Source organism: Microbaculum mangrovi, assembly GCF_051390635.1.
Lineage (GTDB): Bacteria > Pseudomonadota > Alphaproteobacteria > Rhizobiales > Tepidamorphaceae > Microbaculum.
This window is the reverse complement of sequence record NZ_JBPODT010000003.1, coordinates 56058-111160: the sequence shown is the minus strand read 5'-3', so window position 1 is coordinate 111160 and position 55103 is coordinate 56058. Positions and strand designations below refer to the sequence as shown.

General features: G+C 67.9%; 54 protein-coding genes, 1 tRNA gene and 1 riboswitch (2 of these 56 cut by a window edge). Of the genes, 34 read left to right on the top strand and 21 right to left on the bottom strand.

The window, feature by feature from the left end:
* The 3 genes from ACSF9G_RS13255 to ACSF9G_RS13245 form a co-directional block, all read right to left on the bottom strand.
* Positions 1–1376, bottom strand: the 5' portion of a protein-coding gene (locus ACSF9G_RS13255; RefSeq protein ID WP_436642357.1) for a TrkH family potassium uptake protein. 73 nt of this gene lie to the left of the window's left edge; 1376 of the gene's 1449 nt are visible here — the first part of the coding sequence; the start codon lies at positions 1374–1376; its stop codon lies off the left edge, out of view.
* A 33-nt stretch (positions 1377–1409) separates the two neighbouring features.
* Positions 1410–1802, bottom strand: coding sequence for a Co2+/Mg2+ efflux facilitator ApaG/CorD (gene apaG / locus ACSF9G_RS13250; RefSeq protein ID WP_436643250.1), 393 nt, complete (start codon positions 1800–1802; stop codon positions 1410–1412).
* 104 nt (positions 1803–1906) lie between these two features.
* Positions 1907–3115, bottom strand: a complete 1209-nt coding sequence (locus tag ACSF9G_RS13245; RefSeq protein ID WP_436642354.1) for an O-succinylhomoserine sulfhydrylase — start codon at positions 3113–3115, stop codon at positions 1907–1909.
* Between the two features lie 57 nt (positions 3116–3172).
* Positions 3173–3251: riboswitch (SAM riboswitch) on the bottom strand.
* An 85-nt stretch (positions 3252–3336) separates the two neighbouring features.
* On the opposite strand from ACSF9G_RS13245, the gene ACSF9G_RS13240 reads away from it, so the two are divergent.
* Entirely contained in the window at positions 3337–4467 is a 1131-nt protein-coding gene (locus ACSF9G_RS13240; RefSeq protein WP_436642351.1) for a 2'-deoxycytidine 5'-triphosphate deaminase, read from the top strand.
* A 285-nt stretch (positions 4468–4752) separates the two neighbouring features.
* On the opposite strand, the gene ACSF9G_RS13235 is transcribed toward ACSF9G_RS13240, so the two are convergent.
* A complete protein-coding gene (locus tag ACSF9G_RS13235) occupies positions 4753–5370 on the bottom strand; it encodes a TetR/AcrR family transcriptional regulator (RefSeq protein ID WP_436642349.1) in 618 nt (205 codons plus the stop codon).
* 153 nt (positions 5371–5523) lie between these two features.
* Between ACSF9G_RS13235 and ACSF9G_RS13230 the strand changes: the two genes are divergently transcribed.
* Both ACSF9G_RS13230 and ACSF9G_RS13225 read left to right on the top strand, forming a co-directional pair.
* Positions 5524–6153 (top strand): FMN-dependent NADH-azoreductase, encoded by a 630-nt coding sequence (locus ACSF9G_RS13230; protein ID WP_436642347.1) that lies wholly within the window; start codon positions 5524–5526, stop codon positions 6151–6153.
* A gap of 79 nt (positions 6154–6232) precedes the next feature.
* Positions 6233–7240 carry a ligase-associated DNA damage response exonuclease gene (locus ACSF9G_RS13225; protein ID WP_436642345.1) on the top strand — a complete coding sequence of 336 codons (1008 nt, stop codon included), beginning with the start codon at positions 6233–6235 and terminating at the stop codon, positions 7238–7240.
* Here ACSF9G_RS13225 and ACSF9G_RS13220 read toward each other — a convergent pair.
* Positions 7213–7920 carry a DUF938 domain-containing protein gene (locus tag ACSF9G_RS13220; protein WP_436642343.1) on the bottom strand — a complete coding sequence of 236 codons (708 nt, stop codon included), beginning with the start codon at positions 7918–7920 and terminating at the stop codon, positions 7213–7215. The genes ACSF9G_RS13225 and ACSF9G_RS13220 overlap by 28 nt on opposite strands.
* A gap of 85 nt (positions 7921–8005) precedes the next feature.
* Between ACSF9G_RS13220 and ACSF9G_RS13215 the strand changes: the two genes are divergently transcribed.
* The 3 genes from ACSF9G_RS13215 (at position 8006) to ACSF9G_RS13205 (ending at position 11266) form a co-directional block, all read left to right on the top strand.
* Entirely contained in the window at positions 8006–8401 is a 396-nt protein-coding gene (locus ACSF9G_RS13215) for a DUF6841 family protein (RefSeq protein ID WP_436642341.1), read from the top strand.
* On the top strand, positions 8398–10359 hold the full coding sequence (locus tag ACSF9G_RS13210; protein WP_436642339.1) for a cisplatin damage response ATP-dependent DNA ligase: 1962 nt from the start codon (positions 8398–8400) through the stop codon (positions 10357–10359). Before ACSF9G_RS13215 ends, ACSF9G_RS13210 begins: the two co-directional genes overlap by 4 nt.
* Positions 10360–10447: 88 nt before the next feature.
* Positions 10448–11266, top strand: coding sequence for a mechanosensitive ion channel family protein (locus tag ACSF9G_RS13205; RefSeq protein WP_436642337.1), 819 nt, complete (start codon positions 10448–10450; stop codon positions 11264–11266).
* Between the two features lie 120 nt (positions 11267–11386).
* Here ACSF9G_RS13205 and ACSF9G_RS13200 read toward each other — a convergent pair whose 3' ends face one another.
* From ACSF9G_RS13200 to ACSF9G_RS13190, 3 genes are all read right to left on the bottom strand, one after another.
* Positions 11387–13942, bottom strand: coding sequence for an SH3 domain-containing protein (locus ACSF9G_RS13200; protein WP_436642335.1), 2556 nt, complete (start codon positions 13940–13942; stop codon positions 11387–11389).
* Positions 13943–14223: 281 nt separating this feature from the next.
* Positions 14224–15414 carry a lytic murein transglycosylase gene (locus ACSF9G_RS13195; protein WP_436642333.1) on the bottom strand — a complete coding sequence of 397 codons (1191 nt, stop codon included), beginning with the start codon at positions 15412–15414 and terminating at the stop codon, positions 14224–14226.
* Positions 15415–15532: 118 nt separating this feature from the next.
* The gene (locus ACSF9G_RS13190; protein WP_436642331.1) at positions 15533–15808 is read right to left on the bottom strand and encodes a hypothetical protein; all 276 of its coding nucleotides are present in this window, start codon (positions 15806–15808) and stop codon (positions 15533–15535) included.
* A gap of 201 nt (positions 15809–16009) precedes the next feature.
* On the opposite strand from ACSF9G_RS13190, the gene ACSF9G_RS13185 reads away from it, so the two are divergent.
* Positions 16010–17068: a hypothetical protein gene (locus ACSF9G_RS13185; RefSeq protein WP_436642329.1), complete on the top strand. Its 1059-nt coding sequence runs from the start codon at positions 16010–16012 to the stop codon at positions 17066–17068.
* 57 nt (positions 17069–17125) lie between these two features.
* Here ACSF9G_RS13185 and ACSF9G_RS13180 read toward each other — a convergent pair.
* Positions 17126–17202: transfer RNA gene (locus ACSF9G_RS13180), tRNA-Arg, on the bottom strand.
* A gap of 218 nt (positions 17203–17420) precedes the next feature.
* Between ACSF9G_RS13180 and ACSF9G_RS13175 the strand changes: the two genes are divergently transcribed.
* Positions 17421–19502, top strand: a complete 2082-nt coding sequence (locus tag ACSF9G_RS13175; RefSeq protein WP_436642327.1) for a M3 family metallopeptidase — start codon at positions 17421–17423, stop codon at positions 19500–19502.
* 101 nt (positions 19503–19603) lie between these two features.
* On the opposite strand, the gene ACSF9G_RS13170 is transcribed toward ACSF9G_RS13175, so the two are convergent.
* The 3 genes from ACSF9G_RS13170 to ACSF9G_RS13160 all read right to left on the bottom strand — a co-directional run bounded on the left by ACSF9G_RS13170 (position 19604) and on the right by ACSF9G_RS13160 (position 23465).
* Positions 19604–20980, bottom strand: coding sequence for a sensor histidine kinase (locus ACSF9G_RS13170; protein ID WP_436643249.1), 1377 nt, complete (start codon positions 20978–20980; stop codon positions 19604–19606).
* A 140-nt stretch (positions 20981–21120) separates the two neighbouring features.
* Positions 21121–22548, bottom strand: coding sequence for a dihydrolipoyl dehydrogenase family protein (locus tag ACSF9G_RS13165; protein ID WP_436642325.1), 1428 nt, complete (start codon positions 22546–22548; stop codon positions 21121–21123).
* A 50-nt stretch (positions 22549–22598) separates the two neighbouring features.
* Positions 22599–23465 (bottom strand): TVP38/TMEM64 family protein, encoded by an 867-nt coding sequence (locus tag ACSF9G_RS13160; protein WP_436642323.1) that lies wholly within the window; start codon positions 23463–23465, stop codon positions 22599–22601.
* A 366-nt stretch (positions 23466–23831) separates the two neighbouring features.
* On the opposite strand from ACSF9G_RS13160, the gene rpmH reads away from it, so the two are divergent.
* The 9 genes from rpmH (at position 23832) to ACSF9G_RS13115 (ending at position 30983) form a co-directional block, all read left to right on the top strand.
* Positions 23832–23966, top strand: a complete 135-nt coding sequence (gene rpmH, locus ACSF9G_RS13155; RefSeq protein WP_436642321.1) for a 50S ribosomal protein L34 — start codon at positions 23832–23834, stop codon at positions 23964–23966.
* Positions 23967–23989: 23 nt separating this feature from the next.
* The gene (gene rnpA, locus ACSF9G_RS13150) at positions 23990–24397 is read left to right on the top strand and encodes a ribonuclease P protein component (protein ID WP_436642319.1); all 408 of its coding nucleotides are present in this window, start codon (positions 23990–23992) and stop codon (positions 24395–24397) included.
* Positions 24394–26370, top strand: a complete 1977-nt coding sequence (gene yidC / locus ACSF9G_RS13145) for a membrane protein insertase YidC (RefSeq protein ID WP_436642317.1) — start codon at positions 24394–24396, stop codon at positions 26368–26370. Before rnpA ends, yidC begins: the two co-directional genes overlap by 4 nt.
* Positions 26371–26397: 27 nt before the next feature.
* Entirely contained in the window at positions 26398–27051 is a 654-nt protein-coding gene (gene yihA / locus ACSF9G_RS13140) for a ribosome biogenesis GTP-binding protein YihA/YsxC (RefSeq protein ID WP_436642315.1), read from the top strand.
* 77 nt (positions 27052–27128) lie between these two features.
* The gene (gene argB, locus ACSF9G_RS13135; protein WP_436642313.1) at positions 27129–28025 is read left to right on the top strand and encodes an acetylglutamate kinase; all 897 of its coding nucleotides are present in this window, start codon (positions 27129–27131) and stop codon (positions 28023–28025) included.
* 338 nt (positions 28026–28363) lie between these two features.
* Entirely contained in the window at positions 28364–29092 is a 729-nt protein-coding gene (locus ACSF9G_RS13130; protein ID WP_436642311.1) for a pyrimidine 5'-nucleotidase, read from the top strand.
* Positions 29093–29147: 55 nt separating this feature from the next.
* Positions 29148–29993, top strand: a complete 846-nt coding sequence (gene dapD, locus ACSF9G_RS13125) for a 2,3,4,5-tetrahydropyridine-2,6-dicarboxylate N-succinyltransferase (RefSeq protein WP_436642309.1) — start codon at positions 29148–29150, stop codon at positions 29991–29993.
* A 110-nt stretch (positions 29994–30103) separates the two neighbouring features.
* A complete protein-coding gene (locus tag ACSF9G_RS13120) occupies positions 30104–30448 on the top strand; it encodes a DUF805 domain-containing protein (RefSeq protein WP_436642307.1) in 345 nt (114 codons plus the stop codon).
* Between the two features lie 127 nt (positions 30449–30575).
* Positions 30576–30983, top strand: a complete 408-nt coding sequence (locus ACSF9G_RS13115) for a DUF805 domain-containing protein (protein ID WP_436642305.1) — start codon at positions 30576–30578, stop codon at positions 30981–30983.
* A 67-nt stretch (positions 30984–31050) separates the two neighbouring features.
* Here ACSF9G_RS13115 and ACSF9G_RS13110 read toward each other — a convergent pair whose 3' ends face one another.
* Complete coding sequence (locus tag ACSF9G_RS13110) at positions 31051–32247, bottom strand: DNA recombination protein RmuC (RefSeq protein WP_436642303.1); 1197 nt, start codon at positions 32245–32247, stop codon at positions 31051–31053.
* 114 nt (positions 32248–32361) lie between these two features.
* Here ACSF9G_RS13110 and def point away from each other — a divergent pair, with 114 nt between their 5' ends.
* From def to ACSF9G_RS13095, 3 genes are read left to right on the top strand one after another with little or no spacing between them, the layout of a single operon-like run.
* Positions 32362–32940: a peptide deformylase gene (def, locus tag ACSF9G_RS13105; protein WP_436643248.1), complete on the top strand. Its 579-nt coding sequence runs from the start codon at positions 32362–32364 to the stop codon at positions 32938–32940.
* A 46-nt stretch (positions 32941–32986) separates the two neighbouring features.
* A complete protein-coding gene (gene fmt / locus ACSF9G_RS13100; RefSeq protein WP_436642301.1) occupies positions 32987–33913 on the top strand; it encodes a methionyl-tRNA formyltransferase in 927 nt (308 codons plus the stop codon).
* A 47-nt stretch (positions 33914–33960) separates the two neighbouring features.
* Entirely contained in the window at positions 33961–34467 is a 507-nt protein-coding gene (locus ACSF9G_RS13095; protein WP_436642299.1) for a GNAT family N-acetyltransferase, read from the top strand.
* 14 nt (positions 34468–34481) lie between these two features.
* Here the strand turns inward: ACSF9G_RS13095 and ACSF9G_RS13090 are convergent, their stop codons facing one another.
* Positions 34482–35783 (bottom strand): NAD(P)/FAD-dependent oxidoreductase, encoded by a 1302-nt coding sequence (locus tag ACSF9G_RS13090; RefSeq protein WP_436642297.1) that lies wholly within the window; start codon positions 35781–35783, stop codon positions 34482–34484.
* A 100-nt stretch (positions 35784–35883) separates the two neighbouring features.
* Positions 35884–37266: an AmpG family muropeptide MFS transporter gene (locus ACSF9G_RS13085; RefSeq protein ID WP_436642295.1), complete on the bottom strand. Its 1383-nt coding sequence runs from the start codon at positions 37264–37266 to the stop codon at positions 35884–35886.
* Positions 37267–37414: 148 nt separating this feature from the next.
* On the opposite strand from ACSF9G_RS13085, the gene dapE reads away from it, so the two are divergent.
* Positions 37415–38617 (top strand): succinyl-diaminopimelate desuccinylase, encoded by a 1203-nt coding sequence (gene dapE / locus ACSF9G_RS13080; RefSeq protein WP_436642293.1) that lies wholly within the window; start codon positions 37415–37417, stop codon positions 38615–38617.
* 21 nt (positions 38618–38638) lie between these two features.
* Positions 38639–39229: a hypothetical protein gene (locus ACSF9G_RS13075; protein ID WP_436642291.1), complete on the top strand. Its 591-nt coding sequence runs from the start codon at positions 38639–38641 to the stop codon at positions 39227–39229.
* 117 nt (positions 39230–39346) lie between these two features.
* On the opposite strand, the gene truA is transcribed toward ACSF9G_RS13075, so the two are convergent.
* From truA to ACSF9G_RS13060, 3 genes are all read right to left on the bottom strand, one after another.
* Positions 39347–40090 (bottom strand): tRNA pseudouridine(38-40) synthase TruA, encoded by a 744-nt coding sequence (gene truA / locus ACSF9G_RS13070; RefSeq protein ID WP_436642289.1) that lies wholly within the window; start codon positions 40088–40090, stop codon positions 39347–39349.
* A 12-nt stretch (positions 40091–40102) separates the two neighbouring features.
* Positions 40103–40708 (bottom strand): recombination mediator RecR, encoded by a 606-nt coding sequence (gene recR / locus ACSF9G_RS13065; protein ID WP_436642287.1) that lies wholly within the window; start codon positions 40706–40708, stop codon positions 40103–40105.
* A gap of 71 nt (positions 40709–40779) precedes the next feature.
* On the bottom strand, positions 40780–41559 hold the full coding sequence (locus ACSF9G_RS13060) for an alpha/beta hydrolase (RefSeq protein WP_436642285.1): 780 nt from the start codon (positions 41557–41559) through the stop codon (positions 40780–40782).
* A gap of 38 nt (positions 41560–41597) precedes the next feature.
* Here ACSF9G_RS13060 and ACSF9G_RS13055 point away from each other — a divergent pair, with 38 nt between their 5' ends.
* The 3 genes from ACSF9G_RS13055 (at position 41598) to ACSF9G_RS13045 (ending at position 44263) form a co-directional block, all read left to right on the top strand.
* A complete protein-coding gene (locus tag ACSF9G_RS13055; protein ID WP_436642283.1) occupies positions 41598–42830 on the top strand; it encodes a glycosyltransferase in 1233 nt (410 codons plus the stop codon).
* Positions 42831–43035: 205 nt separating this feature from the next.
* Positions 43036–43560 carry a translation initiation factor IF-3 gene (gene infC, locus ACSF9G_RS13050; protein WP_436642281.1) on the top strand — a complete coding sequence of 175 codons (525 nt, stop codon included), beginning with the start codon at positions 43036–43038 and terminating at the stop codon, positions 43558–43560.
* Between the two features lie 55 nt (positions 43561–43615).
* Positions 43616–44263, top strand: coding sequence for a methyltransferase family protein (locus tag ACSF9G_RS13045; RefSeq protein WP_436642279.1), 648 nt, complete (start codon positions 43616–43618; stop codon positions 44261–44263).
* An 11-nt stretch (positions 44264–44274) separates the two neighbouring features.
* Here the strand turns inward: ACSF9G_RS13045 and ACSF9G_RS13040 are convergent, their stop codons facing one another.
* On the bottom strand, positions 44275–44652 hold the full coding sequence (locus tag ACSF9G_RS13040) for a YbaN family protein (protein ID WP_436642277.1): 378 nt from the start codon (positions 44650–44652) through the stop codon (positions 44275–44277).
* A 326-nt stretch (positions 44653–44978) separates the two neighbouring features.
* Between ACSF9G_RS13040 and rpmI the strand changes: the two genes are divergently transcribed.
* The 4 genes from rpmI to pheT all read left to right on the top strand — a co-directional run bounded on the left by rpmI (position 44979) and on the right by pheT (position 49261).
* On the top strand, positions 44979–45221 hold the full coding sequence (gene rpmI, locus ACSF9G_RS13035) for a 50S ribosomal protein L35 (RefSeq protein WP_261614386.1): 243 nt from the start codon (positions 44979–44981) through the stop codon (positions 45219–45221).
* Between the two features lie 3 nt (positions 45222–45224).
* Positions 45225–45581, top strand: coding sequence for a 50S ribosomal protein L20 (rplT, locus tag ACSF9G_RS13030; RefSeq protein ID WP_261614387.1), 357 nt, complete (start codon positions 45225–45227; stop codon positions 45579–45581).
* A gap of 186 nt (positions 45582–45767) precedes the next feature.
* Complete coding sequence (gene pheS, locus ACSF9G_RS13025; RefSeq protein ID WP_436642274.1) at positions 45768–46850, top strand: phenylalanine--tRNA ligase subunit alpha; 1083 nt, start codon at positions 45768–45770, stop codon at positions 46848–46850.
* Positions 46847–49261, top strand: a complete 2415-nt coding sequence (gene pheT, locus ACSF9G_RS13020) for a phenylalanine--tRNA ligase subunit beta (RefSeq protein WP_436642272.1) — start codon at positions 46847–46849, stop codon at positions 49259–49261. Before pheS ends, pheT begins: the two co-directional genes overlap by 4 nt.
* A 506-nt stretch (positions 49262–49767) precedes the next feature.
* Here pheT and ACSF9G_RS13015 read toward each other — a convergent pair.
* Entirely contained in the window at positions 49768–50733 is a 966-nt protein-coding gene (locus ACSF9G_RS13015; protein WP_436642270.1) for a zinc metalloprotease HtpX, read from the bottom strand.
* 110 nt (positions 50734–50843) lie between these two features.
* Between ACSF9G_RS13015 and ACSF9G_RS13010 the strand changes: the two genes are divergently transcribed.
* The 5 genes from ACSF9G_RS13010 (at position 50844) to ACSF9G_RS12990 (ending at position 54761) form a co-directional block, all read left to right on the top strand.
* Entirely contained in the window at positions 50844–51194 is a 351-nt protein-coding gene (locus ACSF9G_RS13010; protein WP_436642268.1) for a MarR family transcriptional regulator, read from the top strand.
* Positions 51191–52066 (top strand): C40 family peptidase, encoded by an 876-nt coding sequence (locus tag ACSF9G_RS13005; protein ID WP_436642266.1) that lies wholly within the window; start codon positions 51191–51193, stop codon positions 52064–52066. Before ACSF9G_RS13010 ends, ACSF9G_RS13005 begins: the two co-directional genes overlap by 4 nt.
* A complete protein-coding gene (locus tag ACSF9G_RS13000; protein ID WP_436642264.1) occupies positions 52063–52530 on the top strand; it encodes a GNAT family N-acetyltransferase in 468 nt (155 codons plus the stop codon). Before ACSF9G_RS13005 ends, ACSF9G_RS13000 begins: the two co-directional genes overlap by 4 nt.
* Before the next feature lie 46 nt (positions 52531–52576).
* Positions 52577–53608 carry a VIT1/CCC1 transporter family protein gene (locus ACSF9G_RS12995; protein ID WP_436642262.1) on the top strand — a complete coding sequence of 344 codons (1032 nt, stop codon included), beginning with the start codon at positions 52577–52579 and terminating at the stop codon, positions 53606–53608.
* A 97-nt stretch (positions 53609–53705) separates the two neighbouring features.
* Positions 53706–54761 (top strand): class I SAM-dependent methyltransferase, encoded by a 1056-nt coding sequence (locus ACSF9G_RS12990; protein WP_436642260.1) that lies wholly within the window; start codon positions 53706–53708, stop codon positions 54759–54761.
* Positions 54762–54767: 6 nt separating this feature from the next.
* Here ACSF9G_RS12990 and ACSF9G_RS12985 read toward each other — a convergent pair whose 3' ends face one another.
* Positions 54768–55103, bottom strand: partial view of a 2-hydroxyacid dehydrogenase gene (locus tag ACSF9G_RS12985; RefSeq protein WP_436642258.1) — the final stretch only. It continues 606 nt past the right edge of the window; the window shows 336 of its 942 coding nt (coding positions 607–942); the start codon falls outside the window, past its right edge; its stop codon occupies positions 54768–54770.

The window sequence follows — 55103 nt, the reverse complement described above, 5'->3', positions numbered from 1 at the left end:
ATCGCCAGAAGCCATTTGGCGCCGTCGGGCAGCGGCGCGAAATTGCCGGACGGGCCGATGACCGGACCGAGCCCCGGACCGACGTTAGAGATGGCGGTGGCGGCCCCGGAGATCGCCGTGACGGCGTCTAGGCCCATCAGGCTCAGGGCCACGCTGATGACCGCGAAACTGGCCAGGAACAGGAAGACGAAGCTGAGCACCGCGGCGGAGACATTGTCGGGCAGCGGGCGGCCGTTGTAGCGCTTCACGAACACGCCCGACGGGTAGACGATCCGGCGCGCGTGCTGCCGGATGTCCTCGAACAGCACGACGACGCGGAACACCTTGATGCCGCAGGAGGTCGAGCCGGCGCAGCCGCCGATGAAGGTCGCCGTCAGGAAAATGCCCACAGCCAGCGGCCCCCAGGTGCCGTAGTCGACCGAGGCGTAGCCGGTGCCGGTCATGATCGAGGTGACGTTGAAGACCGCCTCGCGGAAGCGGATGGCGCCGGCATGCACCGTCTCCTGGTCCTCGGACATCCAGGCGAGCACGGACAGGAACAGCAGGATCATGAAGAAGGCGCGCACCTGCTCGTCGCGGATCATCACCAGCGGCTGGCCCTGGATGGCGCGCACATACAGCAGGAAGGGCAGCGATCCGGCGATCATGAAGACGACGCTGACCCATTCCACCGCCGGAGACGCGAACGCGCCGATGGAGGCGTCGCGCGAGGAGAAGCCGCCGGTGGCGACCGTCGTCATGGCGTGCATGACGGCATCGGAAATCTCCATGCCGGCGAAGCCGTAGGCGATCGCGCACAGTCCCGTCAGGCCGACGAACAGCGCGGTGAGCGATCCGGAGATCTGGGCGGCGCGCGGCAGGATCTTGTCGGGGGTGTCGAAGGCCTCCGCCTTGAACAGCTGCATGCCGCCGATCTGCAGCATCGGCAGCACCGCCACAGCCATGACGACGATGCCGAGACCGCCCAGCCACTGCAGGAAGGACCGCCAGAACAGGATGCCGGGCGGGGCGTTGTCGAGCCCGACGATGACGGTCGAGCCGGTGGTCGTCAGCCCGGACATCGCCTCGAAGAAAGCGTCCGTGTAGCTCATGTCGAGGCGCGACCAGGTGAACGGCAGCGCCGCGAAGGCGGCGGCGACCACCCAGACCGACGTCGTCAGCACGAACGCCTCCCGCAGGCCCAGGCGCACCTTGGCGCCCCGGCACGTCACCCACATGGCGATGCCGATGAACACGGTGATCATCGAGGAGGCGAGGAAGACGACCCAATCGTCGCTGGCGAACACCACGTCGACCAGGGCCGGCAGCAGCATGGCGCAGCCGAGCGTCGCCAGCAGCACGCCGATGACAAGGAAGATCGGTCGGAAATCGAGCAACGGTTACCGCTCAGTCGAAGAACAGCGATCGGGTCAATTGATCGTCGGTATGACGCCGGGACTGTCAAGCGAGAAAGCGGGAACCTCGGCAAGGAAACGGTCCCCGGCCTTAGTGCGCATCTCGTAGGTCCCGGACATCATGCCCGACGGCGTCCCAAGCGGGACGCCGCTGGTATAGCGGAAGGACTCGCCGGGATCGAGCACCGGCTGCTCGCCGACGACGCCGGGGCCCTGCACCTCGAAGGTCTTGCCGCGCGCGTCGATGATGCGCCAGTGCCGGTTGACGAGCTGCACCGTCTCCGAGCCGGTGTTCACGATCTCGATCGTGTAGGTCCAGAAATAGGCACCGGCCTCCAGGGCCGAGCGTTCCTCGCTGAACGCCGGCTCGACCGTCACCTCGATGCCGCGGGTCGTCGCTCGATACATATGCACGATATTAAGGCCTGCGGTCGAATTGGCCATGGTCCTGCGGCGGACCGGGCACTGGTTTGCGCGCGGGTGTGGCATGTTGGCCAGCCCGGTCCTTCTGCCTAGACAGCCGCCGCCGCCCGCGCCAGGTCGTTCTCCAGGTCGCGCGGGTGCTCCAGACCCACCGACAGGCGCAGGAGGCCGTCGCCTATTCCAAGCACCGCGCGCGCCTCCGGCGTCAGACGCTGGTGGGTGGTGGTCGCGGGATGGGTCACCAGGCTCCTGGCGTCGCCGAGATTGTTGGAGATCTTCACGACTTTCAGCGCATTGGCGAAACGGAAGGCGCCGGCCTTGCCGTCCTCCACCTCGAAGGTGACCATCGGCCCGCCATTGGCCATCTGCCGGATCGCGACGTCGACCTGGGGATGGTCGGGCCGGCCGGGATGGATCACCTTGCGGATGCCGGGCTGGTCGGCGAGGAACGCGGCAATCCGGACGGCGTTGGCACAATGCCGTTCGACCCGAAGCGCCAGCGTTTCCAGGCCCTTGAGCATCACCCAGGCGTTGAACGGGCTCAGCGAGGGCCCGGTGTGGCGGTGGAAGTCCTTGAGCTCGCTGGCAATGAAGTCCTCGCTCGACAGGATCACGCCGCCGAGACAGCGGCCCTGCCCGTCGATGTGCTTCGTCGCCGAATACACCACCACGTCCGCGCCCAGTTTCAACGGGCGCTGGCCGAGCGGGGTGGCGAAGACGTTGTCGACCACCAGCCGTGCCCCGGCATCGTGGGCGATCTCGGCGATCGCGGCGATATCGAGCACGTCGAGCGTCGGATTGGTCGGCGTCTCCAGGAAGAACACCCGGGTTTCGGGGCGGACCGCACGCCGCCACTGGTCGAGATCGGTGCCATCGACCAGTGTGCAGGGCACGCCGTAGCGCGGCAGCAGGTCCTCGACGACATAGAGGCAGGAGCCGAATAGGGCGCGGGAGGCGACGACGTGGTCGCCGGCCTTGAGCTGGCACAGCAGCGCGGCGGTGACCGCGGCCATGCCGCTGGCCGTCGCCCGGGCCGCCTCGGCGCCCTCGATTAGCGCCATGCGCTTTTCGAACATGGCGACCGTCGGGTTGGCGTAGCGCGAATAGACGAAGCCATCCACCTCGCCCTTGAAGCGGGATTCCGCCGCCTCGGCGCTGTCGTAGACGAAGCCGGAATTGAGGAAAACCGCCTCGGACGTCTCGCCGAAGCCGGAGCGCACGGTCCCGCCATGGACCAGCAGGGTGTCGAGGCCGAAGGTGTCCTCGCACGCGGCGAGAGGGTCAAAATGTTCGTTCATTGCCGTCCTCCAACGGGAGGGCCGGGACAAAAAATCCCGATGGCCAATCGGCGCACCGGGTTCTTCGACCCGGCCTTTTAGCGATTTGTTTTACGTGGCTGCAAGCCGGCCGGCGCAAATCACCACGAATGAAGAGGGCTTCGTATCGCCGCGACGCCTTGGCGTCAAGCTCCGGCTCGGCTAGTACCTGACGGACAACACAACGGACAGGGGCGCCGGAGATGGGCGAAACGGGCGAAAACATCAACGCGACGGCCAGCGACCGGGCGCCCGGCATCCTGCCGGCCGAGGCTATCCGGCGGCTGGTCGGCAATCGCCAGATCATCCCCGGCGGCGACCTCGCCGCCGACCAGATCCAGCCGGCGAGCCTCGATCTCAGGCTCGGCCGCACCGCCTACCGGGTTCGCGCCAGCTTCCTGCCCGGCCCCAACCGCACGGTGCGCGACCGGCTAGACCTTCTCGGCCTGCACAAGATCGACCTGACCCAGGGCGCGGTCCTGGAAACCGGCTGCGTCTATATCGTGCCGCTCCTGGAAGAGGTGCGGCTGCCAGCCCATCTCGCCGCCGACGCCAACCCGAAGAGCTCGACGGGACGGCTCGACATCTTCACCCGGGTCATCACCGACAATGCCCGCGCCTTCGACAAGGTGGAGAGCGGCTATCACGGGCCGCTTTACCTGGAGATCAGCCCGCGCACCTTCCCGATCCTGGTGCGGACCGGCTCGCGGCTCGCCCAGATCCGCTTCCGCCGCGGCCATGCGCTGCTTTCCGACCATGAGACGCTGGAACTGCACGAGGCCGAACGGCTGGTGGATTCGGATACGCCGGACATCACCGGCGGCATCGCCGTCAGCGTCGACCTTGCCGGCAAGGTCGGCCTCGTCGGCTACCGCGCCAAGCGGCACACGGCGGTCGTCGACGTCGACAAGCGGGCGGGCTACGACGTGCTCGATTTCTGGGAGCCGGTCGAAACACGGCACAGCGGATCGCTGATCCTCGACCCGAACGAGTTCTACATCCTCGCCTCCAAGGAAGCCGTGCACGTGCCGCCGACCTACGCCGCCGAGATGGTGCCGTTCGACCCGCTGGTCGGCGAGTTCCGCGTCCACTATGCCGGCTTCTTCGATCCCGGCTTCGGCCATGCCGCCGCCGGCGGCCACGGCTCGAAGGCGGTGCTGGAGGTCAGGAGCCGCGACGTGCCGTTCATCATCGAGGACGGCCAGATCGTCGGCCGCCTGGTCTACGAGCGGCTGACGGAGCGGCCCGGCGCGCTGTACGGCACCGACATCGGCTCGCACTACCAGGCGCAGGGCCTGAAGCTGTCGAAACACTTCCACCTGCCGACGCTTTGAGGGCCGGTCAGCGCCGGTGTCCCGTCTTCGCGGGATGGAGCGGGTAAGGAACGGCCGGCCGCGATCGTAACCGCCTCACGGGCGGCACGGCCGCGTGGGCCCCGGATCAAATCCGGGGCGCGTGGCTGTTCGAGTAGAAAGTCAGTTGCCAGCAAGAAGACTGCGTGTCCCGGACCTGATCCGGGACCCAAGCCGCAGTTGCGGCGGACGACGAGCCGGCGTCTGCCACGCACGCATCACCGGCCGCTCGTTGCCGCACGCAACGGGCCGCGCCTGTCCCCGTGCCTAGGCGCTGTGCGCGGCGATCAGGTCTTCGGACAGCGCGACGAACCGGCAGGCGGGACCGCCGTGGCCTTCGCTCTGGATGTTCACGCGGGCACCCTCGAGAATCAGGAAGATCCCGTCCGCGACAAGCTGTGGATCGCGCAGGTTCGCGGCCCTGCACAGGTCGAGAACGTGCGCGCGCAACGCGCGCTTGTGGTTCTCGATGACGCAGCGGGCGGGATGCTCTGTCTCCGGGATCTGGACGCCGGCGTTGGCGATCGCGCAGCCGCGCGACCCGGGATCGGAGATTTCGCCGGCCATGCGCTGGACCCAGGCGCGCAGCTGGGCAAGCGGATCGCCGGGATGGGCGGCGGCGATGCACGCCCAGACAGCCTCGTCTTCCTCGGCGAAGCGGCGCAGATATTCCGCCACCAGTTCGTCCTTGGACGAAAAATGCCGGTATAGCGTCATCTTGTTCGTCTGCGCGGCCGCTGCGATCGCCTCGACGCCGACCGCGCGGATCCCCTGTCGATAGAACAGATCGCGCGCCGCGGCCAGGATCCGCTCGCGTGGCGGCGTATCCAGGCGCGCCTTCGCGGGTTCGGCAACGGTCGCTGCGTCGGTTCTCGGTTCGGCCATGAACGAATCCGCCTTTCTGGCAACTCCCCAGACATAGCAGTGGTCGGCCACATCTTGACAGGGGTGTTACCGGTCAGTACCTATAACGACGATACCGATCGGTAACATATAGCAATACGCCCCCTGTCTAGCAAGCAACCGGAAACCACAGCCATGACCAACGTTCTTTTCGTCACCACCAGCCCGCGCGGCGCGGAGTCGCTGTCGACAAAGGTCGCCCAGACCCTGATCGACGACCTCAAGGCAACCGACCCCGGCGCCCGCGTGGTCACCCGCGACCTGGGCACCGATCCCCTGCCGCACCTGGGCCCGGACCTGCTCGGCGGTTTCTTCGCCCCCGAGGACGCGCGCACGGCCGAGCAGAAGGCCGCCGCCGCGCTGTCCGACGACCTGGTGGCCGAACTCAAGGCCGCGGACGTCGTCGTCCTCGCCTCCGCGATGATCAACTTCACCATCACCTCGACGCTGAAGTCGTGGCTCGATCACCTGGCCCGCGCCGGCCAGACGTTCCGCTACACCGAGGACGGCCGGCCGGAGGGCCTGGTGACCGGCAAGAAGGTCTATGTCGTGCTCGCCACCGGCGGCATCTACTCGACGGCCCCCGGCGACGCGATCGACTTCCAGGCCCCCTATCTCAAGCACATGCTCGGCTTCATGGGGCTGACCGACGTCGAGATCATCCGTGTGGAAGGCTCGATCTTCAGCCCGGAGGCCGCCGAGAAGGCGGTTGCGGCCGCGACCGCCCGGGCCCGCACGGTCGCCCAGCAGGCCGTGGCCGCCTGACGCCCGGGCGCTCGGCACAACCGCCTCGCGGAAAGGCGCCGCTCTCGTCCTGCGGCGCCTTTCCTCCTATCTTCCCCGTATGCGCCCCGAAGACCTGCTCGCCCCCACGCCGCGCGGGCTCTATTGCCCGCCCGGCGATTTCTTCATCGACCCGGTGCGATCGGTCGACCGCGCGCTGATCACGCATGGCCATTCCGATCATGCCCGCTCCGGCCACGGCTCGGTGCTGGCGACGGCGCAGACGCTCGCCGTGATGGGCGCGCGCTACGGGGCGGGCTTCGCCGGCTCGACGCAGGCCGCCGGCCTCGGCGAGACGATCCGGATCGGCGACACGACGGTGTCGTTCCATCCCGCCGGCCATGTGCTCGGCTCGGCGCAGATCGCGGTCGAGGCGGAGAATCTGCGGATCGTCGTCTCCGGCGACTACAAGCGCGAGAGCGATCCCACCTGCGCGCCGTTCGAGGTCGTGCCCTGCGACGTGCTGATCTCCGAGGCGACCTTCGGCCTGCCCGTGTTCCGCCATCCCTGCTCGCGCGGCGAGATCGCCAAGCTGCTGTCCTCCGTCCGGCTGTTCCCCGAACGCACCCACCTCGTCGGCGCCTACGCCCTGGGCAAGGCGCAACGGGTGATCGCCCTGATCCGCGAAGCGGGATTCGACCGGCCGGTCTATATCCACGGCGCGCTGGAGGCCCTGTGCGCGCTGTATGAAGCCGAGGGGGTCGCGCTCGGGCCGCTGCTTCCCGTCCGGGAGACGGGGGACGATCTCGCCGGCGAAATCGTGGTTGCCCCGCCCGGCGCGATGACCGACGTGTGGTCGCGCCGCTTCGCCGATCCCGTCACCGCCTTCGCCTCGGGCTGGATGCGGGTGCGGGCCCGCGCGCGCCAGCGCGGCGTCGAGCTGCCGCTGGTCATCTCCGACCACGCCGACTGGGACGACCTTTGCGCGACCGTGATCGAGACCGGCTGCGCCGAGCTGTGGGTCACCCACGGCCAGGAGGACGCGCTGGTGCATTGGGCGGGCACGCGGGGCATCCGCGCCAGGCCGCTGCGCCTCGTCGGCTACGAAGAGGACGGCGAACCCGAATGATCCCGGCGCAGGACCAGGATGGTGTTGTTGGCCGGCATCGGCACGATTCGCGCGATCGTCAGGCCGTTTCGCGCGGCCACCTCGGCGACGTCGTCGGTATCGCGCACGCCCCATTCGGGATCGCGCTCGCGGATCGCCCGGTCGAACTCGCGGTTGGAATCGGACACGAAATCGCCGGACCGGCTGAAGCAGCCGTAGACCACCAGCGCGCCATGATCGGCCAGCATATGCCCGGCGCCGGCGAGCAGGCTAAGCGTCACGCGCCAGGGAGAGATGTGCAGCACGTTGCTGGCGAAGATCAGGTCGAAGGGCCCGTCGACGCTGCGAAACCAGTCCGGATCGTCGAGGTCGATCGGGACGGGCGCAAGCAGGTTGTCGTGGCCCGCCTCCGCGCGCCAGGCGGCGATCGAGGCCAGACCCGCCGGGTCGCGATCGCTCGGCTGCCAGGCGAGGTCGGGAAAGGCCTGCGTGATCGCGATGGCATGCTCACCGGAGCCGCTGGCGAGTTCCAGCGCGCGCCGGGGCGCGGGATCGGTCCCGGCGATCACCTCGGTCAGCACCGCGAGGATCGGCGCCGTGTTGCGCTCGACGGCGGGCGCATGGAGCTTGCCGCCCCGCCCGCCGGTGTCCGAGGGCACCCATCCGCGCGGCGCGGTCGGTCTTTCCGGCGTGTCACTCATCTTCGGCTTGCCTTCCGGTTTGCGCCTGCCCAGCATATCTGTATCGCGAATGCCCGCTAATACGAACTTTGGGGACGATACCACCATGGAAGCGATGACGCGCCAGGAAGAGGACCAGATCACCGGCCTGTTCGAGGCCTATGCAAGCGGATTCGACGATTTCGACGCCGAGGCGATCGCCGACTGCTTCGCCTATCCGTGCACGATCTGGCAGTTCGGCAAGGGCAACGTCTTCGCCGATCGCGAGGAGTTGCTGGAGAACGTCGAGGCGCTGCTCGACGTCTACGAGCGCGAGGAGATCGTCCATTCGACCTTCGAGGTGCAGGAGAAGATCCTGACCGGATCGGCCGCGTTCGTCACGCTGGCCTGGCGCCAGGAGCGCGAGGACGGCGAGGCGGCGCTCGAATTCATCTGCCACTACGCCCTGATGGAGGGACCGGACGGCTTCGCGGTCACCACGGTGTTCAACGAGGATACATGAACCGGTTCGCGGCGCTCCTCGACCGGCTCGCCTACGAACCGAGGCGCAACGCCAAGGTCGCGCTGATCGCCGACTACTTTCGCGACACCCCTGACCCGGCGCGCGGGCTGGCGCTCGCCGCGCTGACCGGTGACCTCGATTTCCGCCACGCCAAGCCCGGCGTCATCCGCGCGCTGATCGAGGAGCGGGCCGACCCGGTGCTGTTCCGCATGGCTTACGACTATGTCGGCGACCTGTCGGAGACGGTCGCGCTGATGTGGCCGTCGAGCAAGACGGTTGCCTCGGGCAATGAGCCTCGCCCGCCCTCATCTCCGGGCCTCAGGCGATCGTCGCTCGCAACGGAACGCAATTCGCCCCCCTCTCTCCAACCCTCCCCCACAGGGGGGGAGGGAGAAGCAAGCGGCGGCGATGGAGCCAAAATACAACCGGATGCAACCGCTGATACGCGGGATGGCCGTTCAGTTTCCGCCGGGACCAGCGACCAATCAGCCCCCTCCCCCCTTGTGGGGGAGGGATGGGGAGTGGGGTTGCCTTCGAAGACGGCCGGAGAAGACCATATTGCCGCGTCTGCGGAAGCGGGCGACGGCGGCCGGCTCACCCAGGACAACGGACAGGCGCTCCCCCTCCCCGATATCGTTGAAGCGCTCGATGCGGCCGGCAAGGCGGCGCTGCCCGGCCTCCTCGCCTCGTTCCTCGACCGGCTCGACGAGACCGGCCGCTGGGCGCTCCTGAAACTCATCACCGGGGGGCTTCGCGTCGGCGTTTCGGCCCGGCTCGCCAAGACCGCGGTCGCGGCGATGGGGACGCTGGCCCCCCGCGATATAGAGGAAATCTGGCACGGGCTGGAGCCCCCTTACGAGGCGCTGTTCGCCTGGGCCGAGGGGGTGGCCGACAGGCCGGCGATCCGCAACCCGGCGCCGTTCCGCCCACCCATGCTCAGCCACGCGGTCGAAGACGGCGACTTCGACGCGCTGGACCCGGCCGCCTTCGCGGCGGAATGGAAGTGGGACGGCATCCGCGTGCAGGCGGCATCGGCGACCGAGGAGGACGGCCGGCCGGCTCGCCGGCTGTTCAGCCGGACCGGCGACGACATCTCGCAGGCCTTTCCGGACCTGCTCGAAGCCCTCGATTTCCCGGGCGCGATCGACGGCGAACTGGTCATCGTCAGGGACGGGCGCGTACAGTCGTTCAACACCCTCCAGCAACGCCTCAACCGCAAGACGGTGACGGCGAAGATGATGGCGGCGTTCCCCGCCCACCTGATCGCCTACGACCTGCTCGTGGACGGCGACGAGGACCTGCGCCCCCTCGCCTTCGCCGACCGGCGCGCGCGCCTCGAAGTGCTTCTTGGTCGCCTCGAAACGGATCGGATCTCGCTCTCGCCGCTCGTCGCCTTCGCCGGCTGGGACGCGCTCGGCGCCGCCCGCGCCGATCCCGCCGGGCATGGCGCCGGGGCGGATGCCGACGCGGTCGAGGGGGTGATGATCAAGCGCCGCGACAGCCCCTACCTCGCCGGCCGCCCGAAGGGGCACTGGTGGAAGTGGAAGCGCGATCCGTTCAACGTCGACGCGGTGCTGATGTACGCCCAGCGCGGCCACGGCAGGCGCTCGTCGTTCTATTCCGACTACACGTTCGGCGTCTGGCGCGAAATCGCCGGCGGCGAGGAACTGGTGCCCGTCGGCAAGGCCTATTTCGGCTTCACCGACGAGGAACTGCGGGACCTCGACCGGTTCGTCAGGCAGAACACGATCAACCGGTTCGGGCCGGTGCGCGAGGTGACGCACGAGCCGGACGAGGGCCTGGTGCTGGAAATCGCCTTCGAGGGGCTCGCCCGCTCCACCCGGCACAAATCGGGGCTTGCGATGCGGTTTCCACGGGTCGGCCGCATCCGCTGGGACAAAAGACCGGCGGATGCAGACCGAATCGCGGTTCTTGAGGCATTATTGAAGGGAGATTAGCCGGACAATCGGAACCGTGTCCGGTTTCGACTGCTGGCCCGCCCTGAATCGCAGGCCCGCCCGAAAATCGTCGAACAAGGAGACGGACATGGACCTTCCAGACATTCCAACCAGCCTCGAACCGGTCGTCATGATGGGGCTGAACATCGCCAAGGCGATCGTCTTCCTGATCGTGGGCTGGATCGCGGCGGGATGGATATCGGGGGCCGTGCGCCGCCGGCTCGCCGCCTCGAAACGCGTCGATCGCACGCTCGGCGTGTTCTTTTCGTCGATCGTCCGATACGTGCTGCTGGCCGCCGTCGGCATCGCGGTGCTGCAGACCTTCGGCTTCCAGGTGACGAGCCTCGTCGCGGTCCTCGGCGCGGCGACGCTCGCCGTCGGCCTCGCCATGCAGGGCACGCTGTCGCATCTGGCCGCCGGCGTCATGCTTGTGTTCTTCCGGCCCTACAAGATCGACGATTTCGTCGAGGTCGGCGGCAACAGCGGCACGATCACCGACCTCAACCTGTTCCTGACCGAGCTGACCACCGTCGACGGCGTCAAGATCTTCGTGCCCAACGGCGAGGCCTGGGGCAAGCCGATCACCAACTATTCGGTCAACCCGAAGCGGCGCTGCGACATCACCTTCGGCATCGACTATACCGACGACATCGACAAGGCGATCGACGTCATCCTCGGCGTGGTCAAGGCGGACGAGCGCTTCGTCGACGACCCCGCCGCGCCGTGGGTGCGCGTCGTCAATCTGGGTGACTCCTCGGTCGACCTGCAGCTTCGCGCCTGGTGCAAAGCAAGCGATCTGTGGGAAGCGAAATTCGCGACGATCAAGGCCGTCAAGGAGGCCTTCGACAAGGCCGGCATCTCGATCCCCTATCCGCACCGGACCATCGAGCAGAAATCCGCCGCCTGACGATTCAGACCGCGAAGACCCGCCGCCTGTGAGCAGGCCCGCCTGTAAGCAAGCGGTCCGGGCCGGCGGAACGAGAGACAGACGGAACGGCCGTGCCCCGGCGCGGCCGTTTCGCGTTTTCTATCGCCGGCGACCACCACCGCCGCCGAATTGGCCACGCGGCATGCCGCCGCCGCCCCTGCTGACGCCGCCACGAGGAGCGGAGGGAGCACGGAACTGGGCCGGCGGGCGCGCCTGCATGCGCTGCTGATGCACCGCCTTGTTGCCGTACTGCCGGCCGAACTGGTCGGAGCGCAGATGCGAGGGCACATTGCGGTTCTGCGGAACGCGAACGGCCGGATGCGAAGGCGCCTTGGCCTTCGGCTGGAAGCTCGGCTTCTGCGGCATGTTCGGGCGTGCGGCCGGCTTCGCCTTCGCCGGCGCGCGAATGCCCGCCGGCGGGGACTTCGGCATGCGCGGTGCGGATTTCGACATGCCCTGCATCGGCGGATTCCTGACGGCTCCCCAGTTGTTGCCGGTGCGCTGCTGCCACTGGCCGTTCTGGTGTCGGTAAACCTGGCCGTTACGGCCGGCGAAGACGTTGTCGCCCGGACGCCGGCCGGCATTGAAGCCGGCCGTTCCCATCGGCGTGCGCCACCGATTGGCGTTGGCGGCTACCGCCGCGCCGCCGTGCGACCGCACCCACGCCGTTCCGCCGGTGACGCCGGCGGCATTCCACGAGCGGTAAACATTGCGACCGCCGGCGGCGAAGCCGCCACGCCCCGTGGCGGGATTGTAGGCGGCGACGAAACCGCGGCTGCCGACCGGACCGGAAGACCAGCCCGCCCGCACGTACCGGTTGGTGTTCGGATTGTAGTAGGCGACCCGCCCCAGACCGCGGTAGGGACCGTAGGCGTAGCCGTAGCGGCCGTAGATGCCCCTGACCGGATTGTAGTAGCAGGCGCAGCCGTAGGTGAACGGGCGGGGATAGTAGATCGGATAGCGCCGCGGGCCGTACCAGCCCCAATAGGGCCGATAGTACCAGCCGGTGCCGTAGACCAAGTTGTCCCAGGCCAGATAGGCGCCGAGATACCCCATCGTATAGCCGAACCAGACAGCGCCGGGCGAGGTATCGTAGACGCGCACGTAGGTGGCGTTATAGACCGGCGATGACGGCGGGATCTCGTAGATCGCATCGGGCACCGCCGTGGCGACCGCGAAGGGGCCGGTCGGGCTGTCGCCGACGAACCAGACGCCGTCCTTCAGCACATAGTACTTGTCGCCGACGCGGATCACCTGATCCTGCGTGTTCGCGGCATAGGCGAGCTCGGTCCCCTCGATCGGCTGGAAATCCGGGTCGCCTGTGTACTCCACCTGGGCGGTGACCGACCCGTCGGTCTCGACGCGCGCCATCTGCGGGATCATCGCCTTGAGACGCGCCTCGTCGCTCTCCGAGGTTCCCGGCACCGACGCCCGCACCGTGTAGTAGGGCTGATCGTCGGGGAGCTTGCGGAAATCGTCCGGCAGGCTGGTCGTGGCGAAGGCCCACGGACCTTGGAGCGACTGCGAGGAGAACCAGCGGCCCGAAAACAGCACGTACCAGGTCTTCGTCGTCGTCAGGAAGAAGGCGTCGGTCTCGGTGTTCGAGGCCCATTCGAGGCTCGTGCCGGGCACCGCCTCGAGCTCGGGCGCTCCCTCGAACACGATCAGTTCGGCGGGCGTGTCGGTATAGATGACCCTGGGCGCCTTGCCGGCCTCGTAGGCGGCCGGCGGCATCGCCTCGCGGGCGTCCTTCCAGTTGTCGTCGTCGGGGAGCTTGGTGAAGACCTCCGGCAGGCTCGCCACCGGCTGCCAGTCGTCGGTCAGCGTCTTGGCGCTCAGCCAGGACTTTTCGTCACGCACGTAGTAGGCGCCGTCCGGGTCGACCTTGAACAGGTCCCAGTTGGTGTTGACCACGAAGGACAGCCCTTCGACCGCCTCGATCGGCGCGGCGACGGCTTCACCCTCGGTCTGGACCAGGATCGCCGGCGTCTCGGAGACGTAGATCGGCGGCGGATCCGACTTGAGCCCCTCGACGTCGCCAAGCTGCTCGTACGCCGCCAGGCTGGCGGTCAGCCGCTGCAGCGACATGGTGATCGGTTCGGTGGGCATCAGCTTGCCGACCTCGAGCGCCATGTCCGAAAGCTGCTCGCGGCTGAGCACCGAGAAATTGAGCTCGGTGATCTTGATATCGTCGATCACCACCTCGCCGGCCTCGTGGTCGGCCTGCGTCTTGCCGGTGATGCCGATGACGCCGAACACCGGGCTCGCGTCCTGTGTCGGCTTGTATTCGGCGGCGATCAACCCGCTGACGTCGGTGAAATTGTCCCACTCGGTGACCTGCGGCTGGTGCAGAACGACGGTTGCGCCGCTGTCGGTGGTGTAGGCCCGCGGCCAGGCCTGCGGATCCTCGGTTTCCTCCAGGTACTGGCCGCTTACGAAGCCGGACCGACCGTCGACCGTGACCGCGCACCACGAGCCCGAGTCGCTGCATTCGCCCATGTCGACCTGGCTGCCTTGCGGCAAGGTTCCCATGCTGGCGTAGCCGGTACCCGGGCCGGAGCGGAAATTGACGTTGGCGGTGGTGACCGCCGGCGCGGCCAGCGCAGGCGCGGCGCCCGCGAGCAACGCGAATCCAAGGGCGACGGCGATCCTCATCGTATCCTCCTCGTCAGGGCGGGCTTCCAAGCGCGCCTGCCCTTTGCCTTCCCCGCCCAACCGGAATGTTCGGACAGTTCCGGGCAACACGCAAGTTCCCCGGCGGACATCTTTCGCCGTCTCCCGGGTACAGCTCAAGCGGCGTCCGCGGGGCAAAACCCCGCGAACCGGCCTTTGAGGAGGTCAGGACAAAGGGCCGGCAGTCACCCAAACCGGCAATCGCCCACTACGGGCGCCCACTACGGGCACCCGCTACGCCGGCAACCGGGGCGCGCCCCGGGTCAGCCGCCACCCAGTGCCCGGTAGATCTTCAGGCCCGCACGACCGGTCGGCGGCAGGCCATGGCGCTTCTCGGCGTCCTCGATCGCGGTGCGGGTCAGGGGACCGATCTTCCCGTCCGCCTCGCCGATGTCGTAGCCCTTGGCGATCAGGAGCTTCTGCAGATGCAGGCGCTGGTCACGGTCGAGGCCCGGATCGTCGGTCGGCCACGCCGTGCGGAAGGCCGGATAGCCTGCCAGACGGTCGGCCAGATGCGAGATCGCCAGCGCGTAGGATTCGGCGTGGTTGTAGGCGTAGATCGCATCGAAATTGCGGAACACCAGGAAGCCGGGCCCGCGCGGACCGGCCGGCAGCAGCAGCCCGGCCTGCGCCCCACCCGACAGCTGCGAGCCGTCGGCGCGCACGATCCCGCGCTTGGCCCAGGTCGACAGCGGCGCCTTGCCCTTGCGCCCGGTCGGGCCGCTGTAGTTGGCCGGCACCCTGACCTCGATCAGCCAGGATTCGCCGGACCGCCAGCCGGCCCGCTTCAGGTAGTTCGCCGTCGAGCCGAGCGCATCGGCGGTCGAGCGGACGAGGTCGCGCCGGCCGTCGCCGTCGAAATCCACGGCGAGGCGCTGGTAGGTGGTGGGAATGAACTGGGTCTGGCCGAAGGCGCCGGCCCAGGAGCCGTAGAGCTCGTCGAGCTGCAGGTCGCCACGGTCGACCAGCTTCAGCGCCGCGGTCAGCTCGCCGCGCCAGAAATCGGCCCGCTTGCCGCTCTGGCAATACAGCGTCGACAGCGCCTGCGGCAGGTAGCTGGTGCCGACCTCGCGACCATAGTCGGTCTCCACCCCCCAGACGGCGGCGATGACATAGCGGCTGACGCCGAAATTGCGCTCGGCCGAGCGCAGGATGGAATCGTACTTGCGCATCATCGCCTGGCCCTCGGCGATGCGCCGGTCATCGACCAGGAAGCCGAGATAGTCCCAGATCGGCGTCTTGTATTCCGGCTGCACCTTGGACAGCCGCAGCACCTTCTCGTCGGGCTGCAGCCCGTCGAGCGCGCGCGAGGCGGTCGCCTGACTGACGCCGTTCTGGATGACCGCCGCCTTCAGTTTGGCGACGCAGGAGGAAAAGCTCTGAGCCGCGGCCGGCCCGGCAAGAAACACTGACAGGCTCGAAAAAAGCGCGATCGTCCCGATGCGCGTTCGCATGATGTCCGCTCCGTCCCTTCGATCGTATGCTGGGCGAATGTTGGGCGGCAGATTAGTGAATCAAGGGTAAAGGAATTCCCACGAACAATGGCGCGGGCAAGGCGACTGATCGTTCGCGTCAGGCCGGACGCCGGGCAACGACCATCATCGCCACCAGTTTTCCCTCCTGGATCGAACGGGCGCTGTTGCCCGTTCTCTCGGGCATATCGTCGCCCATCGCCGGAGCGGCGCCGATCGTCCCGCGTTGCGGTCCGCCGCCCGGCGTCGCCGAGGCGCTGGATGCGCTCGCCGAGGCGCGCCGCCGGCCGGGCGGGACGGCTGCCGCGAGCTGCACCCAGCCGCTGGCCGAGGAGCCTTCGCAGTTCACCGAGTACGAGCATTCGAGATAGCGCACAGGACGCTGCGCTGCGCCGGCCGGAACGTCTGTTCTCCTCCCGGCCGGCAAGGGGACCCGTCGGGCATCGTTGGCCCGGCGCCCGGCGGGTTTCTACCAGATGTTGGCTTCTAGACTCGCCTCCCCCACAAGATGTATAATCTGCCGCAGCGGAATCCCGCGAGGATGACTCGCACCCTCCCTGAGGCCAAGGGAGGACATATGGAGAACATGATGCAGAAAGCGGCGAACTTATACCAGCGACCGACGGACGACGAGCTGCGAGAGCTCGAACTGGAGATCGGCGACCCTCATCATCAGCAGGGCCTCTTTATGGATATCCCGGAGGGCGCCGACGTCGTCAGGATCGTAAACATATACAGATATCCCCTCTATCCCGAGGAAAAGGCGTACTGCGCGAAGTGCAGGGCCTACCGACACCGCGACGGCTTCACGGCGGAGCTCGACAACGGCGCCCTGGTCCCCTTGGGCAGCAAGTGCGGCAGCGACCTTTACGGTGAATCGTGGAAGAACGTCGCACAGCGTTTCCACGGTGAGCTCGAAAGAAAACACTTGGTTTTGGAGTTCGACCGGCTAGGACCTCGTGTCCGACAGACTTACAGCCAGCTGTCGTCCTGGTCCTACGGCGTCGAAGCTCTCGAAGCGCTGCTCTGGGATTTCCGCCGTTACCTCCCCGACCTGTACGAGATGCTCTGTAAGGCTGCGCGTCGACCCGACCGGGCTCTCGTGTTGGAGGAGCGCGTAAGGGACCAGGCGGCCGAGCTGCGGTACTTGGAGCGCCGGGGCGAGCCGCCGCGCAGTCCTATCTATCAATCGGTGGAGAAGCCGTTCGCCACCTGGGCCGGCGCCGAGGCCTTTATAAAGTACAGTCATGCGACGTTCTACGGTCGCGCGATCACCGCTCTGAACGACGTGGTCGTGGCGAGCGAGGACACGCAGCGCTACTACTCTAAGGTCTTGAGAGAGCTAAAGGCCGGTATTGTCGACGCCGTTGAGCGCCTCACGAAGATTGCAGCCTCTCACCAGGCGATCCAGCAGTTCTTCGGCGCTGAGAACCGCAAGCGGGTCGTCGAATGGGCCAACCGCGCCCTGGGCCGCAAGCGCTACGCCTGCACGAGGGATGGCATCAAGGACCTCGAAACCGGCCAGATGATCGACCTGCCGGACAACCTCCCCGACTTGGACCTATACGCCCTGTCGAGCCTTCGGTACCTGTCCGACCCGCAGGAGCGGAAGAAGAAGCAGAACGCACCGTTTTAATCACCGTTTTTTAAGACGGTTCCGGCCTTCGCGATCGCGCTAAATGCTTTGGATTAGTGGCGCGCCGGGGAAGATTCGAACTCCCGACCCCCAGATTCGTAGTCTGGTGCTCTATCCAGCTGAGCTACCGGCGCCCTGAGGAGAGGATATCGATCCGTTTGAGGGATCGATGCTCCATCGCGCGAGGCTGTAACCAGCCTGCGCGAGCGGCATACCTAATCGCAACGCGGCGCGATTGCAAGACGATCGCGACGGCCAAAGTCGATCATCCACGCAAGATGCAGGATTGCCTCGCAGCCCCTATATGTCGGAGGTATCAGCCTCCGATCCCTCCGCGCAGCGAAAAGACCCGATGACCACGACCACGACCGAGCGCCCGAACCCGCTTCTCGCCGATTGGACGACGCCCTACGGACTGCCGCCGTTCGGCGATATCGTCGAAGCCGACTACCTGCCCGCCTTCGAAGCGGCGCTGGCGGAGCATGACGCGGAAATCGCCGCCGTCATCGCCGATCCGGCCGAACCGACGTTCAGCAACACCATCGAGGCGCTGGAGACGAGCGGGCGGCGGCTCAGGCGGATATCCTCGGTGTTCTTCAACCTGACGGGATCGCACACCAACGACGAATTGCAGGCCATCGAGCGCGAGATCGCGCCGAAGCTGACCCGGCACTACAACGCGATCTTCATGAACGAGGCGCTGTTCGCCCGGGTGCGGCGGATCGTCGACACTCAGGACGGCGCCGGCCTGACGCGCGAGCAGGCGCGCGTGTTGGAGCGCTATCACAAGGCGTTCGTGAAGAGCGGCGCCGGGCTCGACGAGACCACCAAGACGCGCATCGCCGAGATTTCCGAACGGCTGTCGAGCCTCGGCATCCAGTTCGGCCAGAACGTGCTGGCCGACGAGAAATCCTATGCCCTGGTGCTCGACGGCGAAGGCGATCTTGCCGGCCTGCCCGGATTCGTGCGCGACGCGGCGGCCCGCGCCGCCGCCGACCGGGGCCTCGAGGGAAAGCACGTCGTCACGCTGTCGCGCTCCTCGATCGAGCCGTTCCTGCAGTTCTCCGCCCGCCGCGACCTGCGCGAAACCGCGTTCAAGGCCTGGATCGCGCGCGGCGAGACCGGCGGAGACACCGACAACCGCGCGATCATCGCCGAGATGGTCAGGCTGCGGGCCGAGCGGGCACGGCTGCAGGGCCACGACTCCTTCGCCCATTTCCGGCTGGACGATTCGATGGCCGGCAGCCCGGAAGCGGCGCTCGAACTCCTGACCTCGGTGTGGAAGCCGGCCCGCGACCGGGCGCAGCGCGAGCGCGCGGCGCTGCAGGCGCTGGCGAGCGCGGAGGGCGGCAACCACGAGATCGCCGCCTGGGACTGGCGCTACTACGCCGAGAAGCTCCGGGCCGCCGACTACGACATCGACGAAGGCCGGCTGAAGCCATACCTGCAGCTCGACAAGGTGATCGAGGCCGCCTTCCACACCGCCGGGCGGCTGTTCGGTCTCACCTTTACCGAAAAGACCGGCACCGGGAGGACCGGCGTGCCGGTCTACCATCCGGACGTGCGCGTCTGGGAGGTGACCGGCAGGGACGGCGGCCATGTCGGTCTGTTCCTCGGCGACTACTTCGCCAGGTCCTCGAAGCGCTCCGGCGCCTGGATGAGCTCGTTCCGGGTGCAGCAGAAGCTCGAAGGCGACATCCGTCCGATCATCGTCAACGTGATGAACTTCTCGCGCGCGTCGGGCGACGCGCCGACGCTCCTGTCCTTCGACGACGCCCGCACCGTGTTCCACGAGTTCGGCCACGCCCTGCACGGGCTCCTGTCGGACGTCACCTATCCGATGATCTCCGGCACCGCGGTGACACGGGACTTCGTCGAATTCCCCTCGCAGCTGTTCGAGCACTGGCTGGAGCGGCCCGAAATCCTGCAGCGCTTCGCCGTCCATCACGAGACCGGCGAGCCGATGCCGGAGGATCTGCTGCAGCGGATGATGGCGGCGCGCAACTTCAACCAGGGCTTCGCCACCGTGGAATACGTTTCCTCGGCGCTGGTCGACATGAAGCTGCACATGCTGGATACGGCCGAGGACCTCGACGCGACCCGGTTCGAGGAAGCCGCGCTCGCGGAGATCGGCATGCCCGAGGCGATCGTCATGCGTCACCGCCCGACGCATTTCGCCCATATCTTCTCCGGCGACGGCTATTCGGCGGCCTACTACAGCTATCTGTGGTCGGAGGTGCTGGACGCCGACGGTTTCGACGCGTTCCTGGAGGCCGGCGATCCGTTCCATCCGGAAACCGCCCAACGCCTGCACGAGCATGTCTATTCGGCCGGAAACCGCGCCGATCCGAACGAGGCCTATCAGGCGTTCCGCGGCCGCGCGGCGACGCCGGAGGCACTACTGAAGAAACGCGGGCTGGTGGTGGAGTCCTAGGCGCCGCTACGCCTGTCACCCTCGCGCCAAGACGGTCATCGCCGGACTTGTTCCGGGCATGACAACAGGGGCAACGGGAGAGGTAACGCGACAGGCGCGCCTCATCCCGCGCTGCGCTTGTCGCCCTCGCGCGGACGCAGCTGAACGACGCGGTCCGGGATCTCCAGCGAGAACGTCGCCCCCAGTGTGCCGTCCGCGAGCCGGATCGTGCCGCCGTGGGCGCGCACCAGTTCGGCGGCGATGGCCAGCCCCAATCCGGTGCCGCCGGGCCGGGTCGAGCCCTGGAAGGCCTCGAACAGACGCTTGCGCGCCATGTCCGACACGCCCGGCCCGGTATCGGCAACCTCGATGGTCACCACCGCCCCGTCGCGGCGGGCGGAGACGCGAATCATGTCGCGGGCGGGATCGGTCTCGCCGCGTCCCTCGATCGCCTGCAACGCATTGCGGACCAGATTGACCAGCACGCGGAACAGCTGATCGGTGTCGGCGTCGACTTCGAGGCCGGACGGCACCGCATTGACGAAACGCAGTTCCGCGTTGGTATCGAGGCCTAAGGTGTCGCCGACCTCGTCGACCAGGGCGGACAGCGCGATCCGGCGCCGCTCGGGCGGGGATTCGTGCGCGGAGCCGTATTTCAACGTGTTGGTGCAGAATTCGGCGGCGCGGTCGAGGGTGCGGATCAGCTTGGGCGCCAGCCGTTTCACCAGCGGATCGTCGACGGCGCCGACGCGGTCGACGATAAGCTGGGCCGACGCCAGCATGTTGCGCAGGTCGTGGTTGATCTTGGACACGGCCAGGCCCATCGCGGCGAGCCGGTTCTTCTGGTTCAGCGTGCCGATCAGTTCCTGCTGCAGATGGGCGAGCTCGCCCTCGGCGACGCCGATCTCGTCGGCGCGGCCCGACGGCTGGATGATCCGCGCGGTATCTTCCGGATACTCGGCGAAGGCGACCATGTTCGCGGTCAGCCTGCGCATCGGCCGCACCAGCAACCAGTTGATGGCGAGATAGACCAGCGCGGCGGTGAACACCGAGATGATGATCGACAGGGTCAGGATGTTCACCGAATAGGCGATCATGGCGTCGCGCAGCGGCATCTCGTCCATGACGATCTCGATGAACTCACCGCCGGTGGGCGCGTCGCCGACGACGCGGATGGTGCGGCCGTGCGCCGAGACGAGCGTCATGAAGGACTCGTAGATCTCGTTGGAAACGCTCATCTGGCGCAGGTCGATCGTCTCCTGCACGTCCGGCGGCATGTCGGAGATGGCGAGCAGCCGGCGCGTGGTGCCGCGCTTGTGGGCGACGGTATAGGCTCCGACGTGCTCGAGCAGCTCGAGCTCCAGCGCCTTGGGCACCATGTTGTCGGGGGCGGCTTCCAGCACCAGCGCCGCCGTCTGGGCCGCATTCAGCTGGTCGTCGAGCCAGGTGCGCCGGAAATTGGCGATCGAGGGCACGTAGATCAGCACTTCGGCAATCATCACGAACAGGATCGTCAGCACCAGCAGCTTGCCGGACAAGCCCAGCCCGCGCGGACGCGAGGTCCGCGGTTCCCTTGCCTCGTCGGATTGGTTGCGAATGCTCACGGCAGCCTCTGCGCCGGCACGTTTAAGCACCTAAACTATCCGAACTTGCGCAGGAACGCGATGCTGCGCCTCACCATCGGGCTGGACAAGCTGGGCCTGTAGAATTCGATTGCGGCCCGCTTGCCGATCTCGGAAAGGGTCGGATAGGGCGAGACGAAGGCGGTCATCGCCTTGATGTCGAGCCCCTTGAGGATGGCGAGGCCCCACATCTGGATGATCTCGCCGGCCTGCGCGCCGGCGATGCCGACACCGAGGATCCTGCCGCCCTTCGTGGTCACCACCTTGACGAAGCCGTCGGTCTCCCGCTCGGCGCGGGCACGGTCGTTCTCGCCAAAGGGCCAGCGCAGCACCCGGATGCGACCGTAGCGCTCGGCGGCTTCCGCCTCGGTCATGCCGACCTGGGCAAGCTCGGGATCCGTGTAGGTCACCCGCGGGACGTGGCCGTAGGAGACCTTGGCGCCGAGCCGGAACAGGATGTTCCGCACGGCGATGCCGGCGTGATAGTTGGCGACATGGGTGAACTGGGGCCCCCGGGCCACGTCGCCGACGGCGTAGACCTTCCGGTTCGAGGAGCGCAGCTTGCGGTCGACGCGGATGCCCTTCTCGTCGGCAAAGACGCGCGCCTTCTCCAGATCGAGCCCCGCTGTGACCGCGGCGCGCCCGGTCGCGACCAGGAGATCGGACCCGTCGATCGCCTCCTTGCCGGCCTCCGTTTCGACGACAACGCGCACGCCGTTGGCGCCGCGCTTCCCGACGCGGGCGACGGTGGCCTTGTCGCGGATCCTGACGCCATCCAGCGCCAGCCGGGTCAGCACCACCTCGGCAAGCTCCGGGTCCTCCCGGCCGAGCGCCCGGTCGGCTTCCAGCACGGTGACCTCGCTGCCGAGCCGGCGGAACGACTGGGCGAGCTCCAGGCCGATCGGCCCGCCGCCGATGACGATCAGGTGGGCCGGCTTGCGGGTAACGTCGAAGATGGTCTCGTTGGTGTGGTAGTCCACCGCGTCGAGGCCGGGAATCGGCGGGACGGCCGGTTTCGAGCCGGTGGCGACGACGAAGCGGCGCGCCGCGATGCGGGTGTCGCCCGCGATCACCGTGCGCGGGTCCTCGAAACGGGCGGCCGCCTCGAGCACCGTGACGCCCATCGCCCGGAACCGCTCGACGGAATCGGTGGGGGCGATGGCGTCGATCACGTCGTGCACGTGGTCGTGGACCTTGCGGAAATTCACCTGCGGGTCGACGGCGGCGACGCCGAAGGGCGCGGCGTCGCGCATCGCCTGGGCGCGCCTGGCCGCGGCGATCAGGGCCTTCGAGGGGACGCAGCCCGTGTTCAGGCAGTCGCCGCCCATCCTGCCCTTTTCGATCAGCACGACCGGCACCCCAAAGGCCGCCGCGGCCGCGGCCACGGACAGGCCGCCCGAACCGGCGCCGATCACGCAGATATCCGGTTTGAGTACGTCAGCCATGATTGTCAGCCCCGCCGCTTCAAAGCCGTCGGATCCGGCCCGGCCTTGAATCAGCCCGCCGATCGCCGCCTCAGCACTTTCTTAGCCGCTATCGGCACCAACGCAAGGACACCGAGCGCGACGAGGGCGGCGAGCAGGCCGGGCGTAACCAGCGCGGACGGGTCGATTCCGAGTTCGCAGGCCCCGGTCGGATCGAGATTTTTTGCCGTTGCGGCAGCGACGCACGCCTCGAAGCTCTCACGCTGCGCCGCCAGAACGCTTTCAAGCCCGGCGCCGACGAAGGCGAAGGCAAAGGTGCCCGGTACGATGCCGACGGCGGTGCCGATCACGTAGGTCGACAGCGACACGCCCAGCAACGCCGGGGCGATGTTGACGAGCCAGAAGGGAAAGATCGGAACCAGCCGCAGGAACAGCAGATAGTGCATGGCATCGTCGTTGAACCCCTGCTGAAGCGCGGCCAGCCGCGGTCCGGCGCGCGCGGCGAGCGCCGAGCCGAGCGACGAGCGGGCGATCAGGAAGACGATCACCGCGCCGATGGTGGCGGCGATGACGGTGACGGTGCCGGCGAGGAGCCAGCCGAACAGGAAGCCGCCGGCAAGGGTCAGCAACAGGCCGCCGGGCAACGACAGCGCCACCACCGCGATATAGATCGCCGCGTAGATCGCCAGCGCGCCGGCGCGGTTCCCGGAAACGAAGCTGCGTAGCGCCATCTCGTGGGTAACCAGGGATTCAAGCGTCAAGTGCCGGTACCAGCCCTGCGACACCGCCACGGCCATGGCCGCCACGATCAGGGCGAGCGGCAGCCAGCGCCAGGGCGTCGCGGCCGACTCGCGGGTGCCGTCGCGCGGCGTATCGTCCGGTTCGCGTGGCACGGCTGCGATTTCGCTACGCCCCTCGGGGCGCTCTGACGTCGTCATGATCGCCTGTCTTTCGCCCGCCGCCTGACGCCATCGCGTCGGCGCCGGCCTTGTAATGCCTTGTATCCGACCCGCAAGGTAGCGAAACAAAACCGCGATTGCCTGCCTTTTCACCCGGAAGTGATGGGCCGGCAGCAAGCGTGATCACGCGTGACCCCACGTTACACGCGGCGACAAGGAACCGGCAACGAAGCACCGCGGGCGCGTTGACTTGGCCCGGCGCTGTCCCGTATAAGCCCGCTCAACTTGGCGTCGCCTTTGCGGGCCGGGGCGGTATCGGTTGTTTCGATGCCTCACCGCCTTCCGCAGGAAAACCTTCACAGGCGCGCCGCTTTCCCAATCCAGCCGAAACGTCGGAGTGCGGCAGTGAAACGGACCTATCAACCCTCCAAACTGGTGCGCAAACGGCGCCACGGTTTCCGCGCGCGGATGGCGACAAAGGCGGGCCGCCGGGTCATTACCCGTCGGCGCGCGCGCGGCCGCGCGCGCCTGTCGGCCTGACCGGCAGCGGCGCGACCTCGCCCATGCCTGGCAGCGCCAGCGCGCTTGCCGAATCGGTGGCGCCGGACGCGTCGTCGGAGCGGTTGCGTCGGCGTGCCGATTTCCTCAAGGCCGCCCGCAGCGGCCGGAAAGTGGCGATGCGCTCGCTTGTCCTGCAGGCGCGGCACCGGGGCGAAGATCAGGCTGGCGTCCGTATCGGCTTCACCGTCAGCCGCAAGGTCGGCAACGCCGTGGAGCGCAACCGGGTACGCCGGCGCCTGCGCGAAGCCGTGCGACTTCGTGCCGGCTCTTTCATGCGCGCGGGCTATGACTATGTTGTCATTGGTCGCCGCGCCGCGTTGACGACACCGTTCGCGCGTATCGTCACCGATCTCGAAACGGCTTTCCGGAAAATCCACGGAGCGCCGCCCGAAAAGGCTTCGGACCAATGATGGGTGAGAACCGGAACTATATCCTGGCGATCGCGCTCTCGCTGATCATCCTGATCGCTTGGCAGTACTTCTATGCCATCCCGCAGATGGAGAAGCAGCAGGCGCAGGAGGAACTGCGCCTGCAGCAGGCGCAGAGCCAGCAGGTCCAGACGCCCCAGGCCGGTGGCGAAGCGTCCGGCACCCGGCCCGGCGCCGCGCAGGTTCCCGGCGCCGCCCTCCCCGGCGCGGAAACGGCTCCGGCCGCGACCCGCGACGCCGCCCTGTCGCAGAGCCCGCGCATTCCCCTCGATACGCCGTCGGTCCGCGGCTCGATCGCGCTCAAGGGCGGGCGCATCGACGACGTCGTGCTCAAGGGCTATCGGGAGACGGTCGAGCCGACGAGCCCCAACATCGTGCTCCTGTCGCCGTCGGGCAGCGCCAACCCCTACTACGTCGAGTTCGGCTGGGTCGCCGAGGACAATTCCGTTGCGGTGCCCACGTCGCAGACCGTCTGGTCGGCGCCGAGCGGCGCCACGCTCGGCGTGGACAACCCGGTCACGCTGACCTGGGACAACGGCGAGGGACTGACCTTCACGCGCGAGATCGCGGTCGACGAGAACTACATGTTCACGGTCACCGATTCGGTCGAGAACGGGGGACAGGGCGCGGTCAGGCTGCTGCCCTACGGTCTCGTTTCGCGCCACGGCCGGCCGCAGACCTCCGGTTTCTTCATCCTGCACGAAGGCCTGATCGGCGTGCTCGGCGAGTACGGTCTGACCGAGATCGACTACGACGATCTCGACGATGACGGCCCGCAGAAGTTCCAGGTGACGGGCGGCTGGCTCGGCATCACCGACAAGTACTGGGCCGCGGTGCTAGTGCCGAACCAGGATAAGCCGTTCGAGGGCCGCTTCATCTCCGGCACGGCGAACGGCAAGCCGACCTATCAGGCCGATCTGCTGCGCGACCCGGTCGAGATCGCGCCCGGCGCGTCGACGACCGTGACCGAACGGGTGTTCGCCGGCGCCAAGCAGGTCAGCCTGCTCAACGGCTACCAGGAGCGGTACGGCATCGAGAAGTTCGACCTGCTGATCGACTGGGGCTGGTTCTACTTCCTGACCAAGCCGCTGTTCTACGCCATCGACTACTTCTTCAAGCTGGTCGGCAATTTCGGCGTCGCCATCCTGATCGTCACCGTGCTGGTGAAGCTGGTGTTCTTCCCGCTCGCCAACAAATCCTACGTCTCGATGAGCCGGATGAAGATCGTCCAGCCGCAGATGATGGAACTGCGCGAGCGCTACAAGGACGACAAGCTTAAGCAGCAGCAGGCGATGATGGAGCTGTACCGGACGGAGAAGATCAATCCTTTGTCCGGCTGCCTGCCGATCGTCCTGCAGATCCCGGTGTTCTTTGCGCTCTACAAGGTGCTGTTCGTCACCATCGAGATGCGGCACGCGCCGTTCTTCGGCTGGATCCAGGACCTGTCGGCGCCCGACCCGACGACGATCTTCAACCTGTTCGGCGCCATTCCGTGGGATCCGCCGCAGTTCCTGATGCTCGGCGCCTGGCCGCTGATCATGGGCATCACGATGTGGGTCCAGATGCGGCTCAACCCGCCGCCGCCCGATCCGACCCAGGCGATGATCTTCAACTGGATGCCGGTGGTCTTCACCTTCATGCTGGCGTCGTTCCCGGCCGGCCTCGTCATCTACTGGTCGTGGAACAACACGCTGTCGGTGCTGCAGCAGTACACGATCATGCGCCGCCAGGGCGCGAAGCCGGACATCTTCGGCAACGTCTTGGCCAGCTTCAGCTCCAAGAAGCGCGCGGAGCTGGCGGAGAAGGAAGCGGCCAAGCTGAAGGCCGACGCCGAGAAGCGCAAGGCCGAGGCCAAGGCCGACGCGGATGCCGGGGAACCGAAGGCGAAGCCCGCGCGCAAGAAGAAGAGCAAGGCCCAGTCCGACAAGCCGGCGGGCTCCGAGGCCGGCGAGTAACGCCGGCCCGAAACCCGGGTTCCGCCAATGACGGGGACTGACGAAGAAGACGCCGAACGGGCCGCCGCCATCGAGGCGGGCCGGCTCATGTTCGCCCGGCCCTGGGTGTTCCGCCTCGGCGTCGTCAAGCTGGACCAGCTGCCGCCGGCCGACCGCATCGAAGTGGCCTTCGCCGGCCGCTCCAACGTCGGCAAGTCGAGCCTACTGAACGCCCTGACGGGCCAGAAAGGCCTGGCGCGAACCTCCAACACGCCCGGCCGCACCCAGGAAATCAACGTCTTCGAGAGCGAGGACGCCAGCGTGCGCCTGATCGACATGCCCGGCTACGGCTACGCGCAGGCGCCGAAGGGCAAGGTCGACGCCTGGACCCGGCTGATCAAGCAGTACCTGAAGGGACGGCCGAACCTGCGGCGGGTGTTCCTGCTGATCGACGCGCGACACGGTGTCAAGGCCGTCGACGGGCGCATCATGGACCTGCTCGACGGCGCCGCCGTCTCCTACCAGGTGGTGCTGACCAAGGCCGACAAGATCGGCGCCGCGGCGCTGGACGAGGTCACGGCCAAGGTCGCTGCGACGCTTGCCAAGCGCCCGGCCGCCTTCCCGTTGATCCTGGCCACCTCCAGCGAAAAAGGCGCGGGGATCGCGGAGCTGCGGGCGGCGATCGCGGAGATGGCCGACTAGCCACCCGGATTGAGCCCGCGACGATCGTCGGATATGACGATTTCGACCTTTCGATGCCAACGGATGCTCAAGACCCGATGACCGACGACAAAATGGCCGACGCGCAGGGGCAGGCCCGCATTCTGGCCGAAGCCCTGCCCTACATGCTACGCTACGACGAACAGACGGTCGTGGTGAAATACGGCGGCCATGCCATGGGCGATCCGGAACTCGCCCGCGCCTTCGCCAAGGACATCACGCTGCTGAAGACCTCGGGCATCCACCCGATCGTCGTGCATGGCGGTGGCCCGCAGATCGGCGCGATGCTCGACAAGCTCGGCATCCAATCGGAATTCCGCGCCGGACTGCGCATCACCGACCGGGCGATGGTCGAGGTCGTCGAGATGGTCCTGGCCGGGCGCATCAACAAGGAAATCGTCCAGTCGATCAACCGCGAGGGCGGCAAGGCCATCGGCCTGTGCGGCAAGGACGGCAACCTCATGACCGTGCGCAAGGTGACGCGCACCGTGGTCGATCCCGATTCCAATATCGAGAAGGTCGTCGATCTCGGCTTCGTCGGCGAGCCCGACAAGGTCAATCCGGCGGTGTTGCAGATGGTCTCCAAGGAAGACCTGATCCCCGTCGTCGCGCCGGTCTCGCCGGGCCCCGACGGCGAGACCTACAACGTCAACGCCGATTCCTTCGCCGGGTCCGTCGCCGGCGCGCTGCACGCCAAGCGCCTGCTGTTCCTCACCGACGTCGACGGCGTGCTCGACGCGGACAAGAAGCTTATCAAGGAACTGACGGTCGACGAGGCGCGCAAGCTGATCGACAACGGCACCATCTCCGGCGGCATGATCCCCAAGGTCGAGACCTGCATCGACGCGGTGGACAAGGGCGTCGAGGGCGTCGTCATCCTAAACGGCAAGGTGCCGCACGCCGTCCTGCTGGAGCTGTTCACCGAACACGGCGCCGGCACGCTGATCACGCCGTGACGAGCACAGCGCGCACGTCCCGGAGATTGGCGAGCAAAGACCTCCGAGGCGTTAAGGTCGCGGTCTTTTCCCGCGCAGAGCGGTTCCCGCCCTGCGCGACCCCTCTCCCCATCCCTCCCCCGCCAGGGGGGAGGGGAACCTCCTGGCACCTCCGAACGCCACTCTCGATCTTCAGCGGATGCACGATATGAAGCGGTTGCTGAGCGCAGCCCCCTTGCACACGACCTCCCTCCCCCCTTGCGGGGGAGGGTCGGGGAGAGGGGTTGCCCCACGCATAGCGGCGGGCGAGGAAAAGCTTTCGCGCGGCGGCGCGGTCACCGGTAACGGGAATGTTCGCGATGTCTGAGACGCCCACCCCGGACGCCTTTTCCGGCGTCGACACCTGGATCTTCGATCTCGACAACACGTTGTATCCGCCGCATTCGAACCTGTTCGCCCAGGTCGACAAGAAGATGGGCGCGTTCATCTCGCGGCTTCTCAACGTCGACCTGATGGAGGCGAAGCGGGTCCAGAAGACGTTCTACAAGACGTACGGTACGACGCTGCGCGGACTGATGACGGAGCATGGCGTCGATCCGCACGAATTCCTCGCCTATGTCCACGAGATCGATCACTCGCCGATCGAGCCCGATCCGGCGCTGGGCGCCGCCCTCAGCCTGTTGCCCGGCCGCAAGTTCGTGCTGACCAACGGCTCGCGGGCGCATGCCGACGCGATCGTCCGGCGGCTCGGCATCGAAGAGCATTTCGAGGATCTGTTCGACATCATCGCCGCGGACTTCGAACCGAAGCCGGCGCGGCCGCCCTACGACCGGTTCGTCACCAAGTACGGCATCGACACGGGCCGATCGGCGATGTTCGAGGACCTGCCGCGCAATCTCGAGGTGCCGCATACGCTGGGCATGCGCACCGTGCTTGTCGTCGCCGCGCCCGATACGCCGCAGGAAACGCTCGCCTACCGGCAGCGCTGGGAAGTGGAGATCGGAACCGCGGCCCACATCGACCATGTCACCGACGATCTCGCCGATTTCCTGGTGAGCGTCGCCGAGACCACCACCGGGCGAGATTGACAGGGCCGCCTGCCCGAATAAGGTCCGCCGCAATCGATCACGACGGGAGAGAACCGTGGACGCCGCACGCGCCGAAGCCATTATCGAAACCGCCTGGGAAAACCGGGCCGACGTCAATCCGGAAACCACGGGCGAGGTCCGCGAGGCCGTCGAGGCGTCCCTGACCCTGCTCGACTCCGGCCAGCGCCGCGTCGCCGAGAGGCAGGGCAGCGACTGGGTCGTCAATCAGTGGCTGAAGAAGGCCGTGCTGCTGTCGTTCCGGCTGAACGACATGTCGGTCATCCCCGGCGGACCGGGCAACGCCGTGTGGTGGGACAAGGTTCCCTCGAAGTTCGACAACTGGGGTGCGGAGCACTTCAACGACGCCGGCTTCCGCGCCGTGCCGAACTGCATCGTGCGCCGGTCGGCCTATATCGCCAGGGGCGTGGTGCTGATGCCCTCCTTCGTCAATCTCGGCGCCTATGTCGACGAGGGCACCATGGTCGACACCTGGGCGACCGTCGGCTCGTGCGCGCAGATCGGCAAGAACTGCCATATCTCGGGCGGCGCCGGCATCGGCGGCGTTCTGGAGCCGCTGCAGGCCGGCCCCGTCATCATCGAGGACAACTGCTTCATCGGCGCGCGCGCCGAGGTGGCCGAGGGCGTCGTCGTGCGCGAGGGCTCGGTGCTGTCGATGGGCGTCTATCTCGGCGCGTCCACCAAGATCGTCGACCGTGCCACGGGCGAGATCGTCTACGGCGAGGTGCCGCCCTATTCCGTCGTCGTGTCCGGCACCCTGCCCTCCGACAAGCCCGCCGGCGAAAACAAGCCGAACCCGAGCCTCTACTGCGCGGTGATCGTCAAGCGGGTCGACGAGCGCACACGCTCCAAGACCTCGATCAACGAGTTGCTGCGCGACTAACCGCTTTCCCGGCGCCCGGTTTTTTTGCCGACGACGAATCGGCCCCGGTCGCTTAGCCTTTGCCGTTGCGGAAGCGGGGGACCCGCTTCCGCCGGCGAGAGGAGGCCAGCATGGACTGGAACTATCTGTTCACGAGTTTCGAGGGGCGCATCAGCCGCCAGCCGTTCTGGATCGGCGCGGTGCTCCTGTGGGTCATCAACTGGGTGGCGGCAGCGATCCTGTACGGGCTGTTCGGGGAAGGCTTCGCCAACATCCTGTTCACGATCGTCTCCCTGGTGCTGCTCTATCCCAGCCTCGCCGTCGGCGCGAAGCGCTGGCACGACCGGGACAAGTCGGCGTGGTGGCTGCTGATCGTGCTGATCCCCGTCGTCGGCGCGCTCTGGTATCTGATCGAATGCGGTTTTCTGCGCGGCACCGAAGGCGAGAACCGCTACGGACCGGATCCGCTCGCCTGAAGGGTACGTCTCCGGGACCGGACGACAAACCGCCCGGATCGCCGGGCGGCGTGTGACATGGATTGCCCCAAGCCGGGTTAATCTTATATGTCGGCGGTCGACTGTCGGTCGCGTGGAGACAAATCTTTTGGCGAACAATCCCCATATCCAGGCCCCCCGGAACACGCAGCAGGAGGCCGGGCGTGAGGCGTTCGCGTGGCTGTTCTTCAGATTTAACGGCAGGATCGGCCGTGAGGCCTACTGGCTCGCGATCGGGCTTCTGTGGAGCGTCCTGTTCGTCACCATCAGCCTGATCGTGTCCGCCGTCGGCCAGGAGGCGGCCGCCGGGCCGACCCTCATGCTGGGCCTCGCCTCGCTGTGGCTGGAGATGGCGATCCTGGTGAAACGCCAGCACGACCGGGGCCTGCCCTGGTTCTGGTGCCTGCTCGCCTTCGTTCCGGTTGTCGGGATGATCTGGATGGTGGCGGCCGGGGTGATCCCCGGTGACGAGGGGCCGAACGCCTTCGGCGACCGGCCCGACACGCCACCGAGCTGAGTTCCTAGCGACTTGGGTCCCTGGCGCCCCGAGTTTCAGCCGGCCTGAAGTCCCGTCGTTCTGACGATCACTCGCCGGCAAGCAGACGCGGGCCGGGCGGCGCCTTTTCCTCCACCGACGACGCGCCGCTGTCCTCTTCCAGGTCGAGCTGGCCGATCTTCTCGCCGCGCTTGATGATCTTGTCGGTCGAGGTGAGGATCTGCTCGATGTCGCGGCCGGCCTGGCCGTGATGCTGCTGCAGCTTCGACACGCGCTCCTGCAGGCGGCGCACGTCGTCGGAGAGATGCGTCACTTCCTTGTGGATCAGATGGGCCTGCTCGCGCATCCGCGCGTCGCGCAGGATCGACTGCATCACCTGGATCGACAGCATCAGCATCGACGGGCCGACGACGATGATGCGGGCGCGGTGGGCCTTCTGGACGACGTCCTCGAAATGCTCGTGCAGGTCGGCGTAGATCGATTCGGAGGGCACGAACATGATCGCCAGATCCTGGGTCTCGCCCGGGATGAAATAGCGCTCGCGGATATCGGTGACGTGCTTGAGAAAATCGGTACGCAGGCGCTGCGCGGCGATCTTGCGGGCATCCTCGATCTCCGCCTCCCGGAATGCGCCGAACGCCTCCAGCGGAAACTTGGCGTCGATGACCAGCACGGCCTCGGTATTGGGAAAGCGGACGATGCAGTCCGGACGCCGGTTGTTCGACAGCGTCCACTGGAACTCGTAGGAGCCGGCCGGCAGACCGTCGCGGACGATCGCTTCCATCCGGCCCTGGCCGAAGGCGCCACGGGTCTGCTTGTTGGCGAGGATCTGGTTGAGGCCGACGACCTCCTTCGACAACTCGGTGATGTTCTTCTGCGCCCGGTCGATGACGGCGAGCCGCTCGTTCAGCTTCGACAGGCTGTCGTGGGTGGCCCGCGTCTGGGTCTCGACCGACTGGCCGAGCCGCTGGCCGAACTTGTCGAGGCGCTCGTTGAGGCCGCGCGCCAGATCGGCATGACGGGTTCCGAACACCTCGGCCATGGTCTGCATGCGGCCGGTCAGTTCGGCCTGGGTGCGGCTCATGTCCGCCTGGGCGCGGGCCATCTCGGCGAGCTGGCGCTCGGCCTCCTGGCGGCGGCGCACCTCCTCGGCATCCGGCCGGCGCGACCGGAAGACGCCGATCAGAATCAGCAGCAGAACCACGAAAAGCAGCGCGGCGCCGGCGAGAGCGCCCTCGCCGACGGTGAACAGGCGACCCGAGATTTCGACAAGCGGCTGATCCATGCCACCAAGTCTAGTCGATTCTTCCGGCATTGCGAGATCAAAACGCGAACATTCCTTGACGCGCGGCCAATGCGCCGCGTTGACCCGGGCCGGGCTTTCTCCTATCTGAGCGCCATGACAATTCGCGACATCGTCTACATTCCCGATCCCGTCCTGCGCCAGGTCTGCGAGCCCGTCCCGGCGGTCGACGACGACGTGCACGCGCTTCTGGACGACATGCTGGAGACCATGTACGAGGCGCCCGGCATTGGTCTCGCCGCCTGCCAGATCGGCGTCCTGAAACGCATCGTCGTCATCGACGTGTCGAAGGAAGACGACCCGAAGGCACCGATCTGCCTTATCAATCCGGAAATCATCTGGACCTCGGAAGAAACCTCGACCTACGAGGAGGGCTGCCTGTCGATCCCCGACTATTACGAGGAGGTCGAACGGCCGGCCGCCTGCACCGTCCGGTTCTTGGACCGCGACGGCAAGGAACAGGAGCTCGCCTGCGAAGGGCTGCTGGCGACCTGCGTGCAGCACGAGGTCGATCACCTCAACGGCGTCCTGTTCATCGATCACATCTCCAAGCTGAAGCGCGACCGGGTGGTCAAGAAGTTCACCAAGGCCGCCAGGCGCGGCGAGGTGCCCGAGTTCAAGCGCCGCCGCGCCGCCGATCCCACCGGGGACAGCGAGCAGCCGGCGGCCGAATGAGCCCCGGGCGCGACCGTCCCGCCCCGCGACCAGGACAAGACCCGCCGTGACCCTCCGCATCGTCTTCATGGGAACGCCGGACTTCGCGGTGCCGACGCTGACCGAAATCGTCGGCGCGGGCCACGAGGTCGTCGCCGTCTACTCGCAGCCGCCGCGGCGCGCCGGGCGCGGGATGGCCGAGCGCAAGAGCCCCGTACACGAGGCGGCGGACCGGTTCGGCCTGCCGGTTCTGACGCCGAAAACCCTGAGGGACGAGACGGCCCAGGGCGCCTTCGCCGCGCACGGGGCCGACGCGGCGGTGGTCGTCGCCTACGGACTGATCCTGCCGAAGGCCGTCCTCAAGGCGCCGGCGCAGGGCTGCTTCAATCTGCATGCCTCGCTGTTGCCGCGCTGGCGCGGCGCCGCCCCGATCCAGCGGGCGATCATGGCCGGCGACAGCGAGACCGGCGTCGCCGTCATGCGCATGGCCGAGGGGCTCGACACCGGTCCCGTCTGCATGGAGGAGCGGCTCGCGATCGGTCCCGACATGACCGCCGGCGAGTTGCACGACCGGCTGGCGCTGATCGGCGCGGGGCTGATGGCGCGCGCGCTTGCCGCGCTATCGCGCGACAGCCTGGACTGCCGCGACCAGCCGGAAGACGGCGTCACCTATGCCAGCAAGATCGACAAAGCGGAGTCCCGCATCGACTGGGCACGGCCGTCCCAAACCGTCCACGACCACATCCGCGGCCTGTCACCGTTTCCCGGAGCCTGGTTCGACCTCGCCGGCGAACGCGTGAAAGTGCTCCGCTCGCAGAGCATGGATCGCGACGGCCCCGAGGCCCCCGGCACGCTCGTCGACGAGGACGGGATCGTTGCCTGCGCGGGCGGTGCCATCAGGCTCGTCGAGATCCAGCGGCCCGGCCGCCAACAGATGAGCTATGCGGAATTCGCAAGGGGCGCCCGGCTGAAAAAGGGTATAATGTTCGGGTGAATTGGCTAACTGCCCAATGAAAGACGAACATGTCTTCAGACAAAAATATGGATGGCGTAACCATCCGCCAGGAAACACCTGCCGACGTCTCCGCAATCCGCTGTGTCATATCCGCCGCCTTCGACAGCGAACTTGAAGGCAAGCTGATCGACAAGCTGCGCACGGACGGCGACCTCGTCCTGTCTCTCGTGGCGGAAAAGAACGGCAAGATCGTCGGCTATGCCGGCTTCTCGCGGCTCAGGATCGAGGGAAGCGACAACCGCGCGACCGCACTCGCGCCGGTCGCCGTGGCGCGTTGCTACCAGCGTCGCGGCGTCGGCACGGCACTGGTGCGCGAAGGGATTAGCCGGCTCGAGGAGGCGGGCGAGGATCTCGTCTTCGTTCTCGGCGACCCGCCCTACTACAAGCGCTTCGGCTTCGATTCGCGGATCGCCAGCCACTACGCCGCACAGTGGTCGGGCCCCGCCTTCATGGCGCTGGCGCTGGAACCCGGCAATCACGCAGCACACCGCCCGCAGGTGGTCTACCCCGCGGCGTTCGAGGCGTTCGGCTGATCTGACGGCAGTATCTACGCCCGCCGGACGTCGTCGCGAAGGTCGAGGACGCGGTACAGGGCGTGCGCGACCGGCAGGAACCACGGCCGGCCGAAATGCCAGAACCGAGTCGAGAACTCGGTCTTCATGAAGGCGGTTTCCGCTTCGGCACGGCCAAGCATCGCCAGCGCGACCTTGTTGCCGAGATAGGGCGCCATCGCGTTGCCGCTTCCCGAGAACCCCATCGCATGCCAATGCCCGTCGATCCTGCCGATATGCGGCAGGAAGCCGAAGGTAAAGCCGAGCCGGCCGTTCCAGCTGTGGGTGATCCCGACCGGCTCCAGCGCCGGGAAGATCTCCCGCATCAGCCCCCTGATGACCGACGTCGCGGTGTCCTGCGACACCTGGTGCATAGCCGCGCGGGCGCCGAAGACGAGCCGTTTTCCGTCCGGCGACAGGCGGTAGTAGCAATGCCGGTTGCGGGTCTCCACCACCATGCGGCGGCCCGGCATGATCGACCGGATCAGATCCTCGGGCAGCGCCTGCGTCGCCGCGACATAGCTCGATACCGGAATGATGCGCCGCATCAGCGGGCGGAAGCGGCGGCGGGTGTAGCCGTTGGTGGCCATCAGCACCGCGTCGGCCTGCACGTCGCCGCGCGTCGTCGACACCCGGTGCCCGGTTCCCAAAGACGAGACCGCGCGCACCAGCGTCGGCGCGGAAACCATGACGCCCGCCCGGCGGGCGGCGTTCAGGAGCCCGGCGTGATACTTGCCGGGATGCAGCCCGCCGTGATCGGGCAGCAGCAGGCCGCCGGCATAGAAATCAGTGCCGATCTCGCGGCGCTGATCGGCCCTGGGGATCATCTCGGCGTTGATCGGAACGATTGTCCTGAGCCGCTCGATATTCCGGGCCGTCTCGTCGTAGACGTCGGGGCTGCGCTGGCCGCTGAAGCGGCCGTGGACGTGAAAGTCGCAGTCGATCGCCTCGTCGCGGATGAGCCGCTTCACGAAGTCGAGCGAGTCGACATGGGCTTCGCGCAGCAGGGCGTGGGCCGTCTCGGTGCCGTAGCGGGCGACGAGCTGGTCGATCGAAAGCCGGTGGCCGCCGCCGACCATGCCGCCGTTGCGGGTGCTGGCGCCGTAGCCCGGCGCCTCGGAATCGACCAGCAGAACCGAGGCCCCGTTCCTGGCAAGCGTCAGCGCCGCGGTCGTGCCGGTGAGCCCGGCGCCGACCACCACGACATCCACCCGCCCCGGCACTGCGGCGTCCGCCTCGGCTTGCGGCGCGGCGGGACGGGCGACCTCCCACCAGTACGGATCGGGCTTCGGCGCCATCACGCCACTCCTCGACGGTCATCGGCGATCCTATCGGAAAAAACCGTGGCAGGCGGCATCCCGCGCCGCCTTGACCTTGGTCACGTCGACCTGGCGGGCGCTACCCGGCCGGGCGTGACGCCGGGGCCGCCTTCGGCTTGTCGAAATGGCCGCGCAGCTGCAGCCACCACAACAGCGCGAGGCCGGGAATGGCGGCAAGCGCGGTGATGGCGAAGAAGGTCGCCCAGCCGAACGCCTCGGCGGCGTAGCCGGCATTGGCCGCCAGCACGGTGCGGCCGACCGCGGCGAGCGCGGTCAGAAGCGCGAACTGGGTCGCGGTGTGGCGCGCGTCGTTGCAGAGGCTGGAGAGATAGGCGACGAAAATCACCGTGCCGATGCCGCCGGTGAAATTCTCGACCGCGATGGTGACGGCCAGCGCGGTGGTGTTCACGCCGACGATCGCCTGCCAGACGAACACCAGGTTCGACCCCATCTGCAGGAAGCCGGCGATCCACAGCATCGTGACCATCGACATGGCGCGCAGCATGAAGCCGCCGGCGAAGCCGCCCGCCAGCACCGCGAACAGGCCGACGCCCTTGACGATGCCGGCATAGGCGAGCTTGTCGAAGCCGATCGAGATCACGAACGGCCCGGTCATGACGCCGGCGAAGGCGTCGCAGAACTTGTAGAGCACGACGAAGGCGAGGACCGCGATCGCGTCCTTGCGGCCCAGGAACTCGGCGAAGGCGTCGACGGCGGTGCGGCCGACGCGGACCGCCGCGTTGCGATCGTCCGCCATGCCCTCCGGCTCCATGGGCTCGCGGCCGGCCAGCGCCGCGCCGGTGCCGATCAGCACGAAGACGGCCATCGCCGCGTAGGCCCAGGACCAGCCCTGCATCGTGTCGACGCCGTAGCCTTCCAGAATCGCGACGAGACTGACGCAGCCCGCGGTCGAGATGAGCATGCCGATGCGATAGGCGGACACGAACCAGGCCATGCCGGCGGCCTGTTCCTCGGTCTTCAGGCTTTCGACCCGGTAGGCGTCGATGACGATGTCCTGGGTGGCGGACGCCGCCGCCACCAGCACCGCGCCGAGCGCCACGAACCAGGGATCGACCAGCGGATCGACGAAGCCGAGATAAACGATCGCGGCCATCAGCAGGAGCTGGGTGAAGACCAGCCAGCCGCGCCGGCGTCCAAGCCACCGCGACAGCACGGGAACCCGCGTCGCATCGACCAGCGGCGCCCACAGGAACTTGACGGTGTAGGGCAGGCCGACCAGCGAGAACAGGCCGATGGTGCCGAGGTCGACGCCGACATCGGTCATGCGGATGGCAAGCGTCGATCCGGAAAGCGCCAGCGGCAGGCCGGAGGAAAACCCGAGAAACAGGATGACCAGCACGCGCCGCTCCAGGAAAACGGCGAGCGCGGCGGCAAGCCGTTCGGGCAGCGGCTTGCGCGGCTCAATTCCTTCCGCGGCTGCGGGCGCGTCGCTGGGCGGCATGTCGATCCTCGTCGATCCTGGCGCGAATCAGAGGCCTCACCGTAGTGCCAGAGCATGGCGAGGGACAGGGCCGCGATTGACCTTGCCCCGGGGGCCGGGCTAGAGCCTAGCCGGTCACTGTTGCCGAGAAAGAACGACTGCCGGGACCATGTCGCAGGACACCACCGACCCTTCCGCGGAACCGAACGCCGATCCGGTCGCGATCGCGCGGGACCTGATCCGCTGCCGCAGCGTGACGCCGGACGAAGGCGGCGCGCTGACATACCTGCTGCGCCTGCTCACCGATGCCGGCTTCGACGCCGAGATCGTGCGGTTCTCGGAAGACGGCACCGACGACGTCGACAATCTCTATGCCCGGATCGGCAGCGGCGGCCCGCACCTGACCTTCGCCGGCCATACCGACGTGGTGCCGGCCGGCGAGGAAGGCCGCTGGACGCACCCCCCCTTCGCCGCCGAGATCGCCGGCGACACGCTCTACGGGCGCGGCGCCGTCGACATGAAGGGCGCGGTCGCCTGCTTCGCCGCCGCCGTGCTCGACTACCTCAAGACCGAAGGCACGCCGAAGGGCTCGATCTCCTTCCTGATCACCGGCGACGAGGAGGGCGTGTCGATCAACGGCACGCGCAAGCTACTCGCCTGGGCGAAGGAGCGCGGCGAGCGTTTCGACCATGCCCTGGTCGGCGAACCGACCAATCCGAACCGGCTCGGCGACATGATCAAGATCGGCCGGCGCGGCTCCCTGTCGGGCACCATCACCATCACCGGCAAGCAGGGCCATTCGGCCTATCCGCATCTGGCCAACAACCCGACGCGGGGGCTGGAGAAGGTCCTGCACGCGCTCTATGCCGAGCCGCTGGACAGCGGCACGCACGAGTTCGATCCCTCGACCCTGGAAGTGACCAGCGTCGACACCGGCAACCCGGCCTTCAACGTCATCCCCGCGGACGTGCGGCTCAACTTCAACAGCCGCTTCAACAACCTGCACACGGCGAAGAGCCTTCAGGCGGTGATCGAGACGCATGTCGCCTCGGCGCTGGAGGGAACCGGCCTGACGGGGCGCGTGGACTTCGTCCCGAACGCGGCCGAAGCCTTCCTGACCGAGGCCGGCGACATCGCCGCGCTTTTGTCGCAGACGATCGAGGCGGAGACCGGGCGCAAACCGGATTACTCCACCACCGGCGGCACGTCGGACGCCCGCTACATCAAGGATTACTGCCCGGTGATCGAGTTCGGCCTCGTCGGCCAGACCATGCACCAGGTCGACGAGAATGTGGCGATCGCCGACCTGAAGGCGCTGACGGCGATCTACCGGCGGTTCCTGACCGGCTATTTCGAGCGCTTCGGTGGCTGACGCGTCCATGCCGGATATCCCATGCTGAACGCGGACGACATACAGCGCGGCCTGACCGGCGCCTGGCGGCTGTTCCTCGGCAAGCGCGAGGCGATACGCCTGTTCGACACGAGCTTTCGCGGCTTCTGGCGCTCGTTCCTGGCGGCGATCCTGGTGCTGCCGATCTACATGCTCTATGTCGGCGCCGAGCGGCGCATGATCCTGTCCGCCCTGCCCGACGGCGCCGATTTCCCCGAGCTGGGCTTCGCGCTCGCGCGTCTGCTCTCGCTGGTGATCGACTGGGCGGCGTTTCCGCTGGTCACCGCCATCATCGCGGCGCCGATGGGCTTTGCCAGCAACTACGTCCGGCTGATCGTCGCCTTCAACTGGGGCAGCCCGATCATATCGGCCATGGTGGCGCTGCCGGCGATCCTGTTCGGGTTCGGCCTGGCGCCCGAAGGCGTCGCCCAGCTCCTGCTGTTCACCGCCCTCATCCTCGCGATCCGGTTTCGCTTCATCACGGCGCGGGCGGCGCTCGAATGCGGCTTCGCCCTCGCGGCCGGGATCGTCGCGCTGGAGTTCCTGCTGTCGCTCGTCCTCTCGGAACTGATCAGCCGCGCCACCGGAATGTGAGCCGCCGGGATGTGAGCCACCGCGGCGATTGATCGGCCGGCCGGCGGTGACCCGAAAGCTGCCGCCGGAGCACCCGGGGCGCGGACACGGTGCTGATCGACTGATTTCGCCCCGGCTTCAGTCCGGATAGTCGACCTTCACCAGATAGAGCCCGTCCGGCGGGGCGACGGGGCCGCAGGCGGTGCGGTCCCTGGCCTCCAGCGCCGCCTTGAGGTCGGCAACGGCCCACTTGCCCTCGCCGACCAGCTTCAGCGAGCCGACCATCGAGCGCACCTGGTTGTGCAGGAAGGAGCGCGCCGAGCAGTCGACGACGATGCGTTCGCCGTCGCGGACGACGGTAAGCCGGTCGAGCGTCTTCACCGGCGAGGCCGACTGGCACTCGGTGGAGCGGAAGGTGGTGAAGTCGTGATGGCCAACAAGCGCCTGCCCGGCCTCGTGCATGGCGGCGGCGTCGAGCGGTTTCATCACCTGCCAGGCGCGGCCAGAATCCAGCGCCAGCGGCGCGCGCCGGTTGACGATCACATAGCGATAATACCGCTTCACCGCCGAGAAGCGGGCATCGAAGTCGTTGTGGACCTGCTCGACCCTCAGGATCGCCACCGGCTCGGGCCGCAGGTGGGCATTGATCGCGTCGCGCACCGTGTCGGCCGGCCATTCGCGGACCAGATGGATATGGGCGACCTGGCCGAGCGCGTGGACGCCGGTATCGGTGCGCCCCGCCCCGTTGACCGTCGCCGGCTCGCCACAGAACGCCGCGACGGCCTCCTCGATCGCCTGCTGTACCGCGCGCCCGTTGGTCTGGCGCTGCCAGCCGACATAGGGGGCGCCGTCATACTCGATCAGAAGGCGATAGCGGGGCATCGGGTCCGGCGCTCAGAACGGCGTGCGCGAGCGGATGGCGGCGGCCAGCGTGCCGTCGTCGAGATAGTCGAGCTCGCCGCCGACGGGAACGCCGTGGGCGAGCCGGGTCACGGTGACGTCGAGGCCATGCAGCATGTCGGTGACGTAGTGCGCCGTGGTCTGGCCCTCGATGGTGGCGTTGACGGCGAGGATCACCTCCGTCACGGCCGGGTCCTTGGCGCGGGCGACGAGCTCGGCGATGTGCAGATCGTCGGGTCCGATGCCGTCGAGCGGCGACAGCGTGCCGCCGAGGACATGGTAGCGCCCGCGCGTCGCCTGGGCGCGCTCCAGCGCCCACAGGTCGCTGACATGCTCGACGACGCAGATGATCGCCGGGTCGCGGCGCGGATCGGCGCAGATCGCGCACGGGTCGGCGGTGTCGACGTTGCCACAGGTCGCGCACACAGTGATGCGCTCCGCGGCCATGTGCAGCGCGTCGGCGAGCGGCACCAGGAGCTGCTCCCGCTTCTGGATCAGGTGCAGCACCGCGCGGCGCGCCGAGCGCGGGCCAAGGCCCGGCAGACGCGCGAGAAGCTGGATCAGCCGGTCAAGCTCAGGACTGGTCGCGGAGGTGGTCATGCACGTTTTGTTCCGTTTCGCCGCACCCTATCCGCCCGCGCGGCCAACGTCCATTCGACCATGACCGCCGCTCAGACGCCGGCGACCATGTCGGCGACGACGCGCACCAGCAGCGCGATATCCTGCTCGCGCGACAGACGGTGGTCGCCGTCGTGGACGACGGTCAGCATGACGTCGTCATGGGCGAGCCGCGACACCAGCTCCAGCGACAGGCCGAGCGGCACGTCGGGATCGTCGCGGCCGTGCACGATGTGGACCGGGCAGCCGACCTGCAGCGTGGCGCGGTCCATGATCAGATAGTTGCGGCCGTCCTCGATGAGCTTGCGGGTGATCGGGTTGCCGGCCGGATCGTATTGCGAGGGCTCGACCCAGACGCCCTTGTCCATGATCTCGGCACGGACCGCGCCGGGGAACTCCTCCCACATCAGCCGCTCGGTCATGTCGACCGCCGGGGCCAGCAGCACGAGCCCGGCGACCGGATTGCCGGCGGCATGGCGGCCGAGCGCGGTCAGCAGCGCCAGGTATCCGCCCATGCTCGAGCCGACGAGAACCGGCGGCGCGTCCGTGCAGGTCTCGATGACGGTCGAGGACTCGGCCAGCCAGCGGCTGATCGACCCGTCGAGGAAATCGCCGCCCGAAACCCCGTGGCCGGAATAGTCGAAGCGGACGACACCCTGGCCGTTGTCCGCGCCCCACCGGTCCAGCGCCTCGGCCTTGGTGCCGGCCATGTCGGAGCGGTAGCCGCCGAGCCAGACGATGTCGGGCGACGTGCCGGCGCGGCGCAATACGGCGATCCGGCGCGCTTCCTCGCCCTCGCCAATCTCGATGTCGGTGCGTTCGGCCTCTGACACGCTCTGGTCTCCTTCAGGTCGGTGAGCTAGGTAATGGCATGGACGAGCGCCCAGAAAAACCCCGGATAAAGACCCGGACAGATCCCCACACGACGGGCCTGCCGGACCTGTCCGGCATCACGGTGCTGCAGATCGTGCCGTCGCTGGACGCCGGCGGGGCCGAGCGCACCGCCGTCGACGTCGCCGCGGCGCTCGTGCAGGCGGGCGCGCGCGCCCTTGTCGCGACAACCGGCGGGCGCCTGGTGACCGAGCTCGACGCGGCCGGCGGCATCTGGGTGCCGTTTCCCGCAGCGACCAAGAACCCGATCGAGATCCTGTGGAACGCGGAGCGGCTCAGACGGCTGTCGATCCGCGAAGACGTATCGCTGATCCACGCCCGCAGCCGGGCGCCCGCCTGGAGCGGCCTTCTGGCGGCGCGGCGCCTGGGCGTGCCGTTCGTGACCACCTATCACGGCGCCTACAAGAAAGGCGGGTCGCTCAAGAACTGGTACAATTCGGTGATGGCGCGCGGCGACGCCGTCATCGCCAATTCCCGCTTCACCGCAGACCTCATCGAGAGCCGGCACCGGCAGGCGCGCGGCAAGCTCACGGTGATCTATCGCGGCACGGACCTGACCAAGTTCGATCCCGAGACGATCGCGGCGGATCGCATCGCGGGGCTGCGCGACGCCTGGGGCGTGCGGGAGGGCCGGCGCATCGTCCTGCTGGCCGCCCGGCTGACGGAATGGAAAGGCCAGGCGGTGCTGATCGATGCCGCCGCCCGGCTCGCCGGCGAAGGGCTCGACGACGTCGATTTCGTGCTCGCCGGCGATCCCCAGGGGCGCACCGACTACGTCGCCGACCTTGAGAAGCGCATCGACGGGGCCGGCCTTCGCGACCGGGTGCACATCGTCGGCCATTGCGCCGACATGCCCGCCGCCGACCGCGCCGCAGATGTCGTGGCGCTGCCCTCGACCGAGCCGGAAGCCTTCGGGCGCAGTGCCGCCGAGGCCCAGGCCGTCGGCACGCCCGTGGTCGTCAGCAACCTCGGCGCGGTGCCGGAAACGGTGCTGGCGCCGCCGGACGTCGACGCCGAGAGGCGCACCGGCTGGCGGGTGCCAGCGGGAGACGCGGCGGCCCTGGCCGCGGCGATTCGTGAGGCGCTTGCGCTGTCGCCGGCGCAGCGCGCGGCGATCTCGGAGCGGGCGCGGGCCCATGTCCGCGGCGCCTTCAGCCTGGACGCCATGACCTCGGCAACGCTTCAGACCTATGCCCGACTGCTGGGCCGTTGAGCGATTTTCCCCGAAATTCGGCGATTCCAAGTCGTTTTCGTTTACACTGAAGATTGACTTGCCGGCGCTTCTTTCCAATCCTATAAGCGCCGAACTTCGCAGGGAGTGCCTGACGAAGGCGTTAGTGCTGCCACAAGTACATTCCCGGCAGCGGCGTCGGGCACCGACCACAGCATAAGGAGACTGCACAATCGCACGCCGTCCAATGAAAGCGCAGCCGGTCCAGAAGGAAGGACCGCGCGTCAATCGGGAGATCGATTCCCAACAAGTCCAGCTCATTACCGACGACGGCGACAACAAGGGCGTCGTCTCAATCGATGAAGCATTGGCGCTCGCCGAGGAAGCGGGCCTCGACCTCGTCGAGATCTCGCCGAACAACCGGCCGCCGGTCTGCAAGATCCTGGACTACGGAAAATACAAGTACCAGGCCCAGAAGAAGGCCGCAGAAGCGCGCAAGAAGCAGAAGACCATCGAGATCAAGGAGATCAAGATGCGTCCGAACATCGACACCCACGACTACGAGGTGAAGATCAAGGCGGCGCGGCGCTTCTTCGAGGAAGGCGACAAGGTCAAGGTGACGTTGCGCTTCCGTGGCCGCGAGATGGCGCATCAGGATCTCGGCATGAAGCTGCTCCTGCGCGTGCGCGATGAACTGGAAGAGATCGCCAAGGTCGAATACGAGCCGCGGCTCGAAGGCCGGCAGATGATCATGGTGCTGGCGCCGCGTTGAACCGTCGCAGGCGCCCGCCCCCTTTCCGCCACGTTTCTTCGGCTTTCCTCGCCGCATGACAAATGACCAGACAACAGCAGCGGTAACGCCCAGCGCCTGGCTGCAGGACGTGCAGCGGCGGCGCAAATGGACGCTGCTTGTCCTTCTGGTCGCCGCGATCGGTGGCCTCCTGGTCACCGAGTCGACCTGGCCGTCGGGCAGTTTCGCCCACGAAGCGATCGAATATTTCGGGATCGGCCTCCTGCTCCTGTGCGTGCTCGGGCGAGCCTGGTGCACGATCTATATCGGCGGGCGCAAGAAGGCCGAGCTGGTCCAGGAAGGCCCCTACTCGGTCTCGCGCAATCCGCTCTACGTGTTCTCCTTCATCGGCGCCGCCGGCGTCGGCGCGGCGGCCGGCAGCGTCGTCACCACGCTGCTTGCCGCGCTCGCCTGCTACGCGGTGTTCGCCGTCGTGGTCGGCAAGGAGGAGCAGTTCCTGGCGGACCGGTTCGGCGCCACCTATGACGCCTATCGCGCCCGCGTTCCCCGGTTCTGGCCGCGCTTCTCCGCGTGGAAGGACGTCGACACGGTGGAGACCAACCCGCGCCTCGTCCTGACCTCGTTCGGCGACGGCCTGTTCTTCTTCCTGGCGATCCCACTGGTCGAAAGCATCGAGTTCCTGCACGAAACCGGTTATCTGCCGGTCCTGTTCCAGCTTCCCTGATTCCAGCTTGCCTAGTCCGCGTCGTCCCCGAAGCCGCCCTCTGGCGGCACCGGCCGGGTGAAGACGAACAGCGCCACGAACACCATCACGCCGGCCTGGGCCAGCAACACGTTGCGCGGGGCGCCGAAGACGGCCGCGCCGGCGATCGCGCCCAGCATGGCGAGGCCGGCCAGCATCTTGGCCTTGCGGGATATCGCGCCGTGCTCGCGCCATTCGCGGATCGGCACGCCGAGGCGGGGATGGGCGACGAGCCAGTCATGCCAGGTCTGCGAGCCCCTGGAGAAGCAGAAGGCGGCCAGCAGCAGGAACGGCGTGGTCGGCAGCAGGGGCAAGGCGATGCCGATGATCCCGAGCAACAGCGCCGTCGCCCCGGCGATGCGCCAAGCCATCCGGTTCGCGTTCCCGACCGCCAGTCCCAATTTTTCGCGCATCGGACCTGATCCCGACTTCACCCAGTCACCTAATAGGACGCAACCACCATATAGGACGCGATGGCCCGCCGCCGATACCGGACGTCTACGTAGCGCGCGCACGGGTCCGCATTGCGTTTCCGCCGGGACGGCGGTATAACCCGCCCCGCAATCCGGATCGCCCGGCTAAATGGGCATGCCGTGGCGATCCCGAAAGCTCAACCGGACGCGGTCGAAATCCACCGGGCGAACTAGCGCACGGCGGGTTTTTCGCGTTCTTTCTAGTTGTGAAGGAGACGAGCGAAATGCCCAAGATGAAAACCAAGAGCGGCGCCAAGAAGCGTTTCAAGGTGACCGCGTCTGGCAAGATCAAGGTCGGGGCCGCTGGCAAGCAGCACGGCATGATCAAGCGGACGACCAAATTCATTCGCAATGCACGCGGCACCATGGTGCTGGCCGAGTCCGATGCGGGCATCGTGCGCCAGTACATGCCGTACGCGCGCAAGAAGCGGCGCGCCAAGCCCGCTTCGACCAAGACGGAGGGCTGATCCATGTCACGTGTGAAACGCGGCGTTACGGCTCACGCCCGCCATCGCAAGGTCATCAAGAAGGCGAAGGGCTATTACGGCCGTCGCAAGAACACCATCCGCGTCGCGATGCAGGCGGTCGAAAAGGCCGGCCAGTACGCCTATCGCGACCGCAAGGCGAAAAAGCGGACCTTCCGGGCGCTGTGGATCCAGCGGATCAACGCGGCGGCGCGCGAGAACGGTCTGACCTACGGTCGATTTATCGATGGCCTCGGAAAGGCCGGGGTCGAAGTCGACCGGAAGGTGCTCGCCGATCTCGCCGTGCACGAGCCGGCCGCCTTCAAGGCACTGGTCGAGCAGGCACGCGCCGCGCTCGGCTGAGGCCGCCGACGACCCACCTCGGACCTTTCCGGGGCCGGCCGCCCGCATATCCCCAGCGATGGGACGACAGTGCGGGCGGCGCCGGGTCCGGGAAGCGAAAATCTCTTCCTCAAGAGACGTCGCTCTTGAAAGTTCGTCTCGGACCCGTTTTCTCGCCAATGCCGACGAAAGACGGGAGATGACGTGATGGCCGAACTCGATCGGCTGGAATCCGACATTCAGAGCCAGATCACAGGCGCAGCCGACGAGGCGGCGCTGGAGACCGTGCGCGTGGCCGCGCTCGGCAAGAAGGGCTCGATCAGCGACCTGCTGAAAACCCTCGGCTCGATGAGCCCGGACGAGCGCCGCACCATGGGTCCGGCGATCAACGGGCTCAAGGACCGGGTCAACACGGCGATCCAGACGCGCCGCGTCGCGCTGCAGGAGGCCGCGCTGGAGCAGCGGCTGGCGACCGAGAAGGTCGACGTGACCCTGCCGGTGCGCGAGAGCGCGCTCGAAACCGGTCGTATCCATCCGGTCAGCCAGGTGATGGACGAGCTCACCGCGATCTTCGCCGACATGGGCTTCTCGATCGCGGAAGGCCCGCATATCGAGGACGACTTCCACAACTTCACCGCGCTGAACATGCCCGCCGACCATCCGGCCCGCGAGGAAATGGACACGTTCTATTTCCCGGAAGCCGAGAACGGATCGCGGATGCTGCTGCGCACCCATACCAGCCCGGTGCAGATCCGCACGATGCTGAACACCGAGCCGCCGATCCGCATCATCGCGCCGGGCCGGGTGTTCCGCTGCGACTACGACCAGACCCACACGCCGATGTTCCATCAGGTCGAGGGCCTGGTCATCGACGAGGAAGCCCATCTGGGGCACCTGAAATGGGTGCTGCAGGAGTTCTGCAAGGCGTTCTTCGAGGTCGACGACGTGAAGATGCGCTTCCGCGCCTCGCACTTCCCGTTCACCGAGCCGTCGATGGAGGTCGACATCAACTGCTCGCGCGTCGGCAACGAGCTTAGGATCGGCGAAGGCGACGACTGGCTAGAGATCCTCGGCTGCGGCGTCGTGCACCCGAACGTGCTGAGGGCCTGCAACCTCGATCCCAAGCGCTACCAGGGCTTCGCCTGGGGCATGGGGATCGACCGCATCGCCATGCTGAAATACGGCATGCCGGACCTGCGCGCCTTCTTCTCCGCCGACCTGCGGTGGCTGAATCACTACGGCTTCGCGCCGCTTGACGTGCCGAGCCTGGCGGGAGGGCTGTCGCGATGAAATTCACCCTGTCCTGGCTCAAGGATCACCTGGAGACCGACGAGTCGCTCGAGACCATCGTCGACAAGCTCAGCCTGATCGGGCTCGAGGTCGAGGGCGTGCACAATCCGGCCGAGGAACTGGCGGCGTTCAAGGTCGCCCACGTGATTTCCGCCGAGCAGCACCCCAACGCCGATAAGCTGAGGGTCTGCAAGGTCGATACCGGCGACGGCACGGTGCAGGTCGTGTGCGGCGCGCCGAACGCGCGCACCGGCATGCGGGGCGTGTTCGCCCCCTCCGGCACGCACATCCCGGGAACCGGGCTCGACCTGAAGCCGACCAAGATCCGCGGCGTCGAATCGAACGGCATGCTCGTCTCCGAGCGCGAAATGGGCCTTTCCGACGAGCATGCCGGCATCATCGAGGTCGCCGAGGACACGCCGATCGGCACGCCGCTGGCCGACGTGCTGGGCCTTGACGATCCGGTCATCGAGGTGGCGGTGACGCCGAACCGGCCGGATGCGCTGGGTATCGCCGGCATCGCCCGCGATCTGGCCGCCGCCGACCTCGGCAAGGTCGTCACCCCGGAGGTCGAGCGGATCGCCGGCGAAGGCCCCTGCCCGGTCTCGGTGACCCTCGACTTTGCGGACGACGAGGCGCATCTGTGCCCGGCCTTCGCGCTGCGGCTGGTGCGCGGGGTCAGGAACGGTCCGTCCCCGGCATGGCTGCGGCAGCGGCTGGAGGCGATCGGGCTCAGGCCGATCAACGCGCTGGTCGATATCACCAACTACATCACCTTCGACCGCAACCGGCCGCTGCACGTGTTCGACGCCAACAAGGTGACGGGCAACCTCACGGTTCGGCACGCCAGGGCCGGCGAGGAGTTGCTGGCGCTCGACGGCAAGACCTACACGTTCGCGCCCGGCCAGGTGGTCATCGCCGACGACACCGGCGTCGAATCCATCGGCGGCATCATGGGCGGCGAGGCGTCGGGCTGCGACGAGACCACGACCGACGTGCTGATCGAGTCGGCCCTGTGGGACACCTCCACCACGGCCCGGACCGGCCGCACGCTCGGCATCCAGTCGGACGCACGCTACCGCTTCGAGCGCGGCGTCGATCCGGCGTTCTGCGTGCCCGGCCTCGACATGGCGACGCGGATGGTGCTCGACCTGTGCGGCGGCACGGCCAGCGAAATGGTGCTGGCCGGCGAGGTTCCCGAGCCGGTCAACATCATCGCCTTCGACCCGAAGGAGGTGAAGCGGCTGACGGGCCTGGCGCTGTCGGCCGTGGAGATGCGCTCGATCCTGACGCGGCTCGGCTTCTGGGTCGCCGGCGAGGGCGAGGACCTGCGCGTCGCGGTGCCGACATGGCGGCCGGACGTCCACGAGGCGGCCGATCTCGTCGAGGAGATCACCCGCATCGTTGGCGTCGACCGCGTGGAGACCGTGCCGCTGTCGCGCGGCAGCGCCGTCCCCAAGCCGGTGCTGACGATCCGCCAGAACCGCTGCATCATGGCGCGGCGCACGCTGGCGGCGCGCGGCATGGTCGAGGCCGTGACCTGGTCGTTCATCCCGAAACCGCACGCCGAGGCCTTCGGCGGCGGCCAGCCGGAGATCGCGCTGTCCAATCCGATCTCCTCGGAAATGAGCGACATGCGGCCGAGCCTGCTGCCCGGCCTGATCACGGCGGCGCAGAAGAACGCCGACCGCGGCTTCTCCGACCTGGCCCTGTTCGAGATCGGCGCGACCTATCACGGCGATCGGCCGGAGCATCAGCAGGAGATCGTCGCCGGCGTCCGGCGCGGCACCGCCAAGGCCGGCGGCGCGGGCCGGCACTGGTCCGGCGCGGCCGAGCCCGTCGACGTGTTCGACGCCAAGGCCGACGCGATGGCCGCGCTCGCCGCGCTGGGGGCGCCGGTCGCCTCTGCGCAGGTGCAGCCCGGCGGCGGCGACTGGTATCACCCGGGCCGCTCCGGGCTGATCACGCTCGGGCCGAAGACCGTGCTCGCCCGCTTCGGCGAGCTGCATCCGCGCACGCTGTCGGCGCTCGACGCGGACGGGCCGATGGTCGCCTTCGAGATCCTGCTCGACGCGATTCCGGTGCCCAAGGCGAAGCCGACCAAGGCACGCCCGGCGCTCGACGCCTCCGACCTGATGCCGGTGCGGCGCGACTTCGCCTTCGTGGTCGACAGCGACGTCAAGGCCGGCGCCATCGTCCGGGCCGCACGCGGCGCCGACAAGGCGCTGATCACCGGGGTCTCGGTGTTCGACGTCTTCACCGGGGCGAGCCTCGGCGAGGGCCGCAAGTCGGTCGCCATCGAGGTGACGCTGCAGCCGCGCGACAAGACGCTGACCGACGAGGAAATCGATTCGGTCGGCAAGGCGATCGTCGCCGCCGTGGAGAAGGCAACCGGCGCGACCCTGCGCTAGGCGAACGCCTGCCCCGACATCGCAAACCCGGATCCAACCCGGCGCTCCGCCCCCGCGGACGCCGGGTTTTCCACAGGCGGCGGTATCATGCGCGCAATTGTTCTTGTTTTGTTTCTTATTTGAACTTTTTTTGTTCTCGCCGATTCGGAAATCCACAGGCGCGGCCGGCGACTCCGCCGCCTGCGAACTCCTAACGAAAGGTGAAGCCGCATCGGTCGTCGCGCGTTTTATCGCGGCGCCGAAACCGGCGGCGCGATGACGCGGCCGGGCACGACATCCGCCTCCCCGCCCGCCGACCGCATGCCGCCGCACAGGGGGTCGCAAACCGGGCCACATGCCGGGCCAAACGCCCGATTCACGCGCCATTGGTTAGCGCGCGTTAACACCGTCCCGATACGGACCCGTTTCGTTCCCGATCCGTCTCATACGATTCGCGCACTTAACCAAAAATGCGTCGAATCCGGCAATATTGACATGTTAACGAAGGATGAAGCGCGGAAACGCGCTCAATACCAGATGCCCATCGTGTGAAAGCGCGGCCCGTGGAGGATCGGCACCGACGCGATCGGGCGCCGGGGCCGGTGGTCGGGGGCGACGACATAGGGCCTGGCGCCGGGGCGCAGCGACAGAAGCCGGGCGATGCGGTCTTCCGTGCGCGGATGCGACCTGAGCAGGGAGGGATCGGGGATCCGCTGGCCCGGCAGCATCATCTCCCACATGCGGCCCTGCCGGCGCTCGAGCGTTGCCAGCGCGGCGGCCAGCCCTTCGGGATCACCGGTCAGGCCCACGGCGTCGAGATCGGCGTCGTATTCGCGCGCCCGCGACAGGGCGAGCTGGAGGATCGCGCCGATGGTGGGCGCGGCGAGCAGCAGCGCGATGCCGAGCCAGGGAACGGGCGCGCCGTTGGCCAGGAAGAACGGCAGGTTGATGAACAGGAGCAGGACGCCGACGGTCGACATCGCGCCGGTCAGGCGGCTGACGGTATCGGCGATCGCCATCACGCGGATGTCGCCGTTGCGGATATGGCTGACCTCGTGGGCGAGTACGCCGGCGAACTGGCGCAGGGTCAGGCCGCGCACCAGCCCGTCGGTGACGCAGATCGCCGATTGTGCGGCATTGCCGACGGCGAAGGCGTTCATCATCCGGCTCGGCACGTAGTAGAGCCGCGGCATCGTCGGCAGGTCCGCGCGAACGGCAAGCTCGCTAAGCAGACGGAAGCCTTCGGGGAATTCCTCGGGCCTGAGCGGGCGGGCGCGATAGAGCCTAAGCACCATCCAGGGCGCGGCCCGCAGCGAGACGGCCAGGACCACCGCGCCGCCGGCCACGGCGGCGATGATGCCGTCGACACCGGCGAAGACCCAGGCGCACAGCATGAGAAGCCCAAGGCTGCCGCCGACGAGCAGCCAGGTCTGAGCCTGGTTGCGCAGCTTGTGGCGCCGGCGCTCGGCATGATCGAGTGGGGCAAGCCTCATGGCCTCTATATGGGAGCGGAGCGGGCGCGCGGCAAAGTCCGAACGACTTGCCGGGACGCCCCGCCCTATTTTATAACGGCTACGAAACGAAGCTCCGTATTGCGTAACCGATGTCCTTCGACCTGCGCCCCGCACAGGCTCTCGAGCTCTGGCACGACGTGGCACTCGCCCTTGTTCATGCCGGCGAGGATGACCTGTCGCCCCGCCAGATGGCGATCCTGCTGACGATCTACCTGGAGACGCCGCCGCACACGGTGCGCGGGCTCGCCGCCAAGCTCGGCGTCACCAAGCCGGTCATCACCCGGGCGCTCGACACGATGGGCGCGAAGGGCCTCGTCAACCGGCGCCGCGACGAGACCGACCGGCGCAACGTGATCATCCAGCGCACCGTCGACGGCGCGCTCTATCTCGAACGGCTCGGCGACCTGATCGCGGCCAAGGCGGCGGAGATCCACCGATGAACGACTTGCACCCGCGGCTCACTGCCGCGCGCCCCGACCTCGCCGACGCGCGACTTGTCGGCAAGGTGGAGGCCGCGCGCTTCGTCGCGGGAACGCCGAAACGGGTGGTCGCCGCCTCCGCGCCGCTGCGCCGCGATCCGCGCGGCGACGCCGCCCTCGACACCGAACTGCTGCACGGCGAGACGGTCCTGGTCTTCGAGGAGACCGCCGAAGGCTGGGCCTGGGTGAAGCTCGACAGCGACGGCTATGTCGGCTGGTGCCCGAGCGAGGCGCTGGGGGATGTCGGCGCGGCGCCGACCCACCGGGTGCGGACGCTGCGCACCTTCGTCTATCCGGGACCGAGCATCAAACTGGCGCCGTCGATGCTCGTGTCGATGAACGCCCTAGTCGCGGTCAGCGCCGCCGACGCGCATTTCGCGCGAACCGACGCGGGCTTCATCTATGCCCGCCATCTGGCCCCGCTCGATGTCACCGAGCCCGACTGGGTCGGCGTTGCCGAAGGCTTTCTCGGAACGCCTTATCTGTGGGGCGGCCGCACCTCGATCGGGCTCGACTGCTCGGCGCTGGTGCAGATGGCGATGACCGCCGCCGGCCTGCCCTGCCCGCGCGACACAGACATGCAGGAAGCGGCCGTCGGCACGGATCTGGGCATCACCGATCTGGGCGTCACCGATCTGGGCGTCACCGATCTGGGCGGGCTTCAGCGCGGCGACCTCCTGTTCTGGAAGGGGCATGTCGCGATCGCCCGCGGCGACGGCACCATGATCCACGCCAACGGCCATCACATGGATACGGTCGTCGAGCCGATCGCCGGCGCGGTCGATCGCATCGCCCGGGCGGGGCTCGCGGTGACGTCGGTACGGCGACCATGACCGGGCCTTCGGCTCAGTTGCGCCGGGCGCGGCTGGCGGATGTCGGCGCCATCGTCGCCCTGCTCGCCGACGACGATCTGGGCCGGGCGCGCGAGGACCTGTCCACGCCGCTGCCGCCCGCCTACACGGATGCCTTCCAGGCGATCGATTCGGACCCGAACCAGCTTCTCGCGGTCGCCGAGATCGACGGTCAGGTGGTCGGCTGCCTGCAGCTCACCTTCCAGCCCGGCCTTTCGCGCAAGGGCATGTGGTGTGGGCTGGTCGAGGGGGTGCGGGTCGCCCGCGCGCGGCGGGGCGGTGGCCTCGGCCGCCAGATGATGGCCTGGGCGATCGAGGAGTGCCGGAAGCGCGATTGCGGGATGGTGCAGCTCACCTCCGACGCGTCGCGAAAGGACGCGCACCGCTTCTACGAAAGCCTCGGGTTCACGGCGAGCCATGTCGGCATGAAGATGGCGCTGGACTAGCCGCGCGATCTCCTCATTCTTGGCGTCTGGAAAAGGAGCTTCGGCGATGGGCGACATGTCAATCCGGGAGCGCTGGCGCGCCGAGAAGACGGCGGCCTTCCTGTCGCGCGCCGTGGCGGAGGCGGAACCCGATCCGGCGAAGCAGGCCTTGTTCCGCTCGATGGCGGATGCGGCCGAACGCCAGGCCGCGATCCTGGCAGCCGAAGCCGGGGGCGGGGCGACCTACCATCCACCGCTGCGGGCGCGCGTCGTCGCCGCGATCGCGCGGCGCGTGGGCCCCCGCGCCGCGCGGCCGATACTTGCCGCTTCGAAGGTCCGGGGAATTTCCGTCTACGCCGGCCCGGCGACAGAGGCCGGACACGCCATGCCGACCTCCGTCGAGCAGATCGGCGGACGGCACAAGGGCGCGGGCGGAGGCGCGCTGCGCGCCGCGGTGTTCGGCGTCAACGACGGGCTCGTCTCGAATACCAGCCTCGTCATGGGCGTCGCCGGCGCGGCACTGGACCCCGGCGCGATTGTCCTGACCGGCGTTGCCGGCCTGCTCGCCGGGGCGTTCTCGATGGCCGCCGGCGAATACATCTCGATGCGCTCGCAGCGCGAGATGTTCGAATACCAGATCGCCCAGGAACGGGACGAGCTGGAGCGCTATCCGGACGAGGAAGCCGAGGAGCTCGCCCTGATCTACAACGCGCGCGGCATACCGATGGACGAGGCGCGCACGCTCGGGCGGCGCCTGGTGGCCGACCCGGATGTCGCGCTCGACACCCTGGCCCGCGAGGAGCTCGGCCTCAATCCGGACGATCTGGGTTCGCCCTGGGGCGCGGCCCTGTGGTCGTTTCTCGCCTTCGCGGCGGGCGCGATCCTGCCGCTCTTGCCCTTCTTCGCGGGCTTCGGCACGGAAGCGATCCCCATGGCCGCGGGGCTCGCGGCCGTCGCGCTGTTCGGCGTCGGCGCCGCGTTGAGCCTGTTTTCCGGGCGCGGCGCGCTGGCCGGCGGCCTGCGCATGGTGACCATCGGCGCGCTGGCCGGCGCGGCCACCTATGCGATCGGCACGCTGTTCGGGGTCGCGGCGGGCTGAGTTTTCGGGCAGCCTCGAGATAGGCTGGCCGAACAGGGGCCAGTCAGGCACGGGCGGGCCACGCCGGCCCGGCGTCGCCGTATCGGGGAGATGCACCATGGACAAGGAACGGATTCGGTCCTTCGCGGACAAGGTCTATGACGACATGGCCGGCACCATGGCCGTGGCCATGGCCTATGTCGGGGTCAAGCACGGGCTGTTCCGCGCGATGGCCGGGCGCGGGGCGATGTCCCAGGCCGATGTCGTCGCGGCGTCCGGCCTGCAGCCACGCTATGTCGAGGAATGGCTGAAGGGCATGGTGACCGCCGGCTATCTCGACTACGACGCCGCGGCGGAGACCTACGCGCTCGCCGACGAGCACGCCTATCTGCTGGCGTCGGAAGGCACCGACCACTTCATGGGCGGCCTGTTCTACATGGCGACGTCGCTGATGGGCGTCGCGCCGAAGGTGGCCGAGGCGTTCAGGACCGGCGGCGGGGTCGCCTTCTCCGAGTTCGGCGACGAGTGCATCCACGCGCTCGACATGCTGAACCAGGGCAGCTACGAGCAACGCTTCACCGACTACTGGCTTCCGGCCATGCCCGATGTCGTCGCGCGCCTGCAGAACGGCGGCCGCGCGCTCGACTTCGGCTGCGGCGTCGGGCGGGCGAGCCTCGCCATCGCCAGGGCGTTTCCGGACGCCCATGTCGTCGGCCTCGACATCGACGCGGAATCGATCTCAAAGGCGCGCGCGAAGGCGGAGGACGCCGGGCTCGCGGACCGGGTCGCGTTCGTCGCCCAGGATGTCGGCACCTACCGCCCCGAAGAGCGGTTCGACCTGATCACGGCCTGCGACTGCGTCCACGATCTCGCCGATCCCGGCGGCACGCTCGAGGCGATCCGCGCGCTCCTGAAACCCGACGGGACGCTGTTCGTCGGCGAGCCCAAGGCGGCCGACCGTCTGGAAGACAACATCAATCCGCTCGGCACCGTGTTCTACGGCTTCTCGATCTTCCACTGCATGACGCAGTCGCTCGCCAATGGCGGGCCGGGGCTCGGCACCTGCATGGGGCCGAAGAAGACCGAGGCGCTGCTGCGGGCGGCGGGCTTCAGCCGCTTCGAGCCGCTCGATATCCGCAGCGCGACGAACCTGTTCTACGCCGCGCGGCCGTAGCCGGGCTCAGTAGCCCAGCGAGCGATCGACCACGTTCTCAAGCGGGCGTCCGGCCTCGAAATTCTCGATCTGCCGGAGGATATAGGTGCACAGATAGTCCGGGTCGCTTTCGGCGGCGACATGCGGCGTCACCGTCACCTTGGGATGCGTCCAGAACGGGCTTTCCGGCGGCAGCGGCTCCTCGACGAAGACGTCCAGCGTCGCCCCCGACAGATTGCCCTCGGCAAGCGCCCGCAGGATATCGGCCTCGACCTGCAACCCGCCGCGCCCGGCATTGATCAGCACCGCGCCGCCCATGTGGTTGTCGGTGCGCAGGCCGCCGAGCAGATCGAAGTCGATCAT

What these genes read in the sequence shown, in the direction of transcription:
- ACSF9G_RS13210 (WP_436642339.1), top strand. Translation starts at nt 8,398, where the DNA reads ATGAACCGGTTCGCGGCGCTCCTCGACCGGCTCGCCTACGAACCGAGG.
- ACSF9G_RS12995 (WP_436642262.1), top strand. Translation starts at nt 52,577, where the DNA reads ATGGGCGACATGTCAATCCGGGAGCGCTGGCGCGCCGAGAAGACGGCG.
- infC (WP_436642281.1), top strand. Translation starts at nt 43,036, where the DNA reads ATGAAAGCGCAGCCGGTCCAGAAGGAAGGACCGCGCGTCAATCGGGAG.
- yidC (WP_436642317.1), top strand. Translation starts at nt 24,394, where the DNA reads ATGATGGGTGAGAACCGGAACTATATCCTGGCGATCGCGCTCTCGCTG.
- rnpA (WP_436642319.1), top strand. Translation starts at nt 23,990, where the DNA reads ATGCCTGGCAGCGCCAGCGCGCTTGCCGAATCGGTGGCGCCGGACGCG.
- ACSF9G_RS13010 (WP_436642268.1), top strand. Translation starts at nt 50,844, where the DNA reads ATGTCCTTCGACCTGCGCCCCGCACAGGCTCTCGAGCTCTGGCACGAC.
- ACSF9G_RS13225 (WP_436642345.1), top strand. Translation starts at nt 6,233, where the DNA reads ATGCGCCCCGAAGACCTGCTCGCCCCCACGCCGCGCGGGCTCTATTGC.
- ACSF9G_RS13185 (WP_436642329.1), top strand. Translation starts at nt 16,010, where the DNA reads ATGGAGAACATGATGCAGAAAGCGGCGAACTTATACCAGCGACCGACG.
- ACSF9G_RS13165 (WP_436642325.1), bottom strand. Translation starts at nt 22,548, where the DNA reads ATGGCTGACGTACTCAAACCGGATATCTGCGTGATCGGCGCCGGTTCG.
- ACSF9G_RS13040 (WP_436642277.1), bottom strand. Translation starts at nt 44,652, where the DNA reads ATGGCTTGGCGCATCGCCGGGGCGACGGCGCTGTTGCTCGGGATCATC.
- ACSF9G_RS13220 (WP_436642343.1), bottom strand. Translation starts at nt 7,920, where the DNA reads ATGAGTGACACGCCGGAAAGACCGACCGCGCCGCGCGGATGGGTGCCC.
- dapE (WP_436642293.1), top strand. Translation starts at nt 37,415, where the DNA reads ATGTCGCAGGACACCACCGACCCTTCCGCGGAACCGAACGCCGATCCG.
- ACSF9G_RS13085 (WP_436642295.1), bottom strand. Translation starts at nt 37,266, where the DNA reads ATGCCGCCCAGCGACGCGCCCGCAGCCGCGGAAGGAATTGAGCCGCGC.
- truA (WP_436642289.1), bottom strand. Translation starts at nt 40,090, where the DNA reads ATGCCCCGCTATCGCCTTCTGATCGAGTATGACGGCGCCCCCTATGTC.
- ACSF9G_RS13110 (WP_436642303.1), bottom strand. Translation starts at nt 32,247, where the DNA reads ATGGATCAGCCGCTTGTCGAAATCTCGGGTCGCCTGTTCACCGTCGGC.
- ACSF9G_RS13090 (WP_436642297.1), bottom strand. Translation starts at nt 35,783, where the DNA reads ATGGCGCCGAAGCCCGATCCGTACTGGTGGGAGGTCGCCCGTCCCGCC.
- ACSF9G_RS13175 (WP_436642327.1), top strand. Translation starts at nt 17,421, where the DNA reads ATGACCACGACCACGACCGAGCGCCCGAACCCGCTTCTCGCCGATTGG.
- ACSF9G_RS13095 (WP_436642299.1), top strand. Translation starts at nt 33,961, where the DNA reads ATGGATGGCGTAACCATCCGCCAGGAAACACCTGCCGACGTCTCCGCA.
- ACSF9G_RS13130 (WP_436642311.1), top strand. Translation starts at nt 28,364, where the DNA reads ATGTCTGAGACGCCCACCCCGGACGCCTTTTCCGGCGTCGACACCTGG.
- ACSF9G_RS13230 (WP_436642347.1), top strand. Translation starts at nt 5,524, where the DNA reads ATGACCAACGTTCTTTTCGTCACCACCAGCCCGCGCGGCGCGGAGTCG.
- rpmI (WP_261614386.1), top strand. Translation starts at nt 44,979, where the DNA reads ATGCCCAAGATGAAAACCAAGAGCGGCGCCAAGAAGCGTTTCAAGGTG.
- pheS (WP_436642274.1), top strand. Translation starts at nt 45,768, where the DNA reads ATGGCCGAACTCGATCGGCTGGAATCCGACATTCAGAGCCAGATCACA.
- ACSF9G_RS13005 (WP_436642266.1), top strand. Translation starts at nt 51,191, where the DNA reads ATGAACGACTTGCACCCGCGGCTCACTGCCGCGCGCCCCGACCTCGCC.
- ACSF9G_RS13120 (WP_436642307.1), top strand. Translation starts at nt 30,104, where the DNA reads ATGGACTGGAACTATCTGTTCACGAGTTTCGAGGGGCGCATCAGCCGC.
- argB (WP_436642313.1), top strand. Translation starts at nt 27,129, where the DNA reads ATGACCGACGACAAAATGGCCGACGCGCAGGGGCAGGCCCGCATTCTG.
- ACSF9G_RS13245 (WP_436642354.1), bottom strand. Translation starts at nt 3,115, where the DNA reads ATGAACGAACATTTTGACCCTCTCGCCGCGTGCGAGGACACCTTCGGC.
- ACSF9G_RS13000 (WP_436642264.1), top strand. Translation starts at nt 52,063, where the DNA reads ATGACCGGGCCTTCGGCTCAGTTGCGCCGGGCGCGGCTGGCGGATGTC.
- ACSF9G_RS13205 (WP_436642337.1), top strand. Translation starts at nt 10,448, where the DNA reads ATGGACCTTCCAGACATTCCAACCAGCCTCGAACCGGTCGTCATGATG.
- yihA (WP_436642315.1), top strand. Translation starts at nt 26,398, where the DNA reads ATGACGGGGACTGACGAAGAAGACGCCGAACGGGCCGCCGCCATCGAG.
- ACSF9G_RS13045 (WP_436642279.1), top strand. Translation starts at nt 43,616, where the DNA reads ATGACAAATGACCAGACAACAGCAGCGGTAACGCCCAGCGCCTGGCTG.
- ACSF9G_RS13235 (WP_436642349.1), bottom strand. Translation starts at nt 5,370, where the DNA reads ATGGCCGAACCGAGAACCGACGCAGCGACCGTTGCCGAACCCGCGAAG.
- ACSF9G_RS13200 (WP_436642335.1), bottom strand. Translation starts at nt 13,942, where the DNA reads ATGAGGATCGCCGTCGCCCTTGGATTCGCGTTGCTCGCGGGCGCCGCG.
- ACSF9G_RS13195 (WP_436642333.1), bottom strand. Translation starts at nt 15,414, where the DNA reads ATGCGAACGCGCATCGGGACGATCGCGCTTTTTTCGAGCCTGTCAGTG.
- recR (WP_436642287.1), bottom strand. Translation starts at nt 40,708, where the DNA reads ATGACCACCTCCGCGACCAGTCCTGAGCTTGACCGGCTGATCCAGCTT.
- ACSF9G_RS13160 (WP_436642323.1), bottom strand. Translation starts at nt 23,465, where the DNA reads ATGACGACGTCAGAGCGCCCCGAGGGGCGTAGCGAAATCGCAGCCGTG.
- def (WP_436643248.1), top strand. Translation starts at nt 32,362, where the DNA reads ATGACAATTCGCGACATCGTCTACATTCCCGATCCCGTCCTGCGCCAG.
- ACSF9G_RS13215 (WP_436642341.1), top strand. Translation starts at nt 8,006, where the DNA reads ATGGAAGCGATGACGCGCCAGGAAGAGGACCAGATCACCGGCCTGTTC.
- rplT (WP_261614387.1), top strand. Translation starts at nt 45,225, where the DNA reads ATGTCACGTGTGAAACGCGGCGTTACGGCTCACGCCCGCCATCGCAAG.
- ACSF9G_RS12990 (WP_436642260.1), top strand. Translation starts at nt 53,706, where the DNA reads ATGGACAAGGAACGGATTCGGTCCTTCGCGGACAAGGTCTATGACGAC.
- pheT (WP_436642272.1), top strand. Translation starts at nt 46,847, where the DNA reads ATGAAATTCACCCTGTCCTGGCTCAAGGATCACCTGGAGACCGACGAG.
- apaG (WP_436643250.1), bottom strand. Translation starts at nt 1,802, where the DNA reads ATGTATCGAGCGACGACCCGCGGCATCGAGGTGACGGTCGAGCCGGCG.
- ACSF9G_RS13055 (WP_436642283.1), top strand. Translation starts at nt 41,598, where the DNA reads ATGGACGAGCGCCCAGAAAAACCCCGGATAAAGACCCGGACAGATCCC.
- ACSF9G_RS13170 (WP_436643249.1), bottom strand. Translation starts at nt 20,980, where the DNA reads ATGATTGCCGAAGTGCTGATCTACGTGCCCTCGATCGCCAATTTCCGG.
- ACSF9G_RS13075 (WP_436642291.1), top strand. Translation starts at nt 38,639, where the DNA reads ATGCTGAACGCGGACGACATACAGCGCGGCCTGACCGGCGCCTGGCGG.
- ACSF9G_RS13015 (WP_436642270.1), bottom strand. Translation starts at nt 50,733, where the DNA reads ATGAGGCTTGCCCCACTCGATCATGCCGAGCGCCGGCGCCACAAGCTG.
- ACSF9G_RS13240 (WP_436642351.1), top strand. Translation starts at nt 3,337, where the DNA reads ATGGGCGAAACGGGCGAAAACATCAACGCGACGGCCAGCGACCGGGCG.